A 57,671-nucleotide genomic window follows, 5' to 3' on the forward strand; every position below is an offset into this window, starting at 1 on the left:
CAATTCGTACCATGACATCTGCCTTGCCATGTTCAACAACGGCTATCCGGCGGACAAGCGGTTCTATTTCATTTGCGACAAGGAATTCGTCCGCCTCAGAGGCATGGGACACCTGCTCCCCTGGCCCTGGACGTTGAGTATCAAGAAATATGCCCGCTTGGGTTACATCGAGATTGGCCGGACGATTGCGGAGCTTGCGGCGGAATTAGGACTCGACCCGCAAGAGCTCCAAAAGACCGTTGAAGAACATAACGCCCACGCAGCTGAAGGACGCGATCCGCTTTTCAAACGCGGTGAATCGGCTTTCAACCGAACCCTGGGAGATCCCGCGGTCGGAAAGAAAAACCCGAACCTTGGAGCTATCAAAAAAGGGCCATTCATTGCGCTTCCGATTGTGCCGGCGACGCTTGGAACTGCGACCGGCCTGTCAACGGATCCCGGCGGAAGAGTCCTAAATGGAAACGGCGCGCCGATCGCAGGTCTTTATGCCTGCGGCAACGACATGACCTCACCGATGCGTGGGATCTACCCTGGGGCAGGCATTACGATCGGACCAGCCATCGTGTTCGCCTACCGGGCGGTGAATAGCATCGTACAATCCACCCATCGGGGACAGACGGCGGCGGCATCCGGAGCTTAAGCGAGGTGTTTTCACCTGCTCGCCCAACAACGACGGGACAACGAAGAAAGCGAAACTGCGCAACGTCGGCCAGCTCGCTTTGAGTACCTTATGAGCGGCCCAATCTCGTTTGATACCGGGCTTATCATCTGACCTGGAGGGCACGATGCGCCGCTCACGCCATGCCAAGATCGTCGCAACAATTGGGCCGGCAACCGCGTCACCTGAAAAGCTTCGCGCACTCTATCTTTCGGGGGTCGATACTTTCAGGCTGAACTTCAGTCACGGGACCCGTGACGACCACGCCCGTGTGCTCGCCTCGATCCGTGCGCTGGAGCGGGAATTCAATCGACCGATCGGCGTGCTGCAGGATCTGCAAGGCCCGAAGATCCGCATTGGGCGGCTTGATGAAGGCAAGCTCGCGCTGGCTGCCGGGGAGACCGTCTGCTTCGCGCTCAGCGAACGGACAGGCGGGAAGCAGTCAATTCCGCTGCCTCATCCGGAAATATTCGCAGCTGCCTATCCCGGTCAGGCTCTGCTCATCGACGATGGACGCGTTCGTTTGGTGATCGAAAAGCTCGGCTCCGACCAGATCGTGGCGCGCGTTGCGATCGGCGGCGTCATCCGTGATCACAAGGGCGTCAACCTGCCAGGCGCGCTGCTCAATATCTCACCTTTAACCAGGAAGGATCGAGCCGATCTTGCATTCGGCCTCGAGCTTGGCGTTGACTGGGTTGCATTGTCCTTTGTTCAGAAACCATCTGACCTTATCGAGGCACGAGCATTGATCGGTGAGGCCGCCGGTGTTGTTGCCAAGATCGAGACCCCGATGGCGCTCGATCGTATTGGCGATATCATCCACTTGTCAGACGCCATCATGGTTGCGCGAGGCGACCTCGGGGTCGAGATCCCCCCTGAAGAGGTGCCAGGCCGGCAAAAGGAGCTCGTCAGGGCGTGCCGGCTAGCTGCCAAGCCCGTTATCGTCGCCACCCAGATGCTGGACTCAATGGTCACTGCGCCGACACCGACGCGCGCGGAAGCCTCTGATGTCGCCACCGCCATCTATGATGGTGCGGACGCGGTGATGCTCTCGGCTGAATCAGCCAGCGGCGCCTATCCGATCGAAGCGGTCGAAATGATGGATCGCATCATCAAGAGTACGGAGCAGCATCATCTTTATCGCTCTCTGATCGACGCCTCGCGAGGGGATGAAGAGATGACGCCGCCCCATGCCGTAGCGGCTGCCGGGGCTGACCTTGCAGCCGCCATCAATGCCAAAGCGATCATTGGCCTCACCGCTAGCGGGACGACGGCGGCCAGAATAGCACGCAAGCGGCCGCCGGTGCCGATACTTGCTTTGACACCGGATCAGAACGTAGCAAGGCGCATGTGTCTGTTGTGGGGCGTGCACAGCGTCGTATCCGGCGATCCCTCAGGCCATGAAGAGATGGCAAGGATTGCGACGAATGCCGCGCAGCAGCAGGGCTTTGCCACGTCAAGCGACCTGGCCGTGGTGGTGTTTGGGCTCCCCTTTGGGCTCAGAGGCGCCACGAACAATGTGCGGGTGGCCGTCTGCTAGAGCATGATCCGGAAAAACGGGAAGCGGTTTTCCAAAAAGATTATGATCAAACAAGGAGCTAAAGCGCGATGACGATTCAACCCAATCCATCACGCTTTAGCGACAAGGTTGGGGTTCAGCTGTTCGAGCTCAGGCCGGCAGCCCTTTCTCGATGGACACGACATGAAAGTGTCCGCAACTGATTGTAGCTCGCCTCATCAGGAGCTCACATTGCTTGAGTTCGACGACAGCATCAGCCTCGCCGATATACTTCCCTTTATAAAGCTGTCGATCGGCCTGTGGCGGAGCAATAACATTGGGCAGATGCAATGGTCCCGCGGATTCTACGAGTTGTTCGGCCTGGACCCGCGCCAAACAGGGCCGTCCCCTGCCGAGATCGAAAGAAGGATTCATCCCGACGACCGCGGCCGGGCCCGCTGGCTCAATCAGCGATCAATCGAGCATGGGATGCTCGAGGACGAATTTCGTATCATCCGGCCCAACGGCACCTTGCGCAGAACTTGGGCTCGAGCCGAGCCATTGCTGGACCGGGCCGGCAAGCCGCAATGGCTGCTTGGGCTTGCTGCCGACGTCACGGAAAAGCGCAACTTGTCGGACGCTCTCAATATTGCAACGGAGCGCTGCGCCGCTATGGTCCGAAGCGCTCGGGGACTGGTGTGGACGGCCAGTCGCGCCGGTCGCATAAGCGCGTTTTCCGAACCTGATCAATGCGTAGACCAGGTTGGGCCTGGATCAAACTGGGCGGGCCTTCTCCGTGACGAGGAACGCGAAGCCGCTCTCAGGCAGTGGCAAGTCTCCTTAGCAACGGGACAGCCATACGAGGTGGACTTCCGGTTGCGGCAGGCAGATGGAGCTTACCGTTGGCATCGATGCACGGCTGTACCGCTCGGCAACGGCAATGGCGGTGTAAGGGAGTGGCTCGGCGTCTGGGTTGACGCGCATTACGATATACTCGCAAGGGAGCGAAAAGGCGGATTGAAGCTCACTGGAAGGCAGTTGCGAGCCGCACGGGGGATGCTGAACTGGTCGGTGAAGCGGTTGGCCGAGCGAAGCGGGTTATCATGCGCCGTGATCAGGCGGCTGGAAGAGTACAATGACACGCCTCCCGCATCCGACGATCTGCTACAGACTCTGTGGAATACGTTTGCGGGTGCAGGAATTGAATTCACTTTCCCGCTTGTCGGCAAGCCAGGTGTTCGACCTCAATGACTTGATGCTTCCTCGGCGCTGAACCAACTGCCTGCGGCCATCGTCAAGTGGTACGTCAGCTCGTCTGGTGTCCTCCGATAGTGTGGCAAGCGCCAGCGACGCGCGCGTTTGCGAGCGCCTGCGGCGAGGGCATGCGGATAGCTGCTATCGGTTTTGGCTGCATCGAAATTGGGCTGGCGAGAACGGCCGGCGACTCGCCAGAAGCCCGTTTTAACGCGGGCGCAATATCGCTCACCTGGCCAACATTACCCAACATTACTCAGATCTCCCTACGTTGCTCTAGGCAATCTCGCACCTGATGTCGTGAATGAAGCGCCGAAAGGCGGGCCGCCCAAGAAGCCCACCATCGCCTGCAAATCCCATTGCCGGGATGACCTTCCAGGAGCGCTCTCGTGCCAGCAGCCCTTCGCATTTCAACGTGCGGCTCACGCCTTCGAACGGTCGGCGTGAAGATGATGTGCTCACAATCGCTTGCGATGTGACACAGCAGCATGGATACGCTCCTTATCGCGACGTTCGAGATCTTGAGCTTTGGCGCGATCGTCGTGCTGGTCGTGCTCGGTCTCGGGATCATTGCCAGCATGATGGGCATCTTCAATTTCGCCCAAGGCGAGTTCGTCCTGCTCGGCGCCTACATCACCTATCTCGTGCACAGCGTCGGTTTGCCGGTCTCGCTCGGCATGCTTGCCGCGCCCGTCGCGGTCGGAACACTTGGTTTCGTCCTGGAAAAACTCGTGGTGCGACGATTCTATGCCGCTCCCATCGTCGCCATGCTCGGCACCTATGCGCTCGGGCTGATCATTCGCGAAGCCGTGCGGGGCCTGACCGGTGGCCTCTATCTCTCGGTGCCGGAGCCAATCAGTGGCTCGATCACGATCGGTAATCTGCATTTTGCCAGCTGGCGCGGCGTCATCGTCATCATCACTTTGCTGGTCATGGCCGCGAGCCATGCACTCCTCGCCTACACCTCGTTCGGCCTGCGAGTCCGCGCCTCGCTTGAGAACCCACAGCTGGCGCGTGCCTCGGGCATTTCCACGGGCATGATCTACAGCGTCACCTTTGCGTTTGGTGCGGCACTCGCGGGTCTCGCCGGCGCGCTCATCGTACCGGTCTTTTCTCTGTTTGCCGATCTCGGCATCCGTTTTCTTATCCAGGGTTTCGTTGCCGTCATGGTCGGGGGCATCGGGTCCTTCGCCGGCCCGGTCGCTGGGGCCAGCGTCATCGGCACGTTCAATGCCTGGCTGCCCTGGCTGATGTCACCGGTCATCGCAGACGTCCTGGTGTTCGTGCTCGCCATCATTTTCATCAAGTTCCGGCCGCAAGGCCTTGTTTCGGGAAGAGGGGTCAACCGATGATCAATACCAGCCGTCAACTGAGCCGCCGCCGCTTTATCCGCAATTTCGCCTTCGCCTCCGCCGCCATCGCAGTGGGGCCGGGCAGCTGGGTGATCCGCCCGGATTGGGCGAATGCTGCGGAAGGCCCGATCAGACTCGGCATTGCGACCGACCTTACGGGCTCACTCGGCTTTGCCGGCAATACCGACGCCAATGTCGCTCGCATGCTGGTTAAGGAGATCAACGACTCCGGCGGCCTGTTGGGGCGTCCGATCGAGCTCCTGATTGAGGATACTGCCTCCGACGAATCCGTCGCTGTGGGCAATGTGCGCAAGTTGATTCAGCGAGACAAGGTCGACCTCGTGATCGGCGGCATTTCGAGCTCGATGCGCAATGCGATCAAGGACGTCATTATTTCTCGCGGCAAGACGCTCTATATCTATCCGGAAGGGTACGAAGGCAAGGAGTGCACGCCCTATCTGTTCTGCACCGGGCCGGTACCGGCTCAGAATTGCGATCAGTTCATTCCGTGGCTGATCAAGAATGGTGGCAAGCGTTTCGCGCTGCCTGGCTCCAATTATGTTTGGCCGCAAACGATCAACGCCTATGCGCGCAAGGTGATCGAGAGCAGCGGTGGCGAAGTCGTCTTTGAAGAATACTATCCACTCGACCAGATCGACTTTTCCTCGACGGTCAGCCGCATCATATCCAACAAGGTCGACGTGGTGTTCAACGCCATTGTCCCGCCCGGCGTCAGCCCATTCTTCAAACAGCTCTATCAGGCAGGTTTCTCCAAAAATGGCGGGCGGCTGGGCTGCGTCTATTACGACGAAAACTTCCTGGAAATGAACCAGGCCCAGGAGATTGAAGGGCTTGCGAGCAGCCTCGACTACTACAAGGTGCTCGCGGCAGAGGATCCGGTGAGCGCCAGGATCCAGTCGGCTTACGACAAGCAGTTCCCTGCCAAGTTCCGGTTCTCCGCAGGCAGCGCCGCGACCGGCACCTATAGAGGTCTGAAGCTGTGGGAAGCTGCAGTGAAGGAGGCCGGTACAATTAACCGTGACGCGGTCGCCGCGGCCCTCGACCACGCGAAAATTGCGGAAGGGCCGGGCGGGCCTGCCGAGATGGCGCCCGGCAAGCGGCACTGCAGGATGAACATGTACATTGGCGTGGCGAAGGGCGGCCAGTACGAGATCGTCGCGCGTAGCGCCGGCCTGGTCGATCCGAAGGAGTGCTGATGTCTTCGACCGGCACTGGCATACAGCCCCCGCCACGCGTGATTGAAGGTGCTCGTTCGCCCGGCATGCCATCTGCCTTCGCCGGGCGAACGAGGGTGCTTCCGATTGTTGAATTGGCATTGCTGATAGCTGCTTCGATCGCGCCGCTCTTCCTGCGGGATTACATCACTGTCTATGCGACACGAGTTCTCATCCTGTGCCTCTTTGCCTTGTCGTTCGATCTGGTGTGGGGCTATGCCGGGATCTTGAGCTTGGGTCAGTCGTTGTTCTTCGGCATGGCCGGCTACGGCGTGGCGCTGCTTTCACGCGATTTCGGGGTCGGATCGATTTTTGCCGTTCTTCCGGTCGGAACCCTGATCGGCTTTGTCGCGGCATTGTTGCTGGCAGCTTTCCTGCTGCTTGGCCGTCACCCCTCCAGTGTGGTCTTCGTTTCGCTTGGTACGATGACCGGAGCTTACGCGGCCGACCGATTGGCGCGCGGTTCTCATTATCTTGGCGGGCAGAACGGCATCCCTTCGATCCAGCCGATGACGATCGGCTCGTACGAACTGAGCGAGGGATCGGGATTCTATTACCTGGTGCTCGCCATTCTGGTTCTGATCTACCTTCTGTCGCGGTATCTGTTGCGATCCCAGTTCGGGCTGGCGCTGGCGGGATTGCGAGAGAACGAACAGCGCGTCGCCTTCTTCGGCTACAAAGTGCAACATTTGAAGGCGATCATATTCGCAATCAGCGGCGCGATCGCGGGGACAGCCGGCAGCCTCTATGCGTTTCACGAGGGGTTCGTATGGACCAACATGCTGGGCGTGGTCATGTCGACCCAGGTCGTGCTCTACGTCCTGTTCGGCGGCTCCGGGACATTGATCGGCGCGGTCATCGGCACCGCGATTGTCGAGGGCCTCAGCTTCTGGCTCTCCGACAACTATCGGGACATTTGGCCGATCATTCTTGGTGTTCTGCTGTTGCTTGTCATTCTGTTCCGGCCGCTCGGCTTGATCAGCCTCGTGCTGGGCGAACGGGAACGCGTCGGTCATTTCGGCCCGAGCCTGAAGGAGCAACGCGATGCCGCTCCTTGAAGCCGTGGGCATCTCCAAGGTATTCGGCAAGCTCACCGCGCTGGAGGGAGCGGCGCTCACGGTCGGCGAGAGAGAGTTTCATGGCTTGATCGGGCCGAACGGCTCGGGCAAGAGCACGCTGATGAAGTGTCTTGCAGGTGCGCTCGTGCCGACGAGAGGCAAAGTGACGTTCATCAATACCGACGTCACCTCATTGACGCCGCCAGAGCGTGCGCGCGCGGGCATGAGCCTGAAATTCCAGATCACCGCCGTGCTACCGACCCTCACGCTTTACGACAACATCCTGCTCGCGCTGCAGGCCCGGTCCTCACTGCTGGACCTGGCGTTCTCGCGCAGTCGCGGACGACTGCACGAGGAGGTCATGACGATGCTTCTCCAGTTCCGGCTTGCCAATCGCGCCTTTGATGCTGCGGCAACCCTGTCTCACGGGCAGCAGCAATGGTTGGAGATCGCGATGGCGCTCGCATGCCGGCCGCGCCTGCTGCTCCTCGACGAACCTACCGGGGGGATGAGCCTGGAGGAGCGCCGCGTCACGGGCGAGTTGCTGCAGCCGATCAAGCAGCATTGCTCGCTCGTCATCGTGGAGCACGACCTGGATTTCATCCGCGACATCTGCGACCGCCTGACCGTGCTCGATCAGGGCAAGGTGCTGGCGTCAGGGACGGTTGCCGAGATCCAGGCCAACAGAAGCGTCCAGGAGATCTATTTGCGCCGTGCCTGAATTCCTCAATATCAAGCATCTCGATACCGGCTATGGACGCAGCCAGGTCTTGTTCGGCGTCAATATGGCCGTCCCGCCGCGCGGCGGTGTAGCCGTCCTCGGCCGCAACGGCGCCGGAAAGAGCACGCTCATGAAGGCGATCGTGGGCGAACTGCCGACATGGAAGGGCGAGGTACAGTTCGACAGCCGCGACATCGATCGCCGCCGGACCGAAGAGAGGGTGCGCGCCGGCATCGGCTACGTGCCGCAAGAGCATTCGGTGTTCGCGCGCCTCTCCGTACGCGACAATCTCGCCGTCGGATCGCTTTTGCACCGCGATGGATCGGCCGTGGATCGGGTCATCACGATGTTTCCAAAACTCGGCCAGCGCCTGGATCAGCCGGCCGGAACGCTCTCCGGTGGCGAGCGCAAGATGCTCGCAATCGGGCGCGCGATGTTGGGAAACCCGAAACTCCTGCTGCTGGATGAGCCGACCGAGGGTGTCTGGATTGGCGTTATCGAGGAGATCACCGAGCGGTTGACCGAACTCGCCAGAGAGATCGCGATCATCATCGTAGAGCAACATCTCGATCTCGCAATGCGAGTGGCGGACCACGCTTATGTGCTCGATCGCGGCCGTGTCGCGCTTTCCGGCCCTTCGCAGCAGTTACGCGACGACCCACGGCTTTTGACGTCTCTGGCGCCTTAGGGACAGCCTCGACTATCATTTAGTCGCCGATAAGTGGCGCCTTGGAGTTCCGTGCAATGGCTGAACAGAGAGGGACAATGTCTGAAACGATTAGCGATTTTGTGAATGCGTGCGAAGTCGTCGATGTCCATGAACATCACATGCCAGAGGTCGCACTTAGCCGCGACGTAAACCTGCTGAAACTGTTTCAACAGAGCTATGCGGCTTGGACAAGCTATGTTCTGCCATCCGAACCTAAGGCGACTGGCGGTATGATATCTACTCCAACTGAGCCGACCACCTGGGAGGCTCTTGCGCCATTCCTGGAGAAGAGCGGCCCAAATGCTTTCGTCCGCAACCTCGTTCGCGGCGTCGCCGACCTTTACGGCGTCGCCGACACTGGAATTACTCGCGAAAACTGGGAGGCGGTAGACGCTTCAGTACGCTTACGCCACAAGGATGCGAGATGGCCAAGTGAAGTGATTGGACGCGCCGCCATCAAGAGGATTGTGACGGACCCTTTTCTCGACCCATTAATGGATCCGCGCCCGGTCCTTGGGGAAAGCTACGACGCGGTCCTGCGAATTAACGCATTCGCCCTCGGTTGGCACCCGGAATCCCGTGATCACAATGGAAATTGCGGCCATACGTTGCTGCGACGACTCGGCATGGAGGTGAAAACCTTCGACGATTATTGCGCCGCGATCCGTGAGCTCGTAGCCGGCTGCGCCCGGCGCAATCACATTGCGCTCAAGAACGCGCTCGCCTATGATCGGGATCTAAGCTTTGACGAACCAAACGAAGAACTGGCTCGGCAGGCGTGGGGACAAATCTCGCCGTCCCCTGCGGCGCGCAAGGCTTTCTGCGACTTTATTGTCGACTTGTTTTGTCAACTCGCAGGCGAGGCGGACCTGCCAGTTCAAACTCACCTTGGAACCGCGATCATAAGCGGCTCCCATCCGCTGCGGATTGCCGGGTTGATTGAGCGTCATCCTCGGACCCGCTTTTTGCTGATGCATTTGGCGTATCCCTGGAGCCGGGACTTGTTGGGAATGGCGTTTGTATATCGAAATGTTTGGCTCGATTTGTGTTGGTCGTTTCTATTGAGCCCGTCCCATTTCAAGCTCGCGCTGCACGAGGCTATCGAAGTCATGCCGGATGAATCGCGAATGATGATCGGAGGAGATTGCCTGCACGTTGAGGAGACGTTCGCCGCGATTCAAAGCGGGCGCCGATTGGTTGGCGAGGTTCTGGAGGAAAAAGTTGCGAACGGGTACTTTCGATCCGGAGACGCCGAACGTCTGGCGATTAGAGTCCTTCGCGAGAACGCGAGGGAATTTTTCAGGATGTCTTGATGTGAAAAGAGTGAAGCTTTCGACGCCCACACTCGTCCGCGAATCGCGATCATCTACGGGCAGCGCCCCGCACTCGGCCTCCAGCAGCTACGTCAGAGCGTTCTACACGACAAAAAGTGTGGTCGGCTCGCAGTCCGGCCCGTGACGACGGGCCGTCACGAGTGCCCCACGCCAAGGTACGCTCGCCGTGAGATCTACTTGATTCTGAATTGCGCGGCCATGACGTTCGGTTCGAGCCCGGCGGTCGTGTCCGCCCGCGTAGTTACCGCGAGGCAGAGGCATCCCTTCGTGGGAGCGCGCATTGCCATGGAGAACCAGGCCTGCCACCTCCGCAGTGCGCCTTTGATCCAGAGAGCCTGCTTCACCACGGCAAGGTCTTCCCGCAGCTTTGCCGTTGTTCGGAATTGGGTCGAATGCACGTGCATGGTGGCAAGCTTCGCTTCCCAAGCCTCCCTCGATTTTGACGGAAGAGTAGGTTATGACTGTCTACCGGCCGTCGGATGTGGGACAGCTCGCGGACGTAGTCGCTTGGGCGGCCGCAGAAAACAAGAAAATTCGAGGTCGTCGCTGGTGGTAGCAAGCGCGCGGCGTGCCGGTCGACGATGACCCAGCATACTCCTCGACGTTTCGCAAATCTGTGAGATCGTCGACTACGAGCCTGCTGAGCTTATTCTGACTGCTCGTGACGGGACCCCTCTGGTGATTATTCAGGCTGAGCTCGAAGCCAAGGGCCAGATGCTTTCCTTCGAGCCGCCCAATTGGCACAATTTGCTTCAGTCCCTGGCCTTTGCGGAACTTTGGCCTGTAATCTTGCGGGGCCTCGGCGGGTTCGTGCAGGCGCAGCACGCGATTTCTTCCTGGGCTTTTCCGCAGTCAATGGCAGGGGAGAGGTAGGAAGGCAGGAGGCAAAGTCGTAAAGAACGTAACGGGCTTCGACATGTGCAAGCTGCAAGCAGGGGCCTTTGGCACCTTGTCTGTACTGACGGAAGCAACTATGAAGGTCTCCCCCAAACCAGAGGCGGGAAATTACCCTTCTGCTCCGGGAGCTTTCTGATGAGCTTGCAATAGAACTCATGGCGGCTGCGCTGAACACCCGCTTTGAGGTCTCTTATGTTGCTCATCTGCCGGCTTCCGCGGCGCGGCGATCCGAGACGAGCGCTGTTTCAAATGGTAAGGGCTCGGCTACGGCGGTGCGGCTAGAAGGTCCTCATCCTTCGGTCATCTATCGGGCTGAAGCCCTCGAAAAGAAGTTCGGACACGGCACACGTCTTTTCCGTGTTGAGTCGGCAAACCTTTGGAACGAGATCGGCGAGGTACAGCCGCTTCTACCGCGTGGCCCCCGTGTCTTGTGGCGTCTCTGCCCGACACCAAGTTCGGCGGCGCTGGTCGTGGCCAACGTGCGCGCCAAATTAAGTTCTGTGAACGCGCTATACGATTGGGGTGGAGGGCAAGTGTGGCTCAGCATTGATGCAGGCGAAGCCGGCCTGGACGCCGGCGCGGCGGTTGTTCGCGGAGCCGTGAGGCGGACGGGAGGCTTGTCGTCGCCCGCGCGCAAACGCGAGAGAGAGTTGCGGTGTTCGATCCGCTAGAGGGGCCAATTGCGGACCTCGCACTGCGGATCAAGCGTGGCTTCGATCCTCAGGGCGTCCTTAATGGTGGCCGCATGCACGAGGGACATTAGCTGTCATGCAGACAAACTTCACCGAAGAGCAGCTTGCTGATTCCGAAATGCGCATCGCTGAAAAGATTCTTCGCTCGTGTGTGCACTGCGGGTTCTGCACGTCTACCTGTCCGACCTATGCCCTGTTCGGCGACGAGCTCGATAGTCCGCGCGGACGCATCTATCTGATAAAGGATATGCTCGAACACAGCCGGCGGCGACGAAAGAGGTCGTCAAGCACATCGATCGCTGCCTGTCCTGTCTGTCCTGTATGTCGACCTGTCCGTCCGGTGTCAAATATATGCATCTGGTCGATCATGCCCGACATCACATCGAAAAAACCTACCGCCGGCCATGGTTCGACCGGATGCTACGGCATTTGCTCGGCTTGGTACTTCCTAGGCCTCGCCTGTTCCGAGCGGCGCTGACCTTCTCGCGTCTCATCAAGCCGTTCGCTTGGCTGATGCCGGTTCGGTTGCGCGCATCACTTGATCTCATCCCTGAGCGGATCCCGCGTGCCTCAAAATTGGCGCGGCCTCAAGTGATATCCAGTGCGCTTACACGCAAGCGGCGTGTTGCCCTGCTCCCCGGCTGTGCCCAGCAGGTTTTGGCGCCTCAGATCAATGAGGCGACAATCCGTCTGTTGACTAGGCACGGATGTGAGGTTGTGATCACGCCGGCGCCGGCTGCTGTGGTGCGCTGAACCATCATCTCGGTCAGGATGGACGCGGCTGGGCGCGCGGCAATATCGAGGCGTGGAGCGAAGAGCTTGAGGAGGCCGGCCTTGACGCTATCGTCATCAATGCGTCGGGATGTGCAACGGCCGTGAAGGACTACGGCTTTTTGTTTCGAGATGATCCGAAGCTCGCCCAAAAAGCGCAGGTAATTGCGTCATTGGCCCGCGACGTTTCCGAAGTTATGAGCGAAATCGGTCTTCGTTCGCAAGTCACTCCGACTGGACGACGGGTCGCGTATCACAGCGCCTGTTCGTTGCAGCATGGTCAGCGAGTACGCTCGCAACCCAAAGAGCTCCTCAAGCAGGCAGGGTTCATCGTTGTCGACGCCAGAAGGTCGTCTTTGCTGCGGTTCGGCAGGTACCTACAACCTGCTCCAGCCGGAGCTCGCCAGCAAGCTACGCGATCGTAAGTGGCTAATATAGAAGGTACCTCGGCAAATAATCGCGGCAGGCAACATTGGCTGCATTACCCAAATCGCCAGTGGAACGTCGTTACCGGTCGTGCATACGGTTGAGTTGCTCGACTGGGCAACAGGTGGACCACGCCCCCGCGAATTGCCAGCGTGATGACGCATTAGTTTTGTTCCGGGCGAGTTTCAATCAGCTTTACTACTTGGACGGCATGCACCGTCCCGCCACCAAAGCCTCCGTAGCGCCCCCTTAGCTATAGGACATTTGAAGCGTTCGTCGAGGACCGAGTTTGACTGGGGCCTGACGGTTGCCCAGATAGGCTTATATCTCGCGCTGAGCTCGCGCGAGAGCGCGACGATAGGCTTGAAGGTGATCGTCCCCATCCTACACTGAGGCCGCTACGATAATCCAGGACAGGTCAGTAACGCGCGCAGTCTAGGTGAGAAGGGGACGTCCAATTGGGGCTGTCCCGCTCCTTGTTGAAGCTGGGACTGCGGACGTTGCATGGCATGAAGGTTGCGCAGCTTTGCGGTGGTGCTCAGGGGCGTCGGTGCCGATCTGTAAGGCGTCAGCGCAGCTTTCACGATCGGCGACTGCTTCCAACGGCCCCAGCCGGCTGAATAATACGTGTCAACGGTCTCCAGCAGACGAATTCACCATTTCGGTAGGTGTTCGCTTTGAACAACGATGATATGATGCCGGATATGTGTGCTTTCTTCGAGCTCTGGCCGCGAACCTTTTAACGCTCACGACCTTGAGAAGCTGGTCACCCCATACGCAGGTGATGCGCTACTTCACGGTACATCGAGTTCTAAGCTTCACATTCGTGCCGAACAGATACGCACATATTTTAATGGCACGGCTACGGTCAGATTTGACGCTTGGCACTGTGTCAGGTTGGCACCCAACGTCGTTCTGGCAGTGGGCAAATATTTCTTTTCCCGACCGCGCAGCGATCAAACTGTGGCGATACCAGCTCGCTTTACGTTTGTACTGACCCGCAATAACGGAACGCGGCAAATATTACATCATCGTTCATCTCGCAATCCCGATTAATTATCGAGCGAAGCTTTGCGGGTGTCGGAGGAGCTGGAGCAACCATCTGGCGGCTAACTTCCTAGTACCTAATATTTGACTCTGCATCATAGGGGTAACCCGATGCGCGTCCTCTTCACCGTTTTCGGCCAACTACCGATTGCGGCGAATTTCGATATGGAAGCTGCTGATCTAACTTCTGTTGAGATGTCACTCTGAGCGCCATGTTTAGCTGCCAGCCGTCTTGGTCGCGCAAGTGCGGTTGAGCGGGGTTCACAAAAGATACGTTCGCCAGTTTTGTGTCCTCTTTTATGCGAGTTTGATTGCTACTGGTAGCTGAAGCCGCTGCATTCCCGCAGAACTTGCTGCTCTTACTGGCAAACTTCCTGGAATGAATTACTCAAAATTACTCAGTTCGGATCACTGGGCGCGTGACTAAGCCGTATCGGACATATTTCCCTGGAGCATTAGTGACAAGCCACCGCAGAGCGGCCTCACCGTTACGAAATATCCAGGCCTCGAGGAGGAGAGTCCAGTGTCAGCCGTCCCGCCTACACCAGCGCAGTTGCGAGATGTCGCAGGGCAATGTGGTCTTTCAATTACCGATGAAGACATCGCCTCGTTTCGCGGCCTGATCAAGGGGGCGCTCGAAGCTTACAACTACATCGATGCCGTTCCCGACGAGCTGCCTGCGGTGAGGTACCCTCGTGCGCCAGGTTATCAACCGCAAGCCGAGGAGAACCAGCACAACGCGTGGTATCGAAAGGCAAGGGTCAGTTCACTTGTCTTCGTCGAGATCATCACGCTGGCGCGCAAGAACAACGAGCCCAATAGATATTCACGTTGTTTCCAAATCGAGGGCTGAGGAAATGCTTGCTCAGTTCATCCGACGGTCAACTACACGGAACAAGATTCTAGCGAACCTCTTGTTGCCGGACCTCGCATATGTGAGGCCGTTCCTTAAGCCAGCCCAGCTAAGAGAACGTATGGTTTTGCAAGAGCCGAAGAAGCCCGCTGACATGGTCTATTTCGTCGATTCGGGAATGGTTTCGCTAAGAGTAGTTGCCGGTGGAAGCTTACTTGAAACTGCCATCGTAGGGTATCGCGGCGCTGTTGGGATCTCATCCGTCTTTGGAACACATGTTCCAAATCATCAATCCGTTGTGCTGTTTCCGGGGAGTGCGTTGAGTATTACTTCCGAAGATCTACGCCGGGTGATGGTTGAGCGACCGCTGATCCGGGCAAATCTTGCCTCATACGCACAAGCGCTCGTCGTGCATGGGTCTCAAAGTGCATTGTGCGGTGTTCGTCATGGCCTCGAGCAGCGTCTGGCATGCTGGCTCTGCCTTGCATGTGATGCGGTGGATAATCAGATATTTTCGGTCACGCACGACTATCTTTCCACCGTACTCGGGTTACCTCGTGCCGGAGTAACGAGGATGCTGATCCGCTTTGAGAAACAAGGCTTGATCCGCAAAATGCGTGGATTGGTACACGTCGATAACCGGAAGCGTCTCGCTCAAAGAGCATGTTGTTGTTACTCAATAATTGAAGGCGCGTACGCAGCTGCGCACCAGTTGGCGCGGATGGAACGCGAAGTGCAGATATCATCCTAGGCGACCTTAGGAGGGCCTGATTCAGCCGTTGCGTTGCAATCGACATGGGAAGCCCTGGCCATCGGAGAAGCTCGCGGTAAGTAAATAGCGATCTGATTGGCTAGTCGAATTGCTGGACATAGAGCTTGTTTGCTTCGTTGATTGCTCTCGGAGGATAAGCCGAATTTCGCAGTGTGGGGGCTCGTTGTTGCTAATTGTCGTTAACGAGGCCGTTACCTCCGAAAACTCCAGGACGAATCACACGGCAATGAAATCGCATAAGCCGACCTCGCCTGCGCCGTCGAACGAGCCAGACATGGGAGTATCCCGAAATCGTGGAAATCCGTATGTGGTGGGGCAAGGGAGGGCGCGCCAGTTGATATCGGCCAATGAGTTCTTCGGGCGCTGAAGCTATCGCGAACCGATGCCGGGAGGCGATCGTGCAGCACATGAACCGGCTGCGGAAGATGGGGGCGCCGTCGTAGTGGCGATACCCCCCACATGAGCACCACCCGGACTCAAAGGGGATACTAACTGGGCCTCAAAAACATCACCTCATGTGAATCGCCGGAACCCAGATGGCCCGGGATACTTATACTCGTGGCGCCAAGTCAGATGCGACGCTGTAGCGTTACCATGCGATCCTCGTGATCGCGTGCACACGCTTTCACCGCTGCCATGATCAGAGTTGTGGACCACTATGATGTGGTCAGTCGTTCTTCGCAAGCGCTGGTGTGAAACGCACAAATCTGATGGTGCGAGAGCACACTCAAGACATCGATCCACTCGGTTGGTGCGATAGGCACAGTGTGAAGCGGAGCGCCGCGACGTTTCCCAGCTTACAATTCTCCATGAGATGTGGAACGTGACCCCTCGCGACACTAGCTGATTGAAGCGGATCAGTGGGCGCCCGAACAAGCTCTGCAGCTCAGAATTGATGACGAATCCAAAGTCGTTGGTTTTTTCCGGAACGGTCAAGCCAACTGCTTTCGAAAAGCACGATTGGAGAAACGCATGCAGGTGATGAGGCATCTTATTGGTTCGGCAATGGATCAAGCTGCCGTTCGTGAACTTCAGGCACGTTCGCCGTATTCTAGAGTCGCTATGATGGCGCGTGCACTAGTAGTAGGTGGTATCGTCGTGGCTGCGGGATTTCAGCCAAGGATGGCGATGGGGAGCGAAGCCGGTATTGCAACGAAACCCGGCATTTTCCTCGGAGCCTCTGCGGCTGATCCGTCACCCGGAATCTATATGTTCAATCAAGTCTTCACCTTTCAGGCTACTCAAGACGGCCCTGGCGCACTGCCTGGAACCCACCAGCATGTTGCTGTTGACGTTCAAGGTCTCCTATTCGTACCAGGATGGGAGTTTCTCGGAGCGGCCTACACTGCTGTAGTTGCGCAGCCTTGGGTGCAGGCCGGAGTCAACGGTGGGTCTACCTTCTCGACTGCGGGCATGAACAACACCTATATAGCGCCGATCGAACTGTCTTGGAATCTCGGGCAAGGCTACTTCGCCAAAGCCGGACTTGGGATGTACGTGCCAGATGGTTCTATTACCGGCCCGCTGGGTATATCGGATGTTGGTCGCGCTTACTGGACATTTCAACCGGAATTCGCACTGTCCTACCTAAAGGGCGGCTGGAATTTGACGGCTTGGCTTTATGAAGAGTTCAACACGGCGAGCACGGTCTCTGGCTATCGGACCGGAGACATTTTTCATGTCGATTTAACAGCGACCAAGACGATCGACAAATGGACAATCGGACCCGTGGCATACTTCTATTCGCAAGTATCTTCCGATAAAACCAGCGTGCTCAAGCCGATCAATAACGGGAGGTACGAAGCCCTCGCAGTTGGTGGGCTTCTCGGGTATAACTTCGGTCCCGCTAATTTGACGGTTTGGGCTACCGACGAAGTGTACCATCGGGCTTGGGGCGCAACGCCGGGCATTGGCGGTGCGGACGTGTCCGCTGGATTCCATGGGTTCACAGTGTTGGGTTCGCTGAGCTATCAGCTCACGAGCTTCGATCAGCCGGCGACACCCCAGCGTCCAATGATCCATAAATGAGCTAAGATTGAAAACTCAATACGAGGCACGTGGCAAATTTAACGGCTCAGAAATCTGAGCCTATGGTTCGACGAGATCGCTATGCGGCCTTCCGAACCACGGTCACGCGAGCTCAATGAGAGCGGCGAGTTCATTGACCTCAATGAGATCTGGACGACCAACTTCGTCCGACGACTTCCCAACCAAGTCATCAACCAGCCAAAGGCTGGTGCGGGCGAGAATAACCTATCAATCAACCTCCAAAGAGCCTCCGGCATGCCCGCTGGAGAGCTCTTTCATCATTCTCTTTCGAACTGGGAATATCCTTCATAACGAGACCAATGGCTATCGCCATTAGGAATTGAGTAGCCAATACTTCGCTATCCTACCAATACCACTAAGAAAGCTGGAGTGCGGTGCTTATCCGGCCACACGCCTCCTCATCTGTGACGGGAAAATTTCGAGACATCGAGGTGCTTGTCGCGATGACGGTCAAGCCCGGTCTGCGGCCTCATCGCGCGACTTCAGGTGTTCATACACCGTGCCCGTCGCCATTTTCGATCGACGATTGAATCAATGTCAATTGGAACATGTTTTCCGGTAAACGGATCGAGTTCATGCGGATTACCGGAGTATGCAGCTGATGCAGCTGCTTCAATACTTCGAGGGTCGGTTCGAGGTTGTACTACTTCGGCCGAATCCTGCGAACCTGGCATGCTAAACGGCGCCTGCTTTGTGCACGCGCCGAGGTGCAGTGTGAAGGAAGCGGAACGAGGCTTGACGGATTGAAAGCGCGAAAAGTCACCTCGGACGCTCCGAGCTTCACCATTGGTCTCTACAAGGCCGTCATTGTATCAATGTGGCAGCTCCTACAGGCTAACTTCTCTCGGCAGACGCTTGTCCGACTGCTCAGAAGTGCGGCGAAGGGGGCACTCATATTTTCCAACGTGGGTTGGCATTTGTCCGGTCGGTGCCGTCACGATTTTACGAAGCGATATCACCGTTCTGCCGCTTGGGCTGCAGGGGTGTAAGCCGCTTCTTCATCAAGCCTCTCGGGCTTCGTCCAGTTACCTGCGACCAAGATTGCCGCACGTTGCCTGGAACCATCGCTCGAGGCCTATCGCGTCTGAAGTCGGTGTCGGCAGCGGTTTCCGCTCTCCCAAAATGGAATAGGCGCGTCAATTCGTGCCGCCGAGATGTTGAGTCTCCGTCGGAACACCCCAACCGCGCGGAACGATAAACTTTATGACTGCGAAGACCGTACTGGGAAGCCACACGAAGTGAGGATGCAGTGAGGACCAGCCGACAAGGCCAAGAAGTTAGGCATCCCCAGTCTGGGCATTCGACGGCGCATAGACCGCTCTCGAGTAAAAAGATGGGAATCCTGCAATGCTGACTATTGCGATGCGAAGGCCCCTGCTGCTTGGTGGCCGATCAGCGATTTCCGGCACCCACTCCCGTGCGCACGGACACCTGAAAGACCGCGCGATAACGCATGGGGCTTGTACCGATTCGCCGTCTGAAATGATGTCTCAGCGCTTCAGCCGAGCCGAAGCCGGTCGCGGCCGCGATACCCTCTATTGGGAGCTGTGTCACCTCAAGGGAGTTCGCGAGCCCGCGACACGCGCGCCTGCATCACCCAATCACCGGGCGACATGCCGGTTGCTTCCTCGAATCGTCGGATGAACGTGCGACGACTCATTCTTGCCCGGGAGGCAAGGCGGTCGATCACCTGGTCTTGATCCAGATGATGTTGCGCGCACGCAAACACGGATGCCATGGCATCGCCCTCAGCTTTGCGAACGGGTTGCGGAATATACTGCGTTTGCCCGCCTTCGCGATGGGGCGGCACGACCAGCCGCTGTGCGACCCTGGTTGACGATCTCCGCGCCATAGTCTCGTCTGACGATGTGGAGGCACAGATCGAATCCTGCCGCACGGCCGGCTGACCTCATGATGTCGCCGTCGTCGACATAGAGCACGTTTCGGTCGACGTTTACGGCCGGATATCTACTTGAGAGCAGCTCAGCTCGCGCCCAATGCGCGGTGGCGCGGCGGCCATCGAGCAATCCGGCCGCAGCAAGGATGAACACGCCGGAGCAAATCGAGGCGATCCGCACACCTCGCTGACGTGCACGGCGCAGTGTGTCGAGCAGTGTTACGGACGGAACGTGTTCGATATGCGACCACCCCGGCACGGTGAGCGTGTTCGCCCCGTGCGAGCGTCTTCAGACCATTGTCCGCAACAATTCTGATGCCGTTATTGGCCGCAAGCGGCCGTCCTGGATGCTCGCTGCAGACGACAAGGCGATACCAGTCAGTGCCCATATCTGTCAGGCCGAACACTTCCACCGCAATTCCTAGCTCGAAAGCGTTGACGCCCTCATAGGCGAGCACGGCGACAAACTGCTCCCACCGTGGCGGACGTGGCTTTCGGTCTGTGGCGCGCGTGTGCAGCATTGGCATAACTTTGACGATATATGGCATTCGTGCCACTGGTCAACTTGGTCCCGCTTGGCGCAAGCTTGACCAAGATGGAGGACACAGTGATCATTCGAGTTGCGACCTGTGAATTCCCCGATCATCGCGACATGGCGACGGCGGTGTGGAGTCGGCTGGAAAGTGAGCTCGCCAAGGCGCCGGTTGATCTGCTCGTTCTTCCCGAGTTGGCAGGCATTGACAGTTTTTGGGAAAGCCCGGTCTTCAGCGAGCTCGTTTGGCGTCAAGCCGTCACCACGCATGCCAAGATCTCAGATGAGCTGAAGCGCCTCACGGCAAAACGTATCGTCGGGACGCGGGCTGTCGAGGTGGATACACGGCGCTGGAACGAGACTTTTGTCTGGAAGCCGATGACCGGCTTGGTCCGAGGCAGACCCAAGGCTTGGCTGCCGCAGCAGGAGGAGGGTTGGGAAGAAACCTGGTTCGATCGCGGCCCACAGAATGTAGTTCCTGTGTGGGACGGCGAGCTCTGTTTCGCCGAACTGGTGTGCACGGAGATCATGGTGAGCACCGCGGCGCCCCTCCCGGGCAGGCCGGGGTTCAGTTGATTGCCGCGCCGTGGGCGACTGGCGGCCATCCGCGTTGGGAAGTGGCGACGCGGATGGCAGCGATCGCGGCCGGCGCGTCCGTGGTGACGGCGAACCGCCGCGGCGGCAGCCTCGCCGGCGCAGCTGGATCGTGGCGCCCGATGGAGACATCCTTGCGCGCACGAGCGAGGACAATCCCATCATCAGCATTGACGTCGATCTAGCCGCGGCCGGTGCGGCCAAACAGACCTATCCGCGCAATGTCAGGGATTGACCGGATCGAAGAGACCCCGCCGATGCTGGAGGCGCTGAGCTATCTCACGTCTGTCGAGGAGTTGCGGCCACCCTATCTTCCGCCCTCGGCGCTGATGCGCGTCAAGCAGCTCGACCGGCTGGATCGACATTGCTGCAACTTTATCGCGCATGCGCCGCTTGTCATAATCGGCTCGTCTCATCCCGAGCGCGGCCATGATGTTAGCCCCCGCGGCGATGCGCCGGGCTTCGTGCATATCTTCGATCCTCATCATCTGGCGATCCCGGACAGGCCCGGTAACAATCGCCTCGATACGATGGAGAATCTGCTCGCCAATCCGGCGATCGGCTTGCTGTTCGTTATTCCGGGCATCGAGGAATTGCTGCGGGTCAACGGCACCGCACGCCTCACGCGCTCCGAGGCCCTCCTCCAATTGATGTCGGTCGGCGGCAAGGCGCCGAAGCTTGCGATCGTCGTGACCGTCACGGAAGCGTTCCTTCACTGCACCAAGGCCCTCAAGCGCAGCCGTCTCTGGCAGGATGACTATCGGCTGGATCGCTCCAAACTGCCGTCGCTCGGACAGATGATTTCCGATCAGACCATGCCTGCCGATCTTTCCGTCAAGGACATTGACGCGCGAATTGAGGCCGACGCCCAAAAGAATCTCTATTAACGAACGAGGAATGACGGATGAAGCTGCAACTCCTTCAAAACGCAACATTGAAGCTGAATCTCGGCGGACGCACGATACTCATTGATCCATTCTTCGCCCCGAAGCACAGCCGGCCTTCCATTGCGGGACGCTCGCCAAATCCGCTGGTCGAGCTTCCCGTGAGCACCGACGAAGCCCTCGACGGCGTCGAGCTTATCGTCTCGCATCTGCATTCGGATCACTTCGACCCTTTGGCACAATCCCTTGTGCCAAAGGATATGCCGATTGTCTGCCAACCTGGCGACGACAGCAAAATCCGCTCTTTTGGTTTCGAGAAGGTCACGCCCCTCGACGAAAAGCTGGATTGGCGCGACGTTAAGCTGACGCGGCGCGAAGGTCGCCATGGCTTCGGCTCGGTGGTCGATAAATGGGGCCGGTCATTGGCTTTAGCATTGAACTGAAGGGCGAGCCGAGCCTCTACTGGGCAGGCGATACTGTTCTCTACCCGCCGGTCGAGGAGACAATTCGAAGCACCGATCCGGATATCATCGTCGTTCATCCTTCCGGTGCGTTATGGGAAGGTGCGTCGATCGCCATGGATGCCGAACAGGCCGCGACACTCTGCAAGACGTTCCCGCGCCCGATTGTCGTTGCGACTCATCTTCAAGCTCTTGATCACGCGACGGTCACACGAGATCATCTTCGGCAATTTTCGCTCTCCCAGGGAATCGCTGCCGAGCGATTGTTGATTCCTGGTGACGGCGAATTGCTCGACCTCGGCGTTCCAGCCAGACCATTCGGATAGGGCGCCTGCTTCGGTCGTTGGATACCGCCCAGAACATCAGGATCCAAGGCTCTTTGCCAGCCAAATGCAATGTTGGTCCGTGGTATCGAAGGTCGCTTGGCTACTCAGATGCGCTGTATTGTTGATACCGGCGTTACCGGCAATACTTCGCGGATTTTCATAGCGGCGGAAACGGGTTTTGAGTGGCACATGAGCCAAGTTGAGTGGCGAAGTGTGTCGAATGAAACGTCCAACACGAAAGTTGCCCGACAAGCGCAAGCGATTGGGATCAATAGGAAAAATCGACCTAAAAATTCGGATCGGAGCGCTTCACCCGCTTGAAACCTAAAAATGACGGATAGCTTTCCGGCTACCGCGCCGCCCGCGAAAGAGCATGGCGCGTGATTTGAGGCAATGAGCCAAGGGGAGGCCAGTTCGATGTTGAATGATCACCGGCAACTCAGCCGCCGCCGCTTTCTCGGCAATTTCGCCTTTGCGTCCGCAGCCATTGCGGCCGGCCCGGGCAGCTGGGTGATCCGTCCCGACTGGGCCAACGCCGCCGAAGGCCCGATCAGGATTGGCATTGCCACCGACCTCACGGGCGCACTCGGCTTTGCCGGGAATACAGACGCCAATGTCGCTCGCATGGTCGCGAGCGAGATCAACGACAGCGGTGGTCTTTTGGGGCGCCCGATCGAGCTCCTGATCGAGGACACCGCGTCCAACGAGTCCGTTGCTGTCGGCAATGTCCGCAAGCTGGTTCAGCGAGACAAGGTCGACCTGGTGCTCGGCGGCATTGCGAGCTCGATGCGCAACGCCATCAAGGAGATCATCATCTCTCGTGGCAAGCCGCTCTACATCTATCCGCAGGCCTACGCAGGCAGGGAGTGCACGCCCTATCTGTTTTGCACCGGGCCGGTACCGGCGCAAAATTGCGACCGGTTCATTCCGTGGTTGATCAAGAACGGTGGCAGACGCTTTGCGCTGCTGGCTCCAACTACGTCTGGCCGCAAAGCATCAATGCCTATGCGCGCAAGGTGCTCGAGAGCAGCGGCGGGGAGGTGGTGTTCGAGGAGTACTGCCCGCTCGACCAGATGGATTTTTCATCCACCGTGAGCCGCATCACGTCGAACAAGGTAGACGTGGTATTCAACAGCATCATTCCCCCGGGGTCGGCTCGTTCTTCAAACAGCTTTATGAAGCGGGCTCTTCCAGGAATGGAGGACAGCTGCGCTGCGTCTACTATGACGAGAACACGCTCGAAATGAATCAGGTCACGAGTTCGAAGGCCTCGCCAGCAGCCTCGACTATTACAAGGCGCTCGCGGCGGAAGTCCGGTGAGCGCCAAAATTCAGTTGGCCTACGAAAAGCAGTTTCCCGGCAAGTTCCGGTTCTCGGCAGGCAGCGCCGCGACCGGCACTTATCGAGGACTGAAGCTGTGGGAAGCCGCAGTGAGGGAAGCAGGTACAATTACCGTGAGGCCGTCGCCGCCGCGCTCGACCACGCCAAGATTGCGCAAGGGCCTGGCGGGCCGGCGGAGATGGTGCCGGGCAAGCGCCACGGCAGCATGAACATGTACATTGGCGTGGCAAAGGCCGGTCAATACGAGATCGCGGCCCGTAGCGCCGGTCTGGTCGAGCCGAAGGAATGTCGAGCTATCTAGGTCCCGCGATAGTGCGGCGGCCTCTTCTCAAAGAAGGCGTTCATTCCCTCCTGCTGGTCAGCTGTGCTGAAAGCGTGACGTATCGCTTGCCGCTCGAACTCGAGCCCAGCGTCCAGCGTGGTCTGAAAGGCGGCGAGAACGGCCGCTTTGGCAAGTTCAGCCGAGCGGGGAGGTTTTTGCGCTATCAGATCGGCTATTTCGAGCGCTCGCGTCTGCGCCCTGCCGCTTTCGACAACTTCCGCCACAAGACCCGCCTGCATCGCACTCCGCGCGGTGATGGATTGGCCGCTCAGGATCATCAGCATGGCCAGTGATTTGCCAGCCACGCGTGTCAGCCTCTGCGTTGCGCCGTCGCCGGGCAATATCCCGATGTTGATCTCTGGCTGCCCAAATACCGCTCCATCGCCTGCTATCACGATGTCCGCGAGCAGCGCCAATTCGTGGCCGCCGCCGAAGCAAATGCCCTCGACTGCGGCAATGAGAGGCTTGGGGAAATTGGCGACATCCCGCCAGGCAGAACGCCGCGCGGAATTGTCGATTGCCTCAAAGCCGCGCTCCCGCATCTCCTTGATGTCGGCTCCGGCAGAGAAGAACGCATCGCTGCCACAAAGCACGACAGAGCGGACATCCTCGTCGATTGCGGCACGGCGCAAGGTGGCGCCAAGCTCCACGATCAACTCGTTGCTTAAGGCGTTTCGTTTTGATGCCCTGTTCAGCGTCAAAAGGCGCACGTGGGGCGCGACAGAGGTCGACAGGATGAGATCGGACGTCTTGGTCATGGAGCGGTTCTCCTGAAGGAATGTGAGGACCAGCCCTTAAACTGAAATCGATTTCCTAGCAACGAGGCCGTCCTAAGAGCTGTTTTTGGCTGAATCCGCATTCGAGGCCTGGGCGCCACCCGCTTAACCCTGGCTGACGTTGACCGATAAGGTGCAGCGTCACCGCGAAAATGGCTTGACTCCACGGTTCCTAATTCATATTGGTTCTGAAATCGATTTCATAAATCGATGTGAGAATGTCCGATAGTGCGGGAAACCGGAAGCATGCGGCCGGCGAGAGTGGGTCGCATCTGAAGCATCTCATTGACGTCGCGACGGTCTTGGAACGCCGCGCTGTCCAACAAGAACATCAGCTTCTTCAGAAGCGCGCTTATACCAACAGGAGGAAGGCTAGCCATGGGAATGGCACGAAATCTCGCGCGCGCTCTATTCGAGCCGCCGCGCAAGTCTGAAGGAACGATGGAGTCGTCCTGCGCCATTGCGGTCGTGCAATGGCCGCTCGTGAGGCGAGGTCCGCAGATACGTGAAGCCAGGCGGGCTTTCCGCCGGAATCCTGGGCAGCTTTTGCGCCTGCGCTTCCGCGGTGCGGCCTGCTCAAGGCCGCCGCTCTCGTAGACCCCCGTCGCGGTGGGCGCAGTTGAGCCGACGAGCGGCTGCTCGTTCTCGCGCGACCCGCAACATCATTAAGTCATCAGTAGAGCCCGAGGACCCATGAACATCATTGCTCAGCCCAGCGCTGTACCCATCCAGCTTGAGAAGCAAACTGCCAACAAGCGGATGACCGCCGGCCTTGGAGGAGGGGTGGCGCTGGAGTGGTACGATTGGAATGTCTACGGCGTAATGGCAGCGTTTCTCTCGCCGCACTTCTTCCCCTCCGATGATCCCACCACCTCGCTGCTGGCGGGACTGGCCGTGTACGGGGCGGGCTTTTGCGCTCGGCCGCTGGGCGCGGTTTTGCTGGGGCCTGTCGCAGATCGCATCAGCCACAAGCGCGTGATGCTGATCTCTGTCACGGCGATGGCGGTTTGCTCGCTTTTGATATCCTTGTTGCCCACCTACAAGGACCTGGGCGTCACGGCGGCCATAGCGCTGCTGATCATGCGGCTGATTCAGGGGCTTGCCACAGGCGCTGAGGCTGGTGTCGCCAACGCCATTGCAATTGAATTGGCGCCACCTGGCAAGGAGGGACACTATCTCGGTCTGATTGGCGGCACATTCATCCAGTTGGGAAACCTAGGATCCAGCCTGGTTGCCTTCCTGGTGAGCGCCTCGGTTGCACCTGAAGCCATGCGCGAGTGGGCCTGGCGTATACCCTTCGCAGTCGGCGGCGTGCTGGGCCTTTTGATCATCTATCTGCGCACGACGGTGCCGGAAACCTTGATCAATCGAGCCATGCATCGGCAAGACGAGTCTTCGCGCATTCAGGAAACCACTGGCGGTGTGTGGAAAACGCTATGGAGCGTCCGCCTTTCGCTGCTCGCCGTCATCCTGGTAATCGGGTCGGTGCAGATCGCCAACTATGCCTGGAACACCGGTCTGCCCAACATGGCCAACACGGTGTTCAAGGAGAACAGCACGTATGTGTACGGGATCATGACACTGATGGTCCTGATCTGGATGTCGACGGCGCCTCTTGTCGGCGCTTTTGCGGACAAGGTGCGACCCTCGCGCGCGTTCACGCTGCTGCGTTTGTTGCTCATCCCGTGCTTCTTCCTGACACTGCTTTATTCGGAAAAAGGCATCGTCACGTTTTTCTTTGTCACGGTGTTCGGCGGCGCGATCGTGGGCTTCAACATGGCCCTCTATAACTTCATCGCCACCACGCTGATGCCGCGCGCCGTGCGGACCACCGGAGTGGCTCTCGGCTATGCGCTCGGCGTCTCTCTGTTTGGCGGGACGTCACCCTATCTGCTGGTCTGGTTGCAGCGCGAGCACATCGCCTGGATGTTTCCCATCTACGGATCGTTGATCGCGCTCCTGAGCGTGCTGGTCTACCAGATCGCCAAGAGGCGCGGTCGCCTCTACATCGGTGAATGAACACGCTCTGCCCCTGCGCTTCGCCGTGCCCGCGACAGAAGCAAAGCGTCCACATCAGCGCCGAAACATAAGGGCTCGCGCGTATCTCTTCATGCTGGGCATGAGCATGGGGTCGGCGCGAGCGTCCTTGCGCGAGCAGTCATTTACAACAAACAAAGAATGCTTGCGAGGCACTGAGTTGCTGAAACTGGAGTCCGAAGCATGAAAACACCTTCATCGCCGCACTTCACGCCGGTGGACTTGAAGCCATATTTCAACGCCAAGCGCGCAAATGCCGGGGAACGATTCGCCGCCCGCCCAGGCGACACCGGCTGGATCGATTCGCTTCGCGGGCTCCAGACTCATCGCGGCATGCCCTTTCTCTTCGGCGGCGAAACAGGGCCGGATGTGCTGGAGCTGCGCCCCGGGGGCCCTCCTGCCGTAATCGCGTTGCCGCCGACAATGGCGAGCTATGTGCTATTCGTGCAAGTGGTGGCAGACCGCCCCGGTGCAAGCCCCGAGGGTTTCGGAGAGATCGGCCCGGCTACGCTGCCTGTCGAAGGCAATCCCCTCGGCGACCGGGTGGCGACATACGGGCTCCGCTATGCTGACGGCAGCGAGACCGACGTGCCGGTGCTGCGCCGCTTCGCGATCCAGCAGAACCACATCTCCTGGAGCGCGAGTCCGTTCGCCGCCCTGCCGCTACGGGCGCCCATCGTACATGCAAGCACCGGCGAGGACTTTGTACTCGGCAGGGCTCCGGGAGCGAGCTTCTTCCAGGGCGAGGCCCGCACCCAATCGGGACGCATGGATCGACAAGGTGAGAACGTGTGGCTTTACGCGCTCCCGAATCCTTATCCGGACAAGGAGCTTTCGGCGTTGAGCTTGCGCGCGGAACAGGAAATCTCGCATGTGTTTGCGGTGACCACGACAGCGCTCACCCAGCACCCGCTGCGCCTCCAGGGCCGTCGAAAGCTGAAGGTGAGGCTGCCGCCGGGGGTCCATCTGAACAAGCTTGGCGAGCTCGATGTCGACGATCGAGGCGAGCAGATCGGTATAGACCTAGGCACGGTCATCTCGGCCCGTGCAGTGCTCGAGTACTCCAGAGCGGATTGGCTGGGCGCCAAAGTGGATGTGCAGCCCGTGTGCTCCGGGAGCGAAGTCATCGTGGAGTACTCCGCGCATCCGGACGCAAGGCTCTATCTGCGGTCCGACGATGGCCGCTTGCACATGTTCGAGCTTCGATCGTTGGAAGTTGGCGCTAACGCAGGCGCCTCGCTCAATGCGGCGACAGTCGAACCGGCCACAAGGCGGGTCATGATCCGCATCGTCGAGAAGGGCAGTGGCGTGCGTGTTGCCGCGCGGCTGCATGTCCATGGTGCGCATGGGGAGTATCTGCCACCCAAGGGACATCACCGCAAGGTCAATACCGGCAGGTTCGAGGACTTCTCGGGCGAATTTGCCAATGGGCTGAACCAGTACGCCTACGTGGACGGCAGTTGCGAGGCGGACCTGCCGCTCGGACCCGTGTTCGTAGAGATCAGCCGGGGTTTCGAGGTGCGCCCGTTGCGCACCATCGCCGAAATCACTGCGACGACGGACAATCTCACCTTTGAGCTCGATCGTGTGCTGCGCTGGCGCGAACAAGGATGGGTTAGCTCTGATACGCACGTCCATTTCCTGAGCCCGCAGACAGCGCTACTTGAGGGCAAGGCGGAGGGGGTCAACGTCGTCAACTTGCTCGCCGCACAGTGGGGCGAGCTATTCACCAATGTCGCCGATTTCGACGGACGCACGACGATCGGGGCAAAGGATTTCGGCGGTGACGGAGAATTCCTGGTTCGGGTCGGCACGGAGAACCGGATGCAGGTTCTGGGGCACATATCCCTGCTCGGCTACGAAGGTGAGATGATCAATCCGCTCTCTTGCGCCGGGTCCAACGAAGCTGCGATCGGCCATGTTCTGGAAGCGACCATGGCCGACTGGGCGGAGCGCTGCCGTCAGCAAGGGGGGCTGGTGGTAATGCCGCACGCGCCGAACCCGCAGGCGGAGCGGGCGGCCGACATTGTGCTCGGCCTTGTCGACGCCATCGAAATGATGTCGTTCAACCCGCGGACCGCGCAGATCAGCGCATTTGGTCTCGCCGATTGGTATCGCTACCTCAACATCGGGTACCATCTGCCGCTGGTGGCCGGCTCCGACAAGATGGACGCGGCCGCGCTCCTCGGGGGCTCACGGACCTATGTGCGGCTGGGCGAACGCGACTTCACGTATCGCAACTGGATGGATGCCGTACGCAGCGGGGATACCTTCATCACTGTCGGTCCTCTGGTTGAGATGACCGTTGAAGGACGTCGCCCTGGAGGCACGGTGTCCCTTCCCCGTTCAGGCGGCACCCTCACGATCGATTGGCGGATCGAATCGGTCAGCGTTCCGCCGACCCGGGTGGAGCTCATATGTAACGGCACGGTCCTCGAGGAGGTTCGATGCGGAGGCTTGTCGTGCAAGGGGCAGCTCTCCCTGCCCATCAACGAGTCATGTTGGATCGCGCTGCGCGTTCGGGGCAGTGTCGCCGGACGCGAGGCCGACATTGCGGCGCACACCAGTGCGGTATATGTCAAAGTAGGCGGAATGCCCATCTTTGCCACCGCGGATGCAGTGTCGCTCCTTGCTCAAATCGAGGGATCGATCGCCTATATGGACACGCTCGCTCCCAAGTCCGACGAAGCGCGACACGCGCGGCTGCGAGCTGCCCTGGAACTTGCGCATCATCGCCTGCATCATAGATTGCACGAACTGGGCGCCAGCCACCACCATGCACCCGTTCACTCCGTTCACGTTGAACGCGAGCATTGAGAAGCCTGTTGTGCCATTGACGATCGCGCAGGCGGCGCATCGCATGCTCAGCCACCTCCACTTACGGGCGAATAGTAATAAGGGGCGAGCAGCTTGCGTCCACCGGGTCCTAAGACGCGAAGGCCAGGCTACGGTTCTGAAATCGTTATCGGAACCGTGGCGCGGTCAATGATCTCGACTGCGCCCGCGACGGGCGGGACGGGCGCTGGACCGCGGCGGGGCGCTCGATGACCGCATGACGAGCCGGTACGGCAACACAACACTTTTCGGGACAGGACTTCCGGCAATGGCATTGATGAGATAATCGGCGGCTCCCCGGCCGATTTCTGCCGCCGGAACGCTGACTGTTGTGAGCGGCGGGTCCATTTGCGCCGCCAGCTCCACATCGTCAAATCCTGTGATGGAAAGCGTGGCCGGTACGGCCAGCCCCATCTTGCGAGCCTCTGCCATTGCACCGATGGCAAGCGTGTCGGTGGTGCAGATGACTGCTGTCGTGTCCGGATGATCGGTGAGGAGTTGACGAAGGGCACTACGGCCCTGGGCAAGCGAATAATCCGCCTTGACGATCTGGGTCGGCTTGAGCGGGAGACCCGCGTCCGAGAGCGCGCGCTGAATTCCCTCGAGCCTGGCGCGGGATCTGTCGTTTGACGCGGCGACAACGTTGGCAATCGCGCCGAAACGGACGTGTCCAAGCCTTAGCAGATACTCCGTCATCTCGCGGGTGGCACTTTCGTTGTCGATTCCGATCGCGGGGATGCCGCCGCCGGCCTTGGCAACATAGGTGGTGATGACGGGTACACCTGCCTGTTCGATCAGGCTCCTCAGCTCCCGGCCGTGGGAAGCTCCGACCAGCACGATTCCATCGATGCCGCGTTCAATGAGACTTTGCAGTTCCTGAAATTCACGCCGCTGGTCATATTGCGAATTCGCAATGAACAGCGTGTAGCCGCTTTCGCTGAGGCGGTTCTGGAGCGCTTCCACGCCTTCTGCAAAGATACCGAGCGCCAGCGTCGGAACGATGACGCCAACGGTTCGCATGCGTCCCGATTTCAATGCTCTGGCTGCGCTATCGCGCGTGTAGGCGAGGTCATTGATGTGCCGCATGACCCTGTCGCGAAGCTCAGGCCGTACGATATCGGGGTGATTGAGAACCCGCGACACAGTCGCCGGCGACACATTCGCCTTCCGGGCAACGTCCTCGATCTTCACCCGCGGCTGCTGGCGGCCTTTTGGCGCGATTACAGGTTTCTTGTCCATTTGCGTCAGTCAACCAGGAGAAGGAGAGGGTCTCCACAAAGGGTTAAACCACCACGAGCGCCACCTTCTCAAGCCCCTGTATGCGGGCCATCGGCGCTATTTTCTGGCCCTCCTCAGGCGCAGATGGAGCGGGATGACGCAAATCTCATTCGAAAGTTGGTCGATTCGCTTGACTCGGGTTCTTGCAAAGCTTAAGTCTGAAATCGATTTCAGAAATCGAGACCCGGTAGCTCGATTTCAGGTAAACCGAAAGCAAGGATGTATGGTCGATCTCTTGAAAGGCATTCGTGTCCTCAGCCTCAATCACTTTCTGATGGGTCCGGTCGGCGTGCAGTTTCTCGCCGACCTCGGTGCGGACGTGATCGCCGTGGAACCGCCCGGAGGGGCCTTTCAGAGGAAATGGGGCGGGGCGGACAAGCGGGTTGACGGCCAGTCGATGCTGCTTCTGACGGGAAACCGCAACAAGCGCAGCCTCACGCTCGATCTGAAAAAACCCGAAGCCGTGGTCATCGCGAGGCAACTGATCGCCAAATCGGATGTGATCGCAGAGAACTTCCGCCCGGGTGTGCTCGATAAGCTCGGTCTCGGCTATGAGGATGCAAAGAAGATCAATCCGCAGATCATCTATGCCGCTGCCTCCGGCTACGGTCCAGACGGGCCCTATGTCGATCGGCCAGGCCAGGATCTCTTGATCCAGGCACTATCAGGACTTGCGATGATCACCGGAAGTCGCGAGCAGGGGCCGCGGGCTGTCGGGGTTTCCGCCATCGATCATCACGGCGCCGCCTTATTTGCAGCGGGGATCCTAGCTGCCTTGGTGAGGAAAGCGCGGACGGGGCAGGGCTGCCGGGTTGATGTCAGCCTGCTGTCGGCTGCGCTCGACCTGCAGATGGAATCTTTCACCTGCTACCTAAACGGCCGAAGGCCTGACGACGTCCGTCAGCCGGGCCCGGTGGCCGGCTGGTACTACGGCGCGCCGTACGGCATCTATGCGACACGTGATGGGCACATTGCGATCTCTTTGGGATCGCTGGAGGCGCTCTCGGGCGCGCTTGGCCTTCCGGCCGACCAGCGAATTCCCGACGAGGAAGCCTATCGCCGGCGGGACGAGGCCTCAGCCATCATTGCGGCCAGCGTCGCCAAGCGCTCAACCACCGAATGCATCGTCTTGTTCGAGGCGCGTGGAATTTGGCACGCTGCGGTGAACGATTATTCCGACGTCGTTGCGGATCCGCAGATCGCGCATAACAAAAATTTTCAGGTCGTGACCGGCGCGACCGGAACTCCCATCACCCTTGTCGGCCATCCGGTGCGCTACGACGGCGAGCAGCCGGGCGTGCGTTTGCCGCCGCAAAAGCTCGGCGCGCAAACGGAAGAGATTCTGAAGGAGCTGGGCTATGACGCCGGGGAATTGAAGCATCTATACGATACGGGCGCCATCGGCGCCGCGGACTCGCATCACTAAACGAACAAAGAGACTTCTCGAAAGTAGCAAGCTTACGTCAGGAGAGACATGGTGATTGGCATAAACTTGCACGCTTTTCTCTGCGGCGCTGCTGACGAGGCTTGCTCCTCGGGAGCGATGCCCAAGCACGCTTGAAAGCATCGTGAACACTAGCCGTTCACTCCAGTCCAGAATCTCTTGGTAAAGAGCTTTAAGTTGTCGCCAGGCCAAAGCCGCGCGGCGAGTTTTATGTTGGACCAGAAGCCATGTCGGAAAGCCAATATCTGCCCGCGCGCGAGCGTATGCTGAAGCGCATTGCCGAGACCAGGGACACTGCACGCACGGGCTTGCCACACTGGGCAAGTGCCGCCGACGGAAAATGGACGTTCACGCCCGATGGTGACTGGACCGGCGGGGCATTTGTCGGTGAGCTTTGGCTCGCGCATCTCGCTGATCCCAGGCTGTTCCCAATCGAAGACGCGCGTGCTGCGCTAAGCCGAATGTTGCCGCGTGCCGAGCGGCTTACGGCCTTCAAGGGCTTCGGCTTCTATCATGCCGGCGCCCTCGGCAGCATCCTGTTCAAGGAAGAAAACGCGCGCGCGATGGCTCTGACAGCAGCAAGGTCGCTTCGTGATATGTTCGATCCACACCTCGGACTGATACCGTTGGGCAGGGATGCCGAGGAGGCCAGCGCAGTCGGAGCCTCCGAGAGCAGTATTGACTCGCTCCAGGCGACAGGCCTGCTCTATTGGGCCGCGGACGAGCTTTCCGATCCCCGGATGGAGGAGGTCGCCAATGCACATATGCGACGCGTCCTGGAGATCCATGTGCGGCAGGACAATTCAGTAATCCAGTCTTCTACCCTTGATCCACATACCGGCAAGGTGCTCAGAACGCACACACACAAGGGATACAGCGATATCAGCACCTGGGGCCGGGCGCAGGGATGGGCGATGCTCTACACCGCTCACGCCGCCATGGTCCGCCCGGACGAACCGCTATGGCGCGACTATGCCGTGCGCCTTCTTGACTGGTGGATCGACCATGTCCCTGCGGATCTCATTGCCTTCTGGGATTTCGACGATCCGGCGATCCCGAACACCAGCAGGGATACTGCGGCCACTGCTATCGCTGCCGCCGCAGCGCTGCGCCTCGCATCCGCACTTGGTCCTGAGGGGGGCGCCAAATATAGATTATTTGCGGAACGTACGGTTACTCAGCTGAGCTCGAAATACCTGACACCGACTGCTCCCGATGACCCGCGCCCGCCTGGAATGCTCACCGGCGGCTGCTTCACCCGAAAGGCGATCGTGCGCGATATCGATGCGGCCCAGAACGTCGAGCTGATCTTCGGAAGCTACTTCCTGTTTGAATGCCTTGCCATCCTGACGGATCTGGTGCCGCCTGGCTGGATCTAATGAGGAGGCGCGAAAGTCTTCCAACGCGAGCAAAGCCTCACCCAATCTTGTTTGTGACGCCACGCCAGTCAATCTATCCACAAAGTTCGACGGCATCGGCTCCGCTCCTTGGATATTTGCGAGTTCGACAGCAACTGACTGCCCTGTCTGGAATCCTCTACATGAGAAATGCGAAAACTCCCCTCTATCGCGGCTTGTTCCCGGTCGCTCCGACGCCGTTTACGGACACTGGAGATCTCGATCTCGAAGGGCAGCGGCGCGTGCTCGATTGCATGATCGATCAAGGCGTCGACGGCATCTGCATTCTGGCCAACTATTCCGAGCAGTTCCTGCTATCTGATCAGGAACGTGACATTCTGGTCGATCTCTGCCTCTCGCATGTCGCGGGCCGCAAGCCCGTCATGGTGACCTGCAGCCATTTCAGCACCCAGATTGCGGTGCAACGCGCCCGCTATGCGGCCGAACGTGGCGCAAGCCTCCTCATGCTGATGCCGCCTTATCATGGTGCAAGCCTCAAGGCGGATGAAGGCGCCATGATCGGGCATTTCGGCCGGGTCGCGGACGCCGCCGGGATTCCAATTATGGTCCAGGACGCGCCGCTCTCCGGCGTTACATTGACGGTCCCGTTTCTCGTTCGGCTCGCTTGCGAGGTGCCGCTCGCCAGATATTTCAAGATCGAGGTGCCGTTTGCGGCTGCCAAGCTGCGTAGTCTGATCGAGCTCGGCGGTGAGGTCATCATTGGTCCTTTCGACGGGGAGGAAGCCATCACCATGATGGCAGACCTCGATGCCGGTGCGATCGGAACAATGTCGAGCGCGCTGTTGCCCGATCTGCTCCGTCCCGTGCTCGATCATCACAAAGCGGGCAGCAGGCAGGAAGCCGCTCTTGCATATGCAAGGGTGCTGCCGCTCATCAATTTCGAAAACCGCCAGTGCGGCCTGCGCGCCGCCAAGAGCGTGATGGCTGAAGGCGGCGTGATCAAATGCGAAGCCGTGCGGCATCCGCTCGAGCAGATCCATCCGGCGACGAGAGCTGGATTGATCGAGCTTGCGCGTGAGCTCAACCCTCTGGCTCTTCGCTGGGGACATTGAGGTGCAAGCATGAAGCGCCAGGAACACACCACGCAGGCAGAACCTGTGTACCCCAAGATCAGGATGTTCATTGCCGGCGAATGGACGGAAGGGGGCTCTGATCGCTCGGAAAAGATCCTCAACCCCGCGACCGGCCAGCCGATTGGCGAAACTCCTTATGCGTCCCGCGGCGATCTCGATCGTGCGATCATGGCCGCCAAGGAGGGGTTTGAGATCTGGCGAAAGGTTTCGGCCTTTGACCGATACAGGACGATGCGCAAGGCCGCCGATCTCATACGCTCGCGCGCAGCCGGCATCGCATCGATCATGACGCTCGAACAGGGTAAGCCGCTCAGCGAATCGAGTGCTGAAACGTTCCTTGCTGCCGATATCATCGACTGGCTCGCCGAGGAAGGGCGGCGCGCCTATGGGCGGATCGTCCCGGCGCGCTTTGGCAACGTTGCGCAGCTCGTGACCAAGGAGCCGGTCGGGCCGGTTGCGGCATTTACGCCCTGGAATTTTCCGATCAACCAGGCAGTGCGGAAGATCTCCGCCAGCCTTGCAGCCGGCTGCTCGATCATCGTCAAGGGACCTGAAGAGACGCCAGCGAGCTGCATGGAGCTGGTGCGTAGTTTCGCGGATGCTGGCGTGCCTGCGGGCGTGATCAATCTCGTCTTCGGGGTGCCATCCGAAGTTTCAGATTATCTCATACGCCATCCTATCATCCGGAAAGTCTCCTTCACCGGTTCGACCGTGGTCGGAAAGCATCTCGCAGCCCTTGCTGGCGCCCATATGAAGCGCACCACCATGGAGCTCGGCGGGCACGCGCCTGCCATGGTTTTCCCGGATGCGGACGTCGAGAAAGCCGCAAGAATCTTGTCGGCGAACAAGTTCCGCAATGCTGGCCAAGTCTGCGTCTCGCCGACGCGGTTTCTGGTGCATGAGAGTATCTATGAAGAGTTCGTTAAGAGGTTCGTTGCCGAGGCCAGCGCGATCAAGGTTGGCAATGGCCTTGAAAGAGATAGCCGGATGGGACCGCTCGCCAATTCTCGGCGGGTCGATGCAATGGAGAGCCTTGTCGCGGACGCTCTCGATTGCGGCGCCCAGTTGCGTACCGGCGGCAAGCGTATCGGCAATACGGGGTACTTCTTCGAGCCGACGGTCCTGACCGATGTTCCACCTCAAGCGCGCATCATGAATGAAGAGCCTTTCGGCCCTGTCGCGCCGATTGCGCGGTTTAAAACCTACGTCGAGGTTGTGGCGGAGGCCAATCGACTGCCTTACGGGCTCGCCGCCTACGCCTACACGCGATCCGCCGCGACGATGGCCGCGATCGGGGCCGATCTCCAATGCGGGATGGTATCGATCAATCATCATGGGCTTGGGCTTCCCGAAGTGCCCTTTGGCGGAACGAAGGAATCCGGCTTCGGTTCGGAAGGTGGCCTCGAGGCAATCGAGGGCTATCTCGACACCAAATTCGTGAGCCAGGCGAGCTAGAACCGGAATACCAGATACCAAACCGGAGCAGAACGACTTCGTTAGTGCCGCCGGATCACCCCAAGCGCTCCGCCCTTCTCCGCTGGCAGACCGGTACGTCTGCCTCTCCCCAGACTCGAGCCGCTGTCGGAGAAATCCGGCAGCGGTCTTTTTCTTTGCTGGACCGACACCTTCTTGTTCTTTCAGGCGGGAGCAAAAATGAGATACTTTGTCTGGCAGACCTGCGCGGACGGATAACAGCTGCGTGTACCAAAGCCCTCGACTATCCGCGCCAATGATAGCCCGCGAGCACCACGAATATCGGTGCGGACCAGCATGACCATCGCCTGGAATTTCTCGCCGATGACCATCTCACGCGCAGAAGCGCGCAGATGCGAGCAGGAACATCGTCGAGAACCGACAGATCTATTTCCAGTAAACCCGATTCGGCCGCCTCACCAAAGGCGATGTCGATAACGATAAAACCTTGGCGGTATCGACCAATGCATCGGCGGTGATACGCAGGCCCCATACTCGCTTTCCTCGCGAATGCGATTGACCTTGACGCTGTTTAGAAGAAACGCCGCTGACTTCTTTGAAGATGCGGGCCATGTCGTCCGAATCATCGCTCTCGATGCCGAGGGATTCGAGGGGGGGCACCACGGGCTCGTGGAAAACTGACTGCTTGGAGCCAGGCCAAGCGTCTACGATCGGGCCAAATGTGGTAGGGTCAATTCACCTTTGCCTGCGACAACTGAGCGGTTGAGTTCCCGCGCGGCCGCATCCAGGACAGGCACGGAAACTGCACTCTCGCGCGCTAGGCGCACAGCACAATCGATGTCCTTTGCAGCATTTGCAATCGAGATTGCCAGTGCATCTGGTTTCTCTCCCAACAAAAAGGCGGCAAACGCTTGGAATATTCCACTGTTCGTAGAGCCCCGACTGACCAAAGAGCGTAGTGTTACAAGATCTATCTGAAGACTATCCGCGAATTGGCAGACCTCAGCGGCGACCGCAGCTATGCCCATAGTCATGCTGTTGTACACAAGCTTGAGCTTGTGGCCGTGTCCGACATCTCCAACATGCATAACGGTCTCGCAAAACGCAGCAAGAATGCGTTCAGCGACCGGAAAGAGTGTTGCATCCGATCCAACCATCGCATTGAGAAGGCCGAGCTCTGCTTGCTCGGGGCTTCGTGTTACTGGAGCATCAATGAAGCTAAGACCTCGCCTTTGCGCCATTTTCGCCAATGCAATGGTCGACGCGGGATACGAGGTCGTGCAATCAATTATCAAACCCCCTCGGCGCATGTGAACAAACAGTCCATCGTGTTCGAGGCACACCGTCTCAACTTCGCAGCTGGACGGTAAGGACAACACCACCACACTTACATGCTGCGCCAACTCAGCGATCGACGCATGCTCGCGGGCCCCGGCACCTGTCAGCCGATCAGCACCGAACCGGTTCTTGTTGACTTTGATGTGGAGTTCGCTTTGCTGACGCAACAGGCTGATCCCTATACCCGTTCCCATGCGCCCCGCTCCGATAAGCCCTATGCTCTGCTTTATCGTTTTGGGAGCGGCGTTCACTGACGGTCCCTTGCTCATGATTTAGTATTCCGAAAGAAGCCATGGCTTTGTAGGATCGGCAACAGCTCGTGATGGTTGTTGATGGTGTAATCTGGACGCGCGGCTTGCAGGCGCAACGCCGAAACAAATCCTCCGGTAATGGAGATGCTTGTCAGCCCGAGATCGCGTGCAATATCAGTCTCGACGGGCATATCGCCGATGATGAAGGTTGACGACGGCTTCAGGTTGTACCTGTTCATATAATGGCGAAGCCGCTCTCCTTTGCTCATCGATTTGTATTGCGTGGCGCGGCTTTCGAAGGCGAGCACATCGGTGATGTAGTCATCCACTCCAAGTCTCTTCAGCTGGAGCTGTAGAGGCGCGACTATGTGGTTGCTGAGGATGATGAGTAGAGCAGATTCTCGGCGCGCTAACGCGAGTACTCTGCGCGCCCCCTCACGTAAATCGGCTTTATCCGCAAGATGCTCGTATGTGTCGTGAAAGAGTGCGCCCTCGTCACGCTCCACTGCCTCAACCTCCTCCTGCGACATTCCGAGGCTTCGATAGAGACGAGAGAGGGGAACATCACAATGCTCGCGAAAGGTATTTATATCGATGCTCGGGCGGCCAAAGCGTTCTAAAATTACATTGGTCGTTTCGAGCACCGCGTATGTGTCATCGAGCAGCGTTCCGTTCCAGTCAAATACGAGAGCGGGTTTCACGATGCTGACCTCAGACCGGGATTGACAGGAAGAGCGGCCAGCAAAGCTTTCAAGTTTCTGTCCGCGCGCTGCCGTCCAGCGGGGGTCGGCATCTCCAACGTGAAGGGTGACAAATCGATGCCTCTGTTGGCCAATATGGATGCAAGGGCACGGAAGGGCAGATAAGTGATTGTTGCTGCTTGGATCGCCGTCGCAATGTTGCTTTCAATGATTTTGAGGGCTGGCGGGTCCATCCTGTGGAAGCGAAGACACTGGGTGCGTAGTTCGGGCGGCAGTCGCTTCAAAGCCTGCCAGAATGCGAGCTCATCTAGCGTATGAATACCCATGCCGTAGTAGTGTGGAGCAACTATAGGCGGCGAACCAATTGCCCAATGTACGGCTTTGGCTCCAGCGGCAAGGAGCATCGTTGTGACGGCTTGGCTGGTATCACCTCGAATGAGCGCCTCGTCGACAACTATTATGGTCCGTTTAGCGACGGCAGATTCCGACACGCGATACTTCTGAGCAATGCGAGATTGTCGGGCCCTGGGTCTGCCCAGGAGAGTTCGCTCAAGAAATTGCGTTGCCACTACGTCACACCGCTCGGCGAGCACGCCCTGTTCGGTGAGAGAGTCAAACAGACCATCGGCGTACGGCCCCCCAGTCTTTGGCATGGAGGACACGATTGGCGGGATCAAGAGTGGCTCTGCTTGGACTCGCTCCGCAACGAGTCTCCCCAACGCGAGCCCGATGTTGTGACGGGTCTGGCGATGTGAATGGCCCTCAACCGACGTGTTCGGACTTCCCAAATAGAGAGTTTCGTAGGCGCAGAGTTTGGCCTTACATCCTCGGCTGTTCAGGGTATGGTCAACTCTGCCGCCCGTCTTGGCGTCCACGCGCTGTATGCTCCCAGGCAAGAGCTGCTGGGTCTCACCTTCCAAGCCAGCGAAGGCACAATCTTCAGAAGCAAAGAGCAACAATCCATTACTTGCCCGCATAGTCTCCAATGGTCGCAAACCGCTTCGACTGCGATATGCAACAAGATCACCGTTCTTATCGAGCAAAAGCGCGGAAACGGCACCATCGATACGATCATCAAGCTCGCGAAAGACAGCTTCGTAGTCTGCGGGCAAGCCGCGACGCCAATATTCTCGTTCGCAAGATCGTTCGATCCACCTCAGCAAGAGCTCGGCGTCTGTGTTGGTATCTAACAGTGGCCCGTGAGCGAGCAATTCGCTCCTCAGTTCATGAGCGTTCACCAAGGCGCCGTCCAGAGCAATTGCAAAATGGCAGCTAGGAATTGACTGCACATCGCCGTCATCCCCAGTTCCACAGGATCGGCTACGGATCTGCGCGATCGCAACATGAGGCCGAAAGCGCGGCTCCTGTTCGATGCAATCAATGCGCACTGAATTATCGTCCGATTGAAATGCCCTTCCATATCGGATCCCACGCTCTTGCATGAAAGCAGAGACCGCGACACCTGCTTGCCCACGGAGCGCAAGTGTCGGAATCATTTTCTTCAGCTGATCAACGACGCGCGACGATGGTTCGCTTGAAGCACAGAGAAACGCACCGGCGACACCGGACATATAGTCACCCACTTGTTAAGGAGCCGATCTGGCGGGGCCTCGCATGGCTAATGTGCCTATGAAGGCGGAAGTTCGCTTCACCCTTAAGCAAGCGTCGTACCACTCCTTTGAAAATACTGGCTGGCCCTTCTAGAGCGAGGAGAGTTGGGAGACGAGCCACTCTTGCCACTCAGTCGAGTGTTGTGGCTCGTTCAGGCCATCACACAGTGTTCAAGATGCTACGACTATGTGCGAAAAGCGCCACACCGGAGCGAGAAGCTGCGAGTACTTGAAGTCGGTGAAAGCCTTCTGATCTTCCACTCATTGCCTTCCATCCTGCGGGCAAGCCACCAAAGCGGGTCCTTACGGACAACCAGCAAACGGGCTCCAAGCAGGCGTGCTAGCGGCGCGTTGCGCGTCTCGGCGGTTCGGATCAACTACTAACAGCGGTGATTGATCAGGACACGATAATTCCTGGCCATGACACACCGTGCCGCCTGCGCGGATCTGGCGCATGACGATGCACTTCAACGAGTTTGGCAAGAGCAACTGCAATATGTCACCGTCAACGGCTCTGTCGCGGCGCGCGCCAGCCTAGTTCTCACGGTTTGCGAAATCCTAGGAGCCCGAGGTCAATCAGTGTCCATGTGCCGGCGGCAATACGCGTCGCAAGTAGGACGATGGAAGGGGCCCGCATTTTGCAAGCAGTCCAGGAGGGCGTTCTATGCAGCGATAGTCGAGCCGAAGAGCCGTCCGTTTGATGTTGAGTCAAAATTGTCTCACCAAGCACTCAGCATGGAGAGAGGGCAATTAGGCTGTTGGCGTTGTGTAGGGGGGCTGTGTCGGTCGAGGTGAGATCGTCAGCCTCGCCGAATATGGCTCGATAGCTAGACCGCGAGAGCGCGGCGGTCGCGAGCTTTGGCTCGCTGCTCGAGTTCGAGGACCCTAGGAGGTCACTTTGCCGTCAGACTCGACATGGTTCTGTTTTACAGAGCATGCGCCCGGCGCCCAGGAGGTGGCGTCGGCTTCTGCTTTTGGCGGGCATCAGTTTATCGATCTCGCACATGACGAGATATTCCAGCCACTCTCATTAGCGCACGAGAGGGCGATGGTCACTGTCGATTCTGGGGCGAGCGGCGTCGTGGATCCCATTGGCCTCATGCCGCTCCGCAAAGCTATTGCGGAAAGGCTCGCGGCGCAGACAGGCGTTGATTGGAGTACGGAAGAGATCGCCATCACTGCCGGCTCAAAGGAAGCGCTGCTTTATGCGGGCTTGGCTGTCCTGGAGAGGGGCGACGAAGTTATCATTATCCGCCCCTGGCAGCCGTTGGTCCCAGCACTGGTTCACGCCGCTGGCGCAGTACCAGTATTCGTCGATGCTCAGCGCCCACGATACAATCCTGATGTCAACTCAATCCGAGCTGCCATTACATCGCGGACTAAAGCGATGATTATCAATTCACCCAACAATCCGACGGGCGCAGTCTACAGTCGAACAATATTGCAGGAGGTCGGCGAGCTTGCTATCGAATTCCGAATATGGATCATTTCGGACGAGCGCTACTCAAGATTAGTATTCACTGGATTACACCGCCATGAGTCGATCGTCGTAGCGCACCCGGCCGTGCGAGCGCGAACTATCATAGTCAATCCTTGTTCACAGGCACTGGCGATATCAGGCTCTCGCTTAGGTTATTTCGCGGCTCCCAGGGCCATCGTTTCTGCCGCAAGAAAGCTTCAGGGCTACGCAACGATAACACCAAGTCGAGAGGTGCAGCAGGCTATGCTGAGCCACTTTCAGGTGGCCGGCGGCTGCATTGAGCGGGAGACATACCAACGGCTTTTCGACGCTCGTGACACGGGTCTTAATATCCTTTCTAATCTACGTGATGTAACCCCACCTCGTGCCGACGGGGCATTCTTCTTCTATCTTGATCTGAACAGGCTTGCATCTGCTTTGCAGGACGAAGGTCGCGTTCGAGTGAGGGATGATGTTGCAAACTGGCTCCTGAAGCAAACTAATGTGGCCTGCGTTGCGGGAGACGCGTTTGGCGACGTCAACGGCCTGCGACTCTCATTTGGCGCCCCACCGGGGGCATCGGCGATCGGACTGAAGCGCATCGTCCAGGCGCTAAATAGCCTTAGGATCAAATAACCGCCGGTCCAGTCGCAGACGAATGGCATGGATATGAATATCTGCGCTTCAGCTGATGACTGGCGCTGCGCAATGTAAGCAGCTCCTGTGTCCCTTAACGGCCAGCATCGGTTGAATTGTGACATCAAAGACCGCGATTCGTCGCCGCCTCTGGAGGTCACGTCTCCTGATTTGGTCTGGAATAGAAGGATCGGCTCACGATTCATTATCCGGTAAAGAGTTCCGCTGCACTCGTTCGCTCCAGGCCGGAGAAGGCACAAGGGGCTGCAGGTCGCACGCACGCAAATTGTGCGCAGGCGGGAGTGTTTGGTCCGAAACCGAACGCGTCCGGTGTCACGAATCGATCAAGTCGCTTCCAACTCCGACTTTGATCAGACAATCGCCAGCGATTCCTCTGATTGGAACTGGCCCAGAGCGTGCATCGTGATAGATGGGAGCCCATCTGAGTCTTGCGACGTGAGCAACAGTTGCGGCGCCTCAAATCGAGTGGATCACCGACATTAGGTTCGAAGACAGTATGCGCATCTGCGGTATCAAACTGACCCATGACGGAGCAGTCGCCCTTATCGAGGACGGACGGCTTGTCTTTTGTGTCGAGCAGGAGAAGCGGAGCAATAATCCGCGATATCAAAAAATCAACAATCTCGATGCGGTTGTTGTCGCCTTGGCAGAGCACGGTTTAGATCCGCGGGACGTTGATCGGTTCGTCATCGACGGATGGTGGGGCGAGGTTGAGTCACAATTTGAGGTTTTCAGTGGGACTGCACCCATTACCCTTAAAGGGGCACCGTATGTTGAGGGCGATGCCGAAGGCCTTCTCATAGCGCACGACGGCTCTGGGCTGATGCTCAACGAGAGCGCCTTCGCTTATAAAAGCTATCCGCACGTCACAGCCCATGTGGCTTCCGCTTTTTGTACCAGCCCGTTCGCCAAGGCCGGGCAGCCCGCGTTCTGTCTGGTGTGGGACGGAGCTTCCTTTCCACGTCTCTACCATGTAGAGCGCCGCGCCGCCAGGTTCCTCGAGTGCCTCTTCCCGCTAATCGGACATGCTTATGCTGCCGCGGGCTATCACTTCGGCCCATACAAGCAGAGGAACCGGACCAAGTGGGACCTCGGTGTTGCGGGCAAGTTGATGGCCTATATCGCGCTCGGTTCAGTCGATGAAAGCATTGTCGAGGTGTTTCAGGAGCTGTACGAAAAGCACTTTAGCACGTTTACGGAGCCAGTCGGTCGTTGCAGCGCGGACGCCGCGCTTGAGCCTGTCCACGAGTTCTTCGATGCCAGCGCGCTACGGTTAAAAGCCAAAGCCCCCGAAGATGTGCTTGCATCCTTTCATTGGTTCCAAGAGCGTCTGCTCGTTACCAAACTCGCGAGTGCTATACAGAGACATCCGAGGCTTCCCGCGCGCAATCTGTGCATCGCCGGCGGTTGCGGTCTCAACATAAAATGGAATAGCGCACTACGAGCTGCCGGCTTGTTCGATGCTATCTGGGTGCCACCCTTTCCGAATGACAGTGGCTCGGCAATAGGTGCCGCTTGCTCCGCATTGGCGGCGGACCAAGGCTTCATACCATTGGAATGGTCCGTCTATAGTGGTCCAGCCGTGGAACGAGGCGGCGCGCCGCCCGGATGGGGCGGCTCACCATGTAGCATGCGTGAACTTGCAACGATTCTCGCCAGCAACAAGCCCGTCATTTTCCTTGCCGGCCGCGCGGAGCTTGGACCTCGGGCTTTGGGTAGCAGAAGCATACTGGCCGCGGCGACATCGCCGCGAATGAAGGACCGTCTCAACGACATCAAACTTCGCGAGCACTTCCGGCCTGTAGCGCCAATATGCCTGGAGGATCGCGCGCCGGATATTTTTAGTCCTGGAACGCCAGACCCTTACATGCTCTTCGAGCACCAAATACGAGCAGAATGGCGGGACAAGATCCCCGCTGTTGTGCATCTGGATGGATCTGCGCGATTGCAGACGATTTGTAGGACCTCTCAGCACAAAATCGCCGAACTTCTCGTCGAATACGAAGGCCTGACGGGCATTCCGCTACTATGCAACACCAGCGCCAATCGCAATGGACACGGGTTTTTCCCGAACGCGGCATCTGCCTGCCAATGGGGCCGCGTTGACCACGTGTGGTGCGATGGCGTGCTGTGGACGAAACTCCCGGGCGAAGACTCAGCGCCGGCCAACGGCATTTTTCTCTCTCAGGGCGCGGAGGCAGGACCATACGCCGAAGATCGGATAACTCCCGCCACAGGCCGCCTTGTTTGACGAATGCGATCGCTGCAGGCCTAGGGTAATCTTGGGAGAAGCGCCATGACGGGGGTCGAGATGATCACCTCGCTAGAGGGGTGACGGGCTGGTCGCTGGATGAGAAGGACCGGCTTGTTGCAGCATCGGCGCCAGTGTTTACGAGGGGGCTCGCATGGCCGGTCTTTCATGTGAGCCAGCTGTTCAGGTGGCGCAAATGGCCCCGGTCAGCGTCCTCTCATGCACAAACCTTGGAACCTCTTGTTCAATTAATCGCAGAAATCGAGTGCACGCCTCCCCGCAACCAACGCCGCCCCTTCGTCTGGCCAGGGGTTCAGCAGCCTCCTCAGCGAGCCTCCGGCTTGGGGTCACCAGATTGTCCTCGATCCCCTCGGGCCCAGGGTTTCGATCGCATCCCGAATGGCACGCGCGCTGACGAGGCGCGCGACGCCGACGGAAGCTTGAAGGTAGCGGCGCCGACAAACAAGTCGACGGGCAACGCATCGCTCATAAAGTCTTGAGATACTCAACAAGCGCTCGGCGCTCCGGTTCGGTCAATTCTGGTCCGATGACGCCAGGCGGCAGCTTGGTTAAGTCGGTTTCCTTACCCTCAAACGAATGTCCGCGATTGCTGTTGCCAAGCAGCGTCACATCGAAGTTTGTAAGTCCGGCCGCACAGCTCTCGATCGCCTTTTCTTTCGTAACAAGCCCGACCTTGACAGGGTCGAACGCACGATTGCCGACGCAAAACGATGTCGGTCGTTTGGCTTGCGGCACCAACATATCTCTCAGTGTCGGAACGGAGCCATTGTGCAGATAAGGAGCCGTTGCCCAAACACCGTCCAACGGGCGCGCCCGGTACTGAGGCTCAAGGGCGAGAACGACTTCGTCCTTGCCGTTGCGGCTCGCACGCGCCCCGACATAGACACGCTGGTTTTGGCAGTTCTTCCTCGGCCCCCACATTTGCTGCTTGGTTTCTTCAGAAGTGCCGTTCGCAATGACCCATTGGTCGATCGTTTTGCCGACCACGTCCATGAGCGCGAGTACAAACAGAGGATCTGCGTCGTTATCGGCTAGAAGGCCGCAACCTCCGGCTTTGTTGAGGTCATCTGCAGGATTCAATCGGAGTGACTTGGGTAGGTGAACGCGCCGCGTCGTGAGGACGTTAGATTGTTGGCGGTCGGTGCCGATCGCCGAGACCGGCATCTGGACGACGTTAAAATAATGCCGTCCGCCGATCTCTACCCAATTCTTCTCGTCCTTGGCTGAGCGATCGGGGTTCTCTGCGCGCCAGAACGAGTCTTCCGGCCACTTTTTGTCAAAGGCAGCATCGTTCACCGGGCCTCGGTGGCATTCAAAGCAGTGAGCACGATAAAGATCGCGACCTTGTTCAACGAGCTTTTCATCGATCGCCCAGGCCGGGTCACCGCGGAATTTCTCCTGCGCGTCCTTCCATCGGGGTGCTACGAGCCCGGTGAATTTTCTGCCTCCTGCATCTTCGGACGAAAAGGGATCGGTGCCGCGCAGAAGCTCTTCGAATCGCGCGATGTCGGAGAAATGTATGGATGAGGCAAAAAGCGGCCTTCCGGGCGCGTCAGCGGTCATATTGATTTTTGCGCTGACACCGAGCGCTTCGCCCGCATTCCGAACGAGTTCGTTGAGAACGGAAGCGTCATACTGTGCCCAAAGGAAATATGGCGTGTCCCATATCGGTGGAAAGCTCACGGGGGCGTCGTGGCGCGCGAAGTTGCCCTTGAGAAGTGGTTCGGGGAGTTCGCCGGTCGAGGGATCGAGTAGATTGCTATAGAAAACCTGGTTCCCGATCCGGTTCAGCGCATCAAGTCGACCGAACCCTTCATCGAGATCCGCCACTCCCCGTCCCGTCAAAAGGCTGTCGGTCTCTGCCTTTTGGTTCTTGATCTTTCGGAGTGCTAGCTCAAGATCGCTTCGAAGCTGTTTTCGATCGACGCTCTGCCCTTTGATCTGCTCCAGCTTGCTGGCGAAACGCTCGAAACGCCATGGCAAGAGCAGCGTGTAGCCGATCGACAGCCCGACGGCTCTCTCAACCTCGCCAAGATTGACCATCGCCGGCCCGCCGTCGAACCGTATGCTGACATTCTTGTATTCGAGATGACCCGTATGACAGGCGGCGCAGGTTAGGCCGATCTGATCTTCATATGGGGCGCCAGTCGCCGGATCAACGCCGCCCTTGAGGATGGCAAAGCCGACCGGCAAAGCATTCGGGTTCTCGGGCGCGCTTGGAGTCCAGCCGGGGTTGGATGTGTCCCCATTCGGCGCATCGTCGTGATAGCCATATGCGGGCGCAATACCGGCGAAGTCCTTTGAGCCAGGACTGGGAATGAAGCCGAGGCGGCGCAGGTAAATCTCGTCCGTCAAGCTCGTGTAAGAGAAGGACAGCTCCGGCCGTTCCAGAGCCAAAAACCACTGATAAGGGACAGGGATGGTCGCTGTCCCCTGGGATGTGTGGTGAAACCAGTAACGCTGGCGGGCGCTCCAATTTTGCGGGAGCCAATAAGCGCTTTCGATTTTCGATGGCTCGGGCAGGGTCGCAGGCAGCAATTGAGCCACCAGATTAGCATCGTTCTTGATTTTGAGGGTCGCGTCACGAACCTTATCCGGCATGAAATATACCAGGCCGGCCGCCACGATCACGACAACGACGATTGCCAACAATAGGCTCGTGATATGAGGCCAGCGCATCAGCCAGGAAAAAAGACGAGAGCCAAAAGAAGGTCTCCCCATAGCAGGACTCCATCCATCTTTCGTGCGTCCGGCCGGCCCGGCAGGCTGGCGGAAACGGCGACGCCGTCGGTTACTTGTTCAGCAATTGGCTATTGATGAAGGCGACCACGTCGGCCGTCTCGCCTGCCGCGCGTCTGGTTATCGTCGCCGCGGCGGGGCCGCCGCGCAAAAAGGATGGAAACCAACCGAAGTTGCGGAGATTCCAGTCTTCCTTCGGCCAGACCGCCCGGTTCACTCCAGGGACTGCGAAACTTGGAATTTTCCTGGCGATTGGCTGTGCCGTCTCGGTGTGACAGCTCACGCAATCGGTATTGAAGAAATGGCTCTTCTTCGGATCGGCAATAGTATTGACAATCTCGATGATGCGGCTGTTGGGCACGTTGCCATCGATGAACTCGGAGGTCGAAACACCCTTACGATCAGCTTCGGGCAAGGGCGGATTTTGCAATGCCGCGTGTCGACAGGTGATCGGATTTTGATTATTCGTACCCGGTTGCGGGACCACGTGCTTTCCGCCGATGGCGCTGAACATCTGTGCCGCGTGCATGCCATCAAGCGTCGGGCCGGGCACTGCTATTAGGCCTGCTTGCGGGACCCTTAACATCGACACGAAAATCCAGGGTTCGGGCGGTGCGATGCCCATCACGGCCATGGTGTTGAGGCGCTGCGGCGAGAGATGCTTCTCAATCAACGCCTTGAGCACATCGCGAAACGCCTTCGCCGATCGCCCTACAAGACCTGGATGCACATTCAGATCACCGGTAGTCGAGACTTTTACATTGCCAAAATGCCCGGCGCCAAGCTGATCGCGCAAAGTCGCGACGTCACGAACGATCCCCTTGAATGCTTCGTCGTCCGGTTTGAAGCGCGGGAACGGCGCGCAGCCGTCCAGAGGCGGATCCGCCTCGAGGGTGAAGCTGAAGATAAGGTGGCCTGCAGTGTCATGAACCTTGAAGCCGTCCGGCCCATTGGTCACCGGCTGAATGATAAGCCGGATTTGTGGTTGTCGGCCAAACTGCGCGATGATCTCCGGCGACAATCCCGGCGCGCCCGGATCGATCCGGATGCCGGCGACAAACCAAGCATCGATTTTTTTCACGGCATCGGGAAGCTGAATGTGCCGTGCACCCGAATCCGGCACGCTAGGATGCTCCGGGTTTTCGGCGTTGGCGATAAAGTGCGCGAAATCCGCGTCGGAAAACAGCCGCTGCGGCGATCCCGAAGGGCCCGCAAGATCGGACACGGCGATAAGGTTGGCAAGGTCGGCCGCCGACTTCGGCGGAGGAAAGAGAATGGACACATAATTGGGCGCAAGCGGCCTCGACGCCGCTTGCGCCGGCGTCGTTCCTACCTCCAAAGCTGCGGCGAACATCACCCCTGCCGCTAACAAGCTTGCAAGCCGTCGCGGAAACAGAGATCCGTTGATTTGACCCCTCGCGATCATTGAAAATCCCCCTGTAAGACCAAAACTTTAAATATCAGCTGCCGAACGATCTCGCCGGTACGCGCCTCGCCAAGGCAATGCGAACGACCGGATCGAACCCTTCATTCCTCACCGTAGAATTGGCTTTGCAAGGTCTTGAGTTTCGTCGGATGCAACGCCTCCTCGATACAGCCGAGGAACATCTCACTGCGTGCATTGACCCGCGCGTGGTCGGCTGGATGCGCCATATCCGATTGCAACGCGCGCACGGTTGTCCAGTCGTTTGCACGATCCTTGAGCAATTCGAACAACGTGCGGCGGTTGTCCGGCGGAGATAACCGGTCGTCTTTATACCGGTGCAACCGGAAGTGCGCGAAAGTGACCTTGGCCGAGATCTTCGCATCCCATAGCGCGTCGGGTAGCGTTAGCAAATCAAGCCCTTGCAGCTCGCCCAGCTGCTGAATTTGATCCTGCGCTTCCTGATACTGCTCACGGCCGACCAATTGATACATTCCTCGCGGGCGAAACAGCCAGCCGTCGTCCGTTCCGGGCTGGTTGCCAAAGTCGTTGTCATCGTAAGCGAGTACGAAGTTGGCTAGTTCCTTGGGATGATTAAGCAAAGAGTTCACGTCGACCGCGGGCTTGTTTGCGGCCACAAGTCTTGAGTTATTTTTGTCAATGCGATCGCGCCATTTCTGCGGGAGTTGAGAAATCGCGCTGTAAGAAAAGTTCTCGCTGCTGCGAGTAAAATCGGCGCTGTCGTAAGAGACGGATCCCAGAATATAGGCGAGGATACGGGGATCCGTTTCCTCGACGCGATCCCATTCCTGCAACAAGGCCTTGACCTGCTCGGCCTGATAGTAGGCCATATAGGTCTTGCGATATGGCGGAACGGGGAGAGGCGCGGGCGAATGATCTTTGCTCGATTCACTCAGCTGATGCTCGTAGGCGGCGACGTTTTGCTGATATTCCTCATAACCGCGCTGTTGCAACCAATTGCTCTCATAACAAGCAAGTAATGGCTGCGGTTTGATCTTTGCAGTTGGTTGATACTCCTTCGCTAGCTCGTCGGCGTAGGCAGCCCTTGCAAGTTTGGCATCCTTCAGCGTTTCAAATGCGGTCGCGACAGATCCATTCAGAAGATGGAACAACTTCACCTGCAGGCAATCTGCATTGCTCTGCCTTTCGCGGGACTGATCGAAGTCGTCCTTCGGCACGCAGTCCCAAAAGCGCCCGCTACTCAATGAGATGATATCCTCGGTCTTCTGGGACAACGTCCAGCCGAGTGGAAGGCTATAAAACAAACCTGTGATGTCCGTGCGGCCGAACGTTGGAAAGCGCTGAACACTGGGCGTCACTTCGGCGTCAGGCCGACGGTCGATGCTGGTTGCATGATTGAGGGCGACATAGGTTCGGGAGGTTCGCGTGCTCAAAAGCGCGCGTACCGGCTCCATGAGCTCACCGAACATGAATGAACCATGATCACCGAACTGTCCGCTGACGAGGGACAGCAGGTAAATCCTGAATTTCGGCGCATCGGACGTGCCCTTGATGGCATTAAGCTTCTCAATCAGGTCGAGGGCGGTCTCAATCCCAGAGTTCTCCACATATCCGCCGTCCACCAGGCGGGCGTGCGGATGAGAGGTTATGCAGTCATTTTTGACTGAGACCGTCGCGGCCGGCGTCACCCACGGAAAACGTGCGCTCGTGAAAGCGGCCGTGCTGAGTGGAATACGCAGCGAGTGGCTCTTGACCGTTTGGTCCGTCCCAGTGCCCGCACGTTCAAGCGCTGCAAGAACACACAGATCCGTGTCTTTGGGGTGCAGGGGATCGAAATCAAAGGGAGAGATGACTGCCCGTTTGCCGCTGCCGGCATCCGTCGTGTTGAACAACAGGGCCGGCATGTTGTTGCCGGGCGCCCAGTGGGACTGAAAGTCAGCCTTCAGCAGGTTGGATTGATTGCCGCTGCCCGTGTTGCTTCCGAGGATTCTGTCACCGGCGTTCTCCAAAGTGTATTCGAGAAAGCGCGCCCGATCGAAGGCCGGGATCGCGAACGGTGAAAACATCTGAGTGAAATCAGTAAACAAAAAGCCGGCAACCAGAGGGGACAGAAAGTCGGTTGCCAGGACGCCTGCAACGCGCTGCTCGATCGGCCCAGGAGCATCAATATCTTGGACCCGTCCAACCCCTGCTAGGAAATCCGCGATTTTGGGGCATGTCTTTGCCTCAACGGCATTCGGATCAAGAGACGCATTTTCGGCGTGGAGCGCAGCGGCGAAGATTGCCGAACCGACGCTGCCCCCGGACACACCGCTTATCGCAAACAAATGTTGGCGAAATGCCGGACAGAGATCCTGCATCCGCGCAAGAAACCGCGCCGCATTGTTGGCGGCATAGATCCCTCCGCCTTGAGCCGCCACAATGAAGACGGGATATTCGCCGAGCCTCTTGGCTTCCTCCACTCGCGGCTTTTGTAAAAGCCACTCGCGGAATGCGGCGGCCGCGGACATGCGCGCCTTTTCCGGCGGGCTGTTTGCTTCAGAGACAGTACGCAGTTCGTGGTCGTCACCTCCCAAGAAGGAAGCGAGCAGAAACAAGCCGCCAAAGACAACCGGAATAAACGGAAACGCAAATCGGATCGTCAAGAGAGAAAAATGGACTGTGAGACCAATGACGCAAACCGCAAAGAGAGCGATCACGCCGAACGATCCGACAAATTGTGCGAGCCTATCCGGCAGCAGGAGGAATGCTGCTGTCAACAGCACGATGCCGCCGATTGAGAGCGCGAGAAACCTGTAGCGGATGAAGTAAGCGTTGTTGGCGCGGCTCGCGAGCTCAGTCGAGCGATCTCTTGATCCTATTCGCCAAGTAAATGTCACGAAACAGACGAGCATGATCAGCATGGCGATTGCGAGGATGAACAGCATGTTCCGCTCGAACGCGAGCGCCTGGTCCTGAATGCGGAAGATACTGCCGACTTCCTCGACCTCGCCAATCTTTCGCGCCGGCCGCGAGGCGAATTGGCCTGCTGTGGCGGCGATGATCGGCAGTGCTCCAAGCAGGACGGGAGCAAGTCTTATGTAGAAAGCCAGGCGCCCCGAAGGCTTGGGGATTTGCGGCAGGGATGCAGTTGTGAGCTGAAACGCGCTTGCCCAAATCACTATAGCAATCAGGCCCAAGGCAGCGAACTCCTTGAACGTCACCCAACCAAGGTCGTCGGCGGCTATCCGGTAGAGCTCCTGAATCTGATCCGGCAGGTAGAGCAATACTGAGATAGCTATCGACAGGACGATTACCCATCGAAGGTTGCGCAATAACGTAAACAGCTGCTCGCGCACAGTCATCGCGTGATCTCCTCACATATTTATGGAGGTCGCTGGCAAGCCACCTGAAATAGGCTCGGGTACCAGGCATTCGCGCCAGCTCACATTGAAAAGTATTCCGCCGTGGTGTACGGGGCGAACTTAAACAGATAGAACGACGCGACACGCTCTTAGGTAGCCTGCCTAATATTGTGCACTTTCCTACAGGAGTGTTCTAGGTTTGTCGATATGTTCTGCGCGGCGGGTGCAGAGTTTCCTCCCAACGACTTTCCTACCTTTTGCATCGCGGGCAAATGCCTGCCGCCATACGACGCGCAAGCGCTCGGTACGAACTGCACCGTTTCCTTTTAGGAAGAATACTCGCTTGCCAGGCACAGGTGCAAAACGGGCCGGCGACGAGGCTGAATTTCGATAGCGACGTCTTGCGGTTTAAAAACAAGGTCTCCCGCTCTTTCTCATCGCAACTCCGCACTGAAACGCAAAAAAACGCCGCCGCTTCTGCTCTAGTCTGAGGAGCTACGACGTTTGGGTGGGCTCAGTCGGCTTGGCCGCAGACAATATTCCCGTGATTAGCCATCTCCAGTCAGGATTGTGCATCCACATCTTAAACGCCTATCACGCTCTTGCCATCGGTGAGCACCGCAACGACTTCGCTCCCACGCTTTGGGATGTTCGTCCCCCAAAAGATCCAAATGCGGTTGTCGAAAAGCCGCGCACGCTTTCCGGTGTTGAGCAGCGATGCGTCCTTTGGCTCTGGTCTCTATGCCTGGTTCACTTCTCATCTATCGCGCTATCGGCAGGGAGCCGCATGGGTGAAGACGGCAGTCACATCAAGGTCAATGAGACGATCGACGCCAACGTATGCAAGCGATGGCGGGCTGATCCAAACTATCGCCCGGCGAACCTCGTTGCGTGGGCGCGGCCCAAGAAAGTTGAGCCCCCTCTATGCGTGCGGCCCGACGCTCCTACCGCCGCGCGAGAAGCGGGAGCCATCACGGGGTTCGCTTCCGCGCCGGCCCCTGTGAATAGGTGGGATAAGCGTGTAATGCCGCGCCAACTCGCGCCTCACGTGTCACCGTCTGAGCCAAGCGACGAATCAGAACCGGTAGTTCGGGTCATTGCTCCCCGGATGGCCCCGGCGCTTGGATGCAGCTTGAGGAGTTTTCAGATCTTGGCGTTTCAGATTCTTTCTCTGTCCGGTGGTGGCTTCATGGGCCTCTACACCGCATGCGTACTTGCCGAACTCGAACAAGAGATCGGCCGACCGATCGCAAGCTGCTTTGATCTTATCGCCGGCACTTCCGTTGGTGGGATAATTGCCTTGGGTCTAGCAGCGGAGGTTCAGGCCGCGAGCATCAGGAACGCGATCGCGGTGGATGGCCCAAAAATCTTCTCCCGACGGCCGCCCCCGCAAGGCGCACTCGCGAAACGCATCGCGCTCACATCGAACGCCTTTCATGCCAAATATCGCGCGACCACCCTGAAGACCACCATAACGAGCATCGTCGGAGAGACGAAGAAGCTCGGCCACCTTCAACATCGTGTCATGGTGCCTGCTGTCAATCTCACGAAGGGATCGCCTCAGGTGTTCAAAACCGATCACCACCCTTCATTTCAACGCGATTGGAGGCTCAAGGTCGTCGACATCGCACTTGCAACGTCCGCTGCGCCAACCTTCTTTCCGGTCCACAAGATCGGGGGCGAATTGTTCGCGGATGGCGGCCTCTATGCCAACTCTCCCGATCACCTCGCTTTGCACGAGGCCGAATACTTTCTTGAGCAGCGCCTGGAAAACATCTCCATCCTCAGCATCGGAACGACGACATCGCAGTTCTCCTTTTCGAACTCTGGAGAGACCGATCTTGGTTGGATGGGATGGATGGACAATCAACGGCTGCCGAGAGTGATGATTTCGGCTCAGCAGCTGAACACCGAGGCAATGATGTCGCATCGCCTTCAGGCGCGCTACTTGCGGATCGATCATCACCAGTCTCCAGAGCAGGAACGAAAGCTAGCCCTCGACTGTGCGAGCAGGGGAGCAATTGACGACCTGCGCGCGCTTGCCGAGGCGTCCGTTCGTGAAAACCTCGGCAAAGGTCCCCTTCGAACGCTTCTGCAACACACAGCTGCGCCAGCACAATTCTATAATCGGAGGGATTTGTGATGGGCATCGCGGCAAACCTCTTTTTCAACACCGACGATGCTGAGAGCAGCCTCGATTGGCGGGTCCGCCCCTCCGACGAACAGTATGACACCCAAAAGGAGCGCTGGAATGATCTCGCCGAGCATCTGAAAGAGGATCTCGCTAAACGCTCCGACTGTCGAATGTCCTCTTGGCTGCAGGGCTCCTACAAATTCGGCACTCAGGTCCGACCTGCCAGCGCAGACGAAGAGTTCGATATCGATCTTGGTGTGTACTTCATATGGTCCGGTCAACCGGAAGACGGTGACTATGAGCCTACCGACCTAAAGAGCTTCGTTCAAGACAGCCTCGGTGATTACGTGGATGACGACACCAACGATGCGAGCGCGGTCGATGAACCTCGATCCAAATGCAGCCGCGTTCATTTCGACGGGAATTTTCATATCGATGTACCAGCCTATCACCTTGACGATGGGCGCGACGCTCGATCGCTCGCAACGTCTCAGAACAAGTGGGAAAACAGCGACCCGAAAGCGATTTACGCCTGGTGGAAATTGATTACCGGGCATGCCGATAGGGCGAGGTGTCGGCGATTGGCTCGTTACCTTAAAATGTGGGCCGCACTAAAACTGAATGCTGATGTACGCCCATCGTCGATCCTGATCACGGTGCTTGTTGCAGATGCATTTGACGGCCTGGACCGCGATCAGTTCAGCGGCGACGACGAATTTTTGCGGGAGGTCGTCTCCAGGATCGCTTCTCGGCTGCGCGACAACGCGGAAGTTCAAAATCCGGCCAACACGAAGGAAAATCTTAATCGTTTGAGCGACGAAAACTCGACTGCCCTGGTCGATAAGCTCGATGAACTATTGTCGATCGCTGATCGGGCTTTGGCCGCGCCAACGAAGACTTCAAGCGCTGAGATATGGTCTGAGGCGTTCGATCACTTCTTTCCGGTGCCGGAGGATGATGACACGGAAGAAGCTGTGTTGAAGAAAAGCAGCCGAGCGCTTGCCACAATCCAATTCAATCCTATCGTCTCAGTACAGGCTTCGACCGGTCGGCACGTTTTTTCGGGCGTCGATCGCATCGGGCCTATTCCCAAGGGGTGCGACATCACGTTCACGTTGGCAAATGCGCATCAATTGCCAGCTGGCGCGACCGTCAGCTGGATGGTTCGAAACTCCGGGAAGGAAGCCGAACTCGAAAACGACCTTGGTCATAGGGTCGGGACAGGGCTAACGGTATCGCGCGACTCAACCTATCGAGGCACTCACCACATGGATGTTGCAGTTCATTCGAATGGCCTGCTCATCGGGAGAAAGCGCATTCCTGTCGAAATCACCGGAATGGGTGTCCCCAAGCGCAATCCTACTCGGCCAGCATGGACTAGGTTTCGACGATGACGCGTAATCGCTCGAACTCACCCCCCACACCAGGATTGAGAGACTGCATTTATGCCTCACGTTCTCTGGCCGACAGGAAATTACTCATAAGATAAACCGGTGGCAGAAATTCGCGCTTGACCACTACGCTGGCCTCTCGGCAATCGCCATTGTTGTTTCGGGAGGTAGCCTCTACGTCGCCAAGCTCTCATAGCAAAGAGCTGCGAGAAATGCAGGAAAAACAACCGGTCTTCGACCTGCAGATCATCCCGCGCGGCGCTTCCGCCGCAGCCTTCGCGCTTTCGATACTAAACCGATCTGAGACAAACATCGTTCCGCTCAGTATGCGCGTTGAGCATTCCTTTGAGGCAGGCGAACTTTATCTCTCCGCCCGACAGCAGAGCCTCGATAAACTGTCGTCTACGCTCGACCTCCAGTCGATGGGCTCGATCGCTCCGAAAGGTACGGCCAAACTTGACGGCGTCTTGGCCGGCGCGACCGACGGCAAATCAGACAGTTTGACGCCCGGGCTCGAATTACACTTTGCCTTCACTCTCCGATACGGCGATCAAAAGGATACAATTCAGAAAATCGATGTGGTCAGGAACATCTTGCCACCGGTAACTGATCGTCCCCGCCCGACGCCGGAGATGTTTCTTGCTGTGGTCGAGGAGGCAAAGCGTCAAGGTCAACATAAAGAGCGATTGTATTTTTTTGGCCAGATTGCAGTGGTGGTGGCGGTTGCCGCTGTTTCTCTTGTGCTGTTCTTTGTGCTTCGACGTTTGCGCGACAAGCGGGATGATACCTAAATGAGGCGTGGGCCCGTCCCCCGGTAGCGACGAGGACGGAAGACCGGTTTTTGCTCGCGTTTAGGTCAGCCGTTCTGGTGGAAGAAGCGCCACATGAACTTATTCTGGCGCGTGCAATTCGGGCAGTCCACGCTGATAAAGTTATCCCAACGCAGGCGGCACGCTGGCCGGCGTCAAAGACTGCTCGAAGTCATCCTCGCTGCTTCTCAGTGCCACCCCAACCCAATGTGCAACGTTGGACTAGGCTCGGACTTGCGCCGGGAACGCTGTATCACCCATAGATCCCCCGAGAAACAAGTACCCGAACTTCGCAACTTAAAAACATACAAGCAAGCCGCACCCTTTCCAAGCAAGCCGTCCCCTTTCCGGGACCGTCCCCCACGCTGGTGCCGCCCAGCTGCTGTGTGTCTCATCGCGCCGCACAAATCTCTGCCGCCCAGATTCACTGTCACGCACCCTGTGGGGCGTCTGAATACAGGCCGCGCCGTGCTCCAGAAGCGAGACAGATTCGAACGAAATCAGGATGACCACAACCTCACGGTGAGCTAGGATTGCGCTTGCTTTTCGCTGCCGACCGCGGATTAGTAGGCTGGCGTAAGTCAGGGTATCGAATGATGTGGGCTGTCATTGGATACGTACTTGGCATCGTCGCGACCATCGCCGCCCTGTTCTTGTTTGTCGCACGACTGCGCGACATGACTGAAGGTCCACTAAGCCGGCGCGCCTCTTTCGCCTTGGCTGCGGCGTGAAAACGATCAACCCGAGGGGGGAGTACCGTGAATTCACAAGCTCTCCAAGTCCCTGAAGGCCAACTGCTCGAAATCGTGCAGACAGTCTACCAAGCCTTGCCCGCGTCAGCTCCCGAAGCTGTTCACAGGCAACGTCGGCTCTTGGCCACTGACTGGCTCCGCGACCTCATCAACACCATTCATCGATGGAATCTGGAATTCATTGGTGTTCTCAAAGGATATCCGGGGTTTCGGGACTCTAGATCTCCCGTCGAGTACGCCGCCTTCTTCGATCAGCTTCTCGCTTACCGTCAGCAGCTGAAAACACGTAGTGGGGGGATCAAGAAAAATCTATGCCATCGGCTGATCCAGTTGAACCAGCGACTTGACCAGGACTTTGCCTGGCTCGAGCAGAGCGATTTCAATGCGTTCCGTACGTTGAAGCATAGCTGCAATGAAGCCTATCAGGATGAGATCGGGATAATTCGGCTAGCCTTAGCTCTCATCTCCGAGCTGGTCGAGCCTGCCAATCCGCCTGGCCCGTTTACCCGTGATCTACGCGGGATTGTAGGTGCGCCGGATTTCTTGCAGAGACAAATTGAGCGTCGCGACCACGTCCGGCAAATCATAGAGAAATATGTAGGAAAGAGCGAGGAGATCATCGATCAAATAGCGCAGTACAGCAAGACGGTCGATGCCAAGCTCCTATCCATTGAAGATTACGAGAGACGCGAGAGCGGTTACTCACCCGTACTTGAAGATGACAAGAAAATGGTGCGCATTTCGAACCGTCCCGAAGTTGACAGGCAGATGGTGGATACGCGCCTGTACACCATTCTCGCATTCTGCTTCGGTGTTGTCTTTTTGGGCGCC

Annotated in this window: 45 protein-coding genes and 2 pseudogenes (2 of these 47 cut by a window edge); 34 read left to right on the forward strand and 13 right to left on the reverse strand. The window is 58.2% G+C overall.

What is annotated here, in order from left to right:
* From ACRQ5Q_RS08810 to ACRQ5Q_RS08880, 15 genes and pseudogenes are all read left to right on the forward strand, one after another.
* A protein-coding gene (locus tag ACRQ5Q_RS08810) for an FAD-dependent oxidoreductase (protein WP_439397153.1) crosses the window boundary here: on the forward strand, positions 1 to 640 show its final stretch. It extends 1,136 nt beyond the left edge of the window; only the last 640 of its 1,776 coding nucleotides appear in the window; its start codon lies beyond the left edge, outside the window; it ends in the stop codon at positions 638 to 640.
* 145 nt (positions 641 to 785) lie between these two features.
* Positions 786 to 2,198, forward strand: coding sequence for a pyruvate kinase (pyk, locus tag ACRQ5Q_RS08815; RefSeq protein WP_439397154.1), 1,413 nt, complete (start codon positions 786 to 788; stop codon positions 2,196 to 2,198).
* A gap of 210 nt (positions 2,199 to 2,408) precedes the next feature.
* Positions 2,409 to 3,407 carry a PAS domain-containing protein gene (locus tag ACRQ5Q_RS08820; protein WP_439397156.1) on the forward strand — a complete coding sequence of 333 codons (999 nt, stop codon included), beginning with the start codon at positions 2,409 to 2,411 and terminating at the stop codon, positions 3,405 to 3,407.
* A 491-nt stretch (positions 3,408 to 3,898) separates the two neighbouring features.
* On the forward strand, positions 3,899 to 4,762 hold the full coding sequence (locus ACRQ5Q_RS08825) for a branched-chain amino acid ABC transporter permease (protein ID WP_439397158.1): 864 nt from the start codon (positions 3,899 to 3,901) through the stop codon (positions 4,760 to 4,762).
* Positions 4,759 to 5,979: a substrate-binding protein gene (locus ACRQ5Q_RS08830; protein WP_439397159.1), complete on the forward strand. Its 1,221-nt coding sequence runs from the start codon at positions 4,759 to 4,761 to the stop codon at positions 5,977 to 5,979. Before ACRQ5Q_RS08825 ends, ACRQ5Q_RS08830 begins: the two co-directional genes overlap by 4 nt.
* Positions 5,980 to 6,044: 65 nt before the next feature.
* Positions 6,045 to 7,055 (forward strand): branched-chain amino acid ABC transporter permease, encoded by a 1,011-nt coding sequence (locus tag ACRQ5Q_RS08835; RefSeq protein WP_439399734.1) that lies wholly within the window; start codon positions 6,045 to 6,047, stop codon positions 7,053 to 7,055.
* Positions 7,042 to 7,776: an ABC transporter ATP-binding protein gene (locus ACRQ5Q_RS08840; protein ID WP_439397161.1), complete on the forward strand. Its 735-nt coding sequence runs from the start codon at positions 7,042 to 7,044 to the stop codon at positions 7,774 to 7,776. The genes ACRQ5Q_RS08835 and ACRQ5Q_RS08840 overlap by 14 nt, the downstream gene beginning before the upstream one ends.
* On the forward strand, positions 7,769 to 8,464 hold the full coding sequence (locus ACRQ5Q_RS08845; protein WP_439397163.1) for an ABC transporter ATP-binding protein: 696 nt from the start codon (positions 7,769 to 7,771) through the stop codon (positions 8,462 to 8,464). Before ACRQ5Q_RS08840 ends, ACRQ5Q_RS08845 begins: the two co-directional genes overlap by 8 nt.
* Positions 8,465 to 8,541: 77 nt before the next feature.
* Positions 8,542 to 9,798, forward strand: coding sequence for an amidohydrolase family protein (locus tag ACRQ5Q_RS08850; protein ID WP_439397165.1), 1,257 nt, complete (start codon positions 8,542 to 8,544; stop codon positions 9,796 to 9,798).
* A 1,728-nt stretch (positions 9,799 to 11,526) separates the two neighbouring features.
* Positions 11,527 to 11,679: pseudogene (locus tag ACRQ5Q_RS08855) on the forward strand (4Fe-4S dicluster domain-containing protein); the annotation flags it as partial.
* Between the two features lie 80 nt (positions 11,680 to 11,759).
* Positions 11,760 to 12,161 carry a hypothetical protein gene (locus ACRQ5Q_RS08860; RefSeq protein WP_439399986.1) on the forward strand — a complete coding sequence of 134 codons (402 nt, stop codon included), beginning with the start codon at positions 11,760 to 11,762 and terminating at the stop codon, positions 12,159 to 12,161.
* Positions 12,158 to 12,604: a hypothetical protein gene (locus ACRQ5Q_RS08865; protein WP_439399735.1), complete on the forward strand. Its 447-nt coding sequence runs from the start codon at positions 12,158 to 12,160 to the stop codon at positions 12,602 to 12,604. The genes ACRQ5Q_RS08860 and ACRQ5Q_RS08865 overlap by 4 nt, the downstream gene beginning before the upstream one ends.
* A 1,571-nt stretch (positions 12,605 to 14,175) precedes the next feature.
* On the forward strand, positions 14,176 to 14,505 hold the full coding sequence (locus ACRQ5Q_RS08870; RefSeq protein ID WP_439397167.1) for a hypothetical protein: 330 nt from the start codon (positions 14,176 to 14,178) through the stop codon (positions 14,503 to 14,505).
* A 154-nt stretch (positions 14,506 to 14,659) separates the two neighbouring features.
* On the forward strand, positions 14,660 to 15,256 hold the full coding sequence (locus tag ACRQ5Q_RS08875; protein ID WP_439397169.1) for a Crp/Fnr family transcriptional regulator: 597 nt from the start codon (positions 14,660 to 14,662) through the stop codon (positions 15,254 to 15,256).
* Between the two features lie 993 nt (positions 15,257 to 16,249).
* Entirely contained in the window at positions 16,250 to 17,305 is a 1,056-nt protein-coding gene (locus ACRQ5Q_RS08880) for a SphA family protein (RefSeq protein ID WP_439397171.1), read from the forward strand.
* 1,413 nt (positions 17,306 to 18,718) lie between these two features.
* Here the strand turns inward: ACRQ5Q_RS08880 and ACRQ5Q_RS08885 are convergent.
* Genes ACRQ5Q_RS08885 through ACRQ5Q_RS08895 form a run of 3 tightly spaced genes read right to left on the reverse strand, consistent with a single transcriptional unit; the run spans position 18,719 to position 19,482 of the window.
* Positions 18,719 to 18,880: a hypothetical protein gene (locus ACRQ5Q_RS08885; protein ID WP_439397172.1), complete on the reverse strand. Its 162-nt coding sequence runs from the start codon at positions 18,878 to 18,880 to the stop codon at positions 18,719 to 18,721.
* 1 nt (position 18,881) lies between these two features.
* A complete protein-coding gene (locus tag ACRQ5Q_RS08890; protein ID WP_439397174.1) occupies positions 18,882 to 19,178 on the reverse strand; it encodes a helix-turn-helix domain-containing protein in 297 nt (98 codons plus the stop codon).
* A complete protein-coding gene (locus ACRQ5Q_RS08895) occupies positions 19,075 to 19,482 on the reverse strand; it encodes a DJ-1/PfpI family protein (protein WP_439397176.1) in 408 nt (135 codons plus the stop codon). Before ACRQ5Q_RS08895 ends, ACRQ5Q_RS08890 begins: the two co-directional genes overlap by 104 nt.
* Positions 19,483 to 19,809: 327 nt before the next feature.
* On the opposite strand from ACRQ5Q_RS08895, the gene ACRQ5Q_RS08900 reads away from it, so the two are divergent.
* The 7 genes and pseudogenes from ACRQ5Q_RS08900 (at position 19,810) to ACRQ5Q_RS08930 (ending at position 23,662) form a co-directional block, all read left to right on the forward strand.
* The gene (locus tag ACRQ5Q_RS08900) at positions 19,810 to 20,331 is read left to right on the forward strand and encodes a hypothetical protein (protein WP_439397178.1); all 522 of its coding nucleotides are present in this window, start codon (positions 19,810 to 19,812) and stop codon (positions 20,329 to 20,331) included.
* Between the two features lie 130 nt (positions 20,332 to 20,461).
* On the forward strand, positions 20,462 to 20,584 hold the full coding sequence (locus ACRQ5Q_RS08905; protein WP_439397180.1) for a hypothetical protein: 123 nt from the start codon (positions 20,462 to 20,464) through the stop codon (positions 20,582 to 20,584).
* Positions 20,585 to 20,606: 22 nt separating this feature from the next.
* Positions 20,607 to 21,236: a pyridoxamine 5'-phosphate oxidase family protein gene (locus ACRQ5Q_RS08910; protein WP_439397182.1), complete on the forward strand. Its 630-nt coding sequence runs from the start codon at positions 20,607 to 20,609 to the stop codon at positions 21,234 to 21,236.
* 17 nt (positions 21,237 to 21,253) lie between these two features.
* A complete protein-coding gene (locus ACRQ5Q_RS08915; RefSeq protein WP_439397184.1) occupies positions 21,254 to 21,676 on the forward strand; it encodes an MBL fold metallo-hydrolase in 423 nt (140 codons plus the stop codon).
* Positions 21,643 to 22,020, forward strand: coding sequence for an MBL fold metallo-hydrolase (locus ACRQ5Q_RS08920; protein WP_439397186.1), 378 nt, complete (start codon positions 21,643 to 21,645; stop codon positions 22,018 to 22,020). Before ACRQ5Q_RS08915 ends, ACRQ5Q_RS08920 begins: the two co-directional genes overlap by 34 nt.
* Before the next feature lie 417 nt (positions 22,021 to 22,437).
* Positions 22,438 to 23,117 (forward strand): annotated as a pseudogene (locus ACRQ5Q_RS08925) (transporter substrate-binding protein); the annotation flags it as partial.
* A gap of 320 nt (positions 23,118 to 23,437) precedes the next feature.
* Complete coding sequence (locus ACRQ5Q_RS08930; protein WP_439397188.1) at positions 23,438 to 23,662, forward strand: hypothetical protein; 225 nt, start codon at positions 23,438 to 23,440, stop codon at positions 23,660 to 23,662.
* On the opposite strand, the gene ACRQ5Q_RS08935 is transcribed toward ACRQ5Q_RS08930, so the two are convergent.
* Positions 23,659 to 24,441 carry an enoyl-CoA hydratase-related protein gene (locus ACRQ5Q_RS08935; protein ID WP_439397190.1) on the reverse strand — a complete coding sequence of 261 codons (783 nt, stop codon included), beginning with the start codon at positions 24,439 to 24,441 and terminating at the stop codon, positions 23,659 to 23,661. The genes ACRQ5Q_RS08930 and ACRQ5Q_RS08935 overlap by 4 nt on opposite strands.
* Positions 24,442 to 25,152: 711 nt before the next feature.
* On the opposite strand from ACRQ5Q_RS08935, the gene ACRQ5Q_RS08940 reads away from it, so the two are divergent.
* Both ACRQ5Q_RS08940 and ACRQ5Q_RS08945 read left to right on the forward strand, forming a co-directional pair.
* A complete protein-coding gene (locus ACRQ5Q_RS08940; RefSeq protein ID WP_439397192.1) occupies positions 25,153 to 26,478 on the forward strand; it encodes an MFS transporter in 1,326 nt (441 codons plus the stop codon).
* 201 nt (positions 26,479 to 26,679) lie between these two features.
* The gene (locus ACRQ5Q_RS08945) at positions 26,680 to 29,313 is read left to right on the forward strand and encodes a CehA/McbA family metallohydrolase (protein ID WP_439397194.1); all 2,634 of its coding nucleotides are present in this window, start codon (positions 26,680 to 26,682) and stop codon (positions 29,311 to 29,313) included.
* Positions 29,314 to 29,478: 165 nt separating this feature from the next.
* Here ACRQ5Q_RS08945 and ACRQ5Q_RS08950 read toward each other — a convergent pair whose 3' ends face one another.
* Positions 29,479 to 30,570 (reverse strand): LacI family DNA-binding transcriptional regulator, encoded by a 1,092-nt coding sequence (locus ACRQ5Q_RS08950; protein WP_439397196.1) that lies wholly within the window; start codon positions 30,568 to 30,570, stop codon positions 29,479 to 29,481.
* Between the two features lie 262 nt (positions 30,571 to 30,832).
* On the opposite strand from ACRQ5Q_RS08950, the gene ACRQ5Q_RS08955 reads away from it, so the two are divergent.
* The 4 genes from ACRQ5Q_RS08955 to ACRQ5Q_RS08970 all read left to right on the forward strand — a co-directional run bounded on the left by ACRQ5Q_RS08955 (position 30,833) and on the right by ACRQ5Q_RS08970 (position 35,999).
* On the forward strand, positions 30,833 to 32,035 hold the full coding sequence (locus ACRQ5Q_RS08955) for a CaiB/BaiF CoA transferase family protein (protein ID WP_439397197.1): 1,203 nt from the start codon (positions 30,833 to 30,835) through the stop codon (positions 32,033 to 32,035).
* 245 nt (positions 32,036 to 32,280) lie between these two features.
* The gene (locus tag ACRQ5Q_RS08960) at positions 32,281 to 33,432 is read left to right on the forward strand and encodes a hypothetical protein (RefSeq protein ID WP_439397199.1); all 1,152 of its coding nucleotides are present in this window, start codon (positions 32,281 to 32,283) and stop codon (positions 33,430 to 33,432) included.
* Between the two features lie 161 nt (positions 33,433 to 33,593).
* Positions 33,594 to 34,523: a dihydrodipicolinate synthase family protein gene (locus ACRQ5Q_RS08965; protein ID WP_439397201.1), complete on the forward strand. Its 930-nt coding sequence runs from the start codon at positions 33,594 to 33,596 to the stop codon at positions 34,521 to 34,523.
* Between the two features lie 9 nt (positions 34,524 to 34,532).
* A complete protein-coding gene (locus ACRQ5Q_RS08970; protein ID WP_439397202.1) occupies positions 34,533 to 35,999 on the forward strand; it encodes an NAD-dependent succinate-semialdehyde dehydrogenase in 1,467 nt (488 codons plus the stop codon).
* Positions 36,000 to 36,181: 182 nt separating this feature from the next.
* Here the strand turns inward: ACRQ5Q_RS08970 and ACRQ5Q_RS08975 are convergent, their stop codons facing one another.
* Genes ACRQ5Q_RS08975 through ACRQ5Q_RS08995 form a run of 5 tightly spaced genes read right to left on the reverse strand, consistent with a single transcriptional unit; the run spans position 36,182 to position 39,839 of the window.
* Complete coding sequence (locus tag ACRQ5Q_RS08975) at positions 36,182 to 36,349, reverse strand: hypothetical protein (protein ID WP_439397204.1); 168 nt, start codon at positions 36,347 to 36,349, stop codon at positions 36,182 to 36,184.
* A gap of 55 nt (positions 36,350 to 36,404) precedes the next feature.
* Positions 36,405 to 36,638 carry a hypothetical protein gene (locus ACRQ5Q_RS08980; protein ID WP_439397206.1) on the reverse strand — a complete coding sequence of 78 codons (234 nt, stop codon included), beginning with the start codon at positions 36,636 to 36,638 and terminating at the stop codon, positions 36,405 to 36,407.
* A gap of 44 nt (positions 36,639 to 36,682) precedes the next feature.
* Entirely contained in the window at positions 36,683 to 37,585 is a 903-nt protein-coding gene (locus tag ACRQ5Q_RS08985) for an NAD(P)-dependent oxidoreductase (protein ID WP_439397208.1), read from the reverse strand.
* Positions 37,582 to 38,268 (reverse strand): HAD family hydrolase, encoded by a 687-nt coding sequence (locus ACRQ5Q_RS08990; RefSeq protein ID WP_439397209.1) that lies wholly within the window; start codon positions 38,266 to 38,268, stop codon positions 37,582 to 37,584. Before ACRQ5Q_RS08990 ends, ACRQ5Q_RS08985 begins: the two co-directional genes overlap by 4 nt.
* Entirely contained in the window at positions 38,265 to 39,839 is a 1,575-nt protein-coding gene (locus ACRQ5Q_RS08995) for a hypothetical protein (RefSeq protein ID WP_439397211.1), read from the reverse strand. The genes ACRQ5Q_RS08990 and ACRQ5Q_RS08995 overlap by 4 nt, the downstream gene beginning before the upstream one ends.
* 937 nt (positions 39,840 to 40,776) lie before the next feature.
* On the opposite strand from ACRQ5Q_RS08995, the gene ACRQ5Q_RS09000 reads away from it, so the two are divergent.
* Both ACRQ5Q_RS09000 and nodU read left to right on the forward strand, forming a co-directional pair.
* Entirely contained in the window at positions 40,777 to 41,973 is a 1,197-nt protein-coding gene (locus ACRQ5Q_RS09000) for a pyridoxal phosphate-dependent aminotransferase (protein WP_439397213.1), read from the forward strand.
* 517 nt (positions 41,974 to 42,490) lie between these two features.
* Complete coding sequence (gene nodU / locus ACRQ5Q_RS09005; protein WP_439397215.1) at positions 42,491 to 44,245, forward strand: nodulation protein NodU; 1,755 nt, start codon at positions 42,491 to 42,493, stop codon at positions 44,243 to 44,245.
* Positions 44,246 to 44,731: 486 nt separating this feature from the next.
* On the opposite strand, the gene ACRQ5Q_RS09010 is transcribed toward nodU, so the two are convergent.
* From ACRQ5Q_RS09010 to ACRQ5Q_RS09020, 3 genes are all read right to left on the reverse strand, one after another.
* Complete coding sequence (locus ACRQ5Q_RS09010) at positions 44,732 to 46,915, reverse strand: di-heme-cytochrome C peroxidase (protein WP_439397217.1); 2,184 nt, start codon at positions 46,913 to 46,915, stop codon at positions 44,732 to 44,734.
* Positions 46,916 to 47,057: 142 nt separating this feature from the next.
* Positions 47,058 to 48,359, reverse strand: a complete 1,302-nt coding sequence (locus ACRQ5Q_RS09015; RefSeq protein ID WP_439397219.1) for a hypothetical protein — start codon at positions 48,357 to 48,359, stop codon at positions 47,058 to 47,060.
* A gap of 173 nt (positions 48,360 to 48,532) precedes the next feature.
* On the reverse strand, positions 48,533 to 51,754 hold the full coding sequence (locus tag ACRQ5Q_RS09020) for a hypothetical protein (RefSeq protein WP_439397221.1): 3,222 nt from the start codon (positions 51,752 to 51,754) through the stop codon (positions 48,533 to 48,535).
* Positions 51,755 to 52,904: 1,150 nt separating this feature from the next.
* Here ACRQ5Q_RS09020 and ACRQ5Q_RS09025 point away from each other — a divergent pair.
* From ACRQ5Q_RS09025 to ACRQ5Q_RS09040, 4 genes are all read left to right on the forward strand, one after another.
* Positions 52,905 to 53,897, forward strand: a complete 993-nt coding sequence (locus tag ACRQ5Q_RS09025) for a CBASS cGAMP-activated phospholipase (protein WP_439397222.1) — start codon at positions 52,905 to 52,907, stop codon at positions 53,895 to 53,897.
* Entirely contained in the window at positions 53,897 to 55,282 is a 1,386-nt protein-coding gene (locus ACRQ5Q_RS09030; RefSeq protein ID WP_439397224.1) for a CBASS cGAMP synthase, read from the forward strand. Before ACRQ5Q_RS09025 ends, ACRQ5Q_RS09030 begins: the two co-directional genes overlap by 1 nt.
* Positions 55,283 to 55,491: 209 nt before the next feature.
* Positions 55,492 to 56,070, forward strand: a complete 579-nt coding sequence (locus tag ACRQ5Q_RS09035) for a hypothetical protein (RefSeq protein WP_439397226.1) — start codon at positions 55,492 to 55,494, stop codon at positions 56,068 to 56,070.
* 776 nt (positions 56,071 to 56,846) lie between these two features.
* A protein-coding gene (locus ACRQ5Q_RS09040; RefSeq protein WP_439397228.1) for a hypothetical protein crosses the window boundary here: on the forward strand, positions 56,847 to 57,671 show its 5' portion. Its footprint extends 219 nt past the window's final position; 825 of the gene's 1,044 nt are visible here — the first part of the coding sequence; its start codon is at positions 56,847 to 56,849; its stop codon lies off the right edge, out of view.

It is taken from the genome of Bradyrhizobium sp. PMVTL-01, from assembly GCF_051861855.1.
GTDB lineage: Bacteria > Pseudomonadota > Alphaproteobacteria > Rhizobiales > Xanthobacteraceae > Bradyrhizobium.

Bases quoted from the DNA above. Each gene is read 5' to 3' on its own strand.
- ACRQ5Q_RS08875 (WP_439397169.1), top strand. From the start codon at position 14,660: ATGGTCTATTTCGTCGATTCGGGAATGGTTTCGCTAAGAGTAGTTGCC.
- ACRQ5Q_RS08840 (WP_439397161.1), top strand. From the start codon at position 7,042: ATGCCGCTCCTTGAAGCCGTGGGCATCTCCAAGGTATTCGGCAAGCTC.
- ACRQ5Q_RS08850 (WP_439397165.1), top strand. From the start codon at position 8,542: ATGTCTGAAACGATTAGCGATTTTGTGAATGCGTGCGAAGTCGTCGAT.
- ACRQ5Q_RS08910 (WP_439397182.1), top strand. From the start codon at position 20,607: ATGCTGGAGGCGCTGAGCTATCTCACGTCTGTCGAGGAGTTGCGGCCA.
- ACRQ5Q_RS08985 (WP_439397208.1), bottom strand. From the start codon at position 37,585: ATGAGCAAGGGACCGTCAGTGAACGCCGCTCCCAAAACGATAAAGCAG.
- ACRQ5Q_RS08920 (WP_439397186.1), top strand. From the start codon at position 21,643: ATGGGGCCGGTCATTGGCTTTAGCATTGAACTGAAGGGCGAGCCGAGC.
- ACRQ5Q_RS08970 (WP_439397202.1), top strand. From the start codon at position 34,533: ATGAAGCGCCAGGAACACACCACGCAGGCAGAACCTGTGTACCCCAAG.
- ACRQ5Q_RS09020 (WP_439397221.1), bottom strand. From the start codon at position 51,754: ATGACTGTGCGCGAGCAGCTGTTTACGTTATTGCGCAACCTTCGATGG.
- ACRQ5Q_RS08965 (WP_439397201.1), top strand. From the start codon at position 33,594: ATGAGAAATGCGAAAACTCCCCTCTATCGCGGCTTGTTCCCGGTCGCT.
- ACRQ5Q_RS08860 (WP_439399986.1), top strand. From the start codon at position 11,760: ATGCATCTGGTCGATCATGCCCGACATCACATCGAAAAAACCTACCGC.
- ACRQ5Q_RS08995 (WP_439397211.1), bottom strand. From the start codon at position 39,839: ATGTCCGGTGTCGCCGGTGCGTTTCTCTGTGCTTCAAGCGAACCATCG.
- ACRQ5Q_RS08960 (WP_439397199.1), top strand. From the start codon at position 32,281: ATGTCGGAAAGCCAATATCTGCCCGCGCGCGAGCGTATGCTGAAGCGC.
- ACRQ5Q_RS08825 (WP_439397158.1), top strand. From the start codon at position 3,899: ATGGATACGCTCCTTATCGCGACGTTCGAGATCTTGAGCTTTGGCGCG.
- ACRQ5Q_RS08945 (WP_439397194.1), top strand. From the start codon at position 26,680: ATGAAAACACCTTCATCGCCGCACTTCACGCCGGTGGACTTGAAGCCA.
- ACRQ5Q_RS08975 (WP_439397204.1), bottom strand. From the start codon at position 36,349: ATGGTCATCGGCGAGAAATTCCAGGCGATGGTCATGCTGGTCCGCACC.
- nodU (WP_439397215.1), top strand. From the start codon at position 42,491: ATGCGCATCTGCGGTATCAAACTGACCCATGACGGAGCAGTCGCCCTT.
- ACRQ5Q_RS08830 (WP_439397159.1), top strand. From the start codon at position 4,759: ATGATCAATACCAGCCGTCAACTGAGCCGCCGCCGCTTTATCCGCAAT.
- ACRQ5Q_RS09015 (WP_439397219.1), bottom strand. From the start codon at position 48,359: ATGTTCGCCGCAGCTTTGGAGGTAGGAACGACGCCGGCGCAAGCGGCG.
- ACRQ5Q_RS08890 (WP_439397174.1), bottom strand. From the start codon at position 19,178: ATGGCGCGGAGATCGTCAACCAGGGTCGCACAGCGGCTGGTCGTGCCG.
- ACRQ5Q_RS08940 (WP_439397192.1), top strand. From the start codon at position 25,153: ATGAACATCATTGCTCAGCCCAGCGCTGTACCCATCCAGCTTGAGAAG.
- ACRQ5Q_RS08835 (WP_439399734.1), top strand. From the start codon at position 6,045: ATGCCATCTGCCTTCGCCGGGCGAACGAGGGTGCTTCCGATTGTTGAA.
- ACRQ5Q_RS08915 (WP_439397184.1), top strand. From the start codon at position 21,254: ATGAAGCTGCAACTCCTTCAAAACGCAACATTGAAGCTGAATCTCGGC.
- ACRQ5Q_RS08935 (WP_439397190.1), bottom strand. From the start codon at position 24,441: ATGACCAAGACGTCCGATCTCATCCTGTCGACCTCTGTCGCGCCCCAC.
- ACRQ5Q_RS09030 (WP_439397224.1), top strand. From the start codon at position 53,897: ATGGGCATCGCGGCAAACCTCTTTTTCAACACCGACGATGCTGAGAGC.
- pyk (WP_439397154.1), top strand. From the start codon at position 786: ATGCGCCGCTCACGCCATGCCAAGATCGTCGCAACAATTGGGCCGGCA.
- ACRQ5Q_RS08880 (WP_439397171.1), top strand. From the start codon at position 16,250: ATGCAGGTGATGAGGCATCTTATTGGTTCGGCAATGGATCAAGCTGCC.
- ACRQ5Q_RS08950 (WP_439397196.1), bottom strand. From the start codon at position 30,570: ATGGACAAGAAACCTGTAATCGCGCCAAAAGGCCGCCAGCAGCCGCGG.
- ACRQ5Q_RS08955 (WP_439397197.1), top strand. From the start codon at position 30,833: ATGGTCGATCTCTTGAAAGGCATTCGTGTCCTCAGCCTCAATCACTTT.
- ACRQ5Q_RS09035 (WP_439397226.1), top strand. From the start codon at position 55,492: ATGCAGGAAAAACAACCGGTCTTCGACCTGCAGATCATCCCGCGCGGC.